Below are 57,671 nucleotides of genomic sequence, written 5' to 3'. Positions count from 1 at the left end.
AAAATCGAGCAGGTGAGGAACCAGATAGGTTCCATCGTCCAGTTTGCGAGCCATGCGGGTTTGCAGATGGAAGTTTTCGGTCTGACATTCCAGTGGGAACTCGACAACAACATTACCAGCGCGATCCACTTCCAGTAAACGTGGCTTGGACCCGGCTTCTGTGATTACAAATGTGTCCGACGCCGTCGGATGAGCACTATTGACCTCGGATTGCGTTCCTTTCCAGATCAGACGTTCAGAGCCATCGGTTGCGACTTCGACCACAGCACCTCCGGAATACTGCTTTCCTTTACTGAGAGTCAGCACGATATTTCCATTTGGGAGAACATAGCCATCTCGAGTGGAATGCGGATAAGTCCAGATGGTGTTGCCATCACCATCGACCATGTATGTCTTTTGACCGCAGGCGAGGAAACTGTGAGTGACTTCTTCAGCGACTGCCGGTCCTGCTTGAAGAAACAATGTGAGCGTTACGGCTATGACTGCGAACGATCGATAAAAAGTTTCGAGCTTCATGACTGTATCCTTTGATTAGGAATCAACCTGTAAGAATGCGGCGGAAATGACAGTTGCCGATTTGATAAGGCTGTCAGGAAGTGTTCCCTTTTGCAAGTTGAACGGCGATTTACGAAGAGATTTCATAGTTCCGATTTTCCTATCAAGTTGCACAAACTGTCTCGATGGGGATAATTGAGCATTTGTTGAGGGAACCGAAGCCTATTTTTTATCGCAACGATTTCTATCCATTCGTAAGAGCCGAGCTCAATGAGTTCGACCCTGAATTTCATGAGATTTTGAGAGTCATCTGGAGCGACAATTAAAAATAATATTCTCCAATAGTGGATCAACTCATCAACAGTAAATATCAAAAAATGGGAGACATATCATGCGGACAAAACTAATCGCATTACTTATTTGTGAATTAATATTTTGGAATTGTTTGAATCAATCTACCATACTCGCTCAGGAGAGGGCCTCGCAAATTCGTGAATCTCGATCGAAAAACTTCGTCATGCGGAGTGATCTTTCCGCTGAAGAATCGCAGGAGTTGCTTAAGCGTCTCGAGACGATGCTCGATTTGGTTTCCAAGTACTGGGGGAAGAAGAATGCCGGCATCATTGAGATGTATGTCGTCAAAGATCTTTCGGTCTGGTCTCCCGATATGATGCCCGCTAATGCGTGGCAGTCTGTTTCGACGGGCGGCGGATTGACCATTACTCAAAAACGCAGTCTCGGTCGGGTCTGGCAGGCGAAAGCGGTGGTGTACGCGATTGCTGATCGAGGCACCCCTCAACATGAAGCGGTGCATGCTTATTGCGGGCAGGCCTTCGGCAGTACTGGGCCTGTCTGGTATAGCGAAGGGATGGCTGAGATTGGGAAATACTGGGCGGGACCGGATGACAAAACCGTGCATTGCGATCCGTATGTTATCAAGTATTTGAAAACGAGCCCTTATAAGCCGCTACAAGAACTGGTCGATCGAGATCAGTTTACGGGAGACTCCTGGCAAAATTATGCCTGGCGGTGGACACTGTGTCATTTACTCGGATTCAACGAGAATTACTCTCAACGATTCAAACCGCTCGGTCTGGCTTTGATGTCCGAGCAGCCTCGCATTTCCTTCGCTGCCGTGTATGGCACAATGGCAAAGGAAATTGAGTTTGAGCACAAGATGTTCGTCGAAAATATGGATGTTGGCTATCGAGTCGATTTATGCAGCTGGGACTGGCGAACGAAGTTTCAACCACTCAGAGGAAGCCGAGCCTCTTCCGTCAAAATCAAAGCTGACCATGGCTGGCAGGCTTCCCGACTGGAAGTGACCGCTGGAGAACGTTATTCCTACTCGACGAATGGAGAATGGACACTTGAAGAGGATGGAGAGGAATTCACAGCAGATGGCAACGACACCGGCGATGGACGTTTGATTGGAGTGATTTTTAACGACTATGAACTGACCAAACCCTTTGAACTCGGCACAGATGGAACTTTTGAAGCCGAGTGCGATGGAAAACTTTATGTTCGCTGCCGTGAGGACTGGAGCAAAATCGCGGATAATGAGGGAACCATTACACTGAAATTGCAGGCCGCTCGTTAATCAATTTTTAGTCGATAAACTACAAGCACGAAGCGCTAGCGAGTGAGTGAGTCAAATAAGCCTGGACACACTCGCTTGCGCTTCGTGCTTGTACTACTGTGATTATTAATCAAAGGGATACTGCGATCCCTAATGAATCTCAGCATCATCTCGAAATTGACTGAACTCCCGTAGAGGGACGTTGGCATCGCTGGCTTCGAAGCTGCCAACTCCGGGCACATTCAGTCGGGCTTTCAGAAAACCGTGTGAAAGAAACTCGCTGTCAACATCCGGCCGTAGATTTCGCCAGGGGAGTTGGATATGAGCATCCCCGTGCTGGTCGATTAAATCTTGGGAAAGTCGAACCGTCCAATCACCCATTTTGACGAAACGTTGTTCATCGGGCCTGGGGTGATAGCGTTCTGCATACAGTGTAAACGATACGGATCCCTGCAACTGGCAACGATTCTGCTGAGGATCTAACGCGACCAGTTGAACACTCACACCATCGGCTTCGGCATCACGATCCCAACTTTTCGCGGCTGCATGAATCGCGATCGATTGAATCGATCTGACAGCAGGGAAAGCATTCGCTCTGAATCGATTTGCGGATTCCGGATTTGGTCGCTGTAATAACTCTTCAGGTTCAATCACAATGACCGGATCGATTCTTTCAATCGTCTGCACTTTCGTTTTGTGAAAACGACTCACGATGGCTAGTTGAGCCGAGGACGATTCGAGAACAATCCATTCGCTGGAATCTTCCTGAGGAACAAGTTTACCAACCGGATGACGTCCGTCATGCAGATGCAATTTGACATACGTGCTCGATTCCTGAGCGTCAGCAAATGCGGTAACGCAAAGTATCGCAAATGCGAAGAGGCACAGTGAACGAGATGTCTTCATGAAATTCGACATGTTCGAAACAGGGAGCAACAGACATGCCAGACACAATCAATTGTTCAATACGCTATATTTGTAGAGTCTACGAGTAATCGCCAGGACTAGACTGTTTCGAGAAAGCAACACTGTTGTCCTCAACGTGCGACAATAGACTCGTTGTATCCGGCAGCTTCCTGAAAAGTTTCTTTTGAGAGCGACACTTTTTGCCGTTATAGTGGTTTAAGAAATCAGGAGCTTCTCAAATTAAGGAAAACGATTCATGATCATTCAGCCACGTCGAGCGTTTCTACAATCGATGGCCGTTGCCACGACCGCACTCTGGACAACACCTGGATTATTCGCGGAGCAACTGACTCCCACTTCCCGCATGACTGAGGGGCCCTTCTATCCCGATAAACTGCCGCTCGATACCGATAACGATTTGATTGTCGTGAACAATTCGATCACGCCTGCCATTGGAGAGCTTACACATCTTTCGGGCAAAGTGCTCACCGCGAATGGTTCTCCGATTCGTAATGCGTTTGTTGAAATCTGGCAGGTCGATAATCAGGGAGCCTACTTGCATTCAGGCACAAGCAATGCTGCCAATCGGGACAGCAACTTCCAGGGTTACGGACGCTTTCTGACTGATTCCACAGGGCAGTATTATTTCCGTACGATCAAGCCAGTCGCCTACCCGGGACGAACTCCGCACATCCACTTTGCCGTCAGTCAGAATGGTCATCGTATTCTGACAACTCAATTGCTGATTAAAGGAGAGCCTCAAAACGAACGTGATGGGCTATTCCGTCGCATCTCCGCACCGGCAGAGAGAGAAACGATTCTAGCCGCATTCGATCCGATTCCCGATTCAAAATTCGGCGAATTGAACGCCAACTTCGATCTCGTGATTGGCCAGACGGTATCTGATGAACCGGTCAGCAAAATCCAGGGAGGCATTGCTCCTTCCGAACGCAGTGCCGGTGGTAGACAATTTGGCCGCCCACCAGGACCACCGCCGCGACGTCCGGGGAATGGTCAGTAGTCCTCTATTTTTGAATGGGGTTCATCAAAAACCGATTGCAATTCTGATCATTTCTTTCACAATGTGATCGTTGATGAATACATGAACGGATAGGAAATTTGTTATGACAGAATTGTTAGAACAGCTATTTGATCGAGTTTCAAAACTCCCGCCTGAGGAGCAGGATGAAATTGCGAACTGGATGATGAAGGAGCTGGATTCTGAAAGAAAATGGGATGCTCTGTTTGCGAAAAGTCAGGATCGACTTTCCGAATTGGGGGCAGCCGCCCTCACTGAGAATAGTGAGGGTTTGACGGAGGAGATGGAATTTGAGAAATGATCAATTCCAAAACGACTCGGCAATTCCGCAATCATCTAGAAAAACTACCAACAGAGATTCAGCAGCAGGCAAAAAAAGCCTACTCAAAGTTTAGAGAGAATCCTCAGCATCCCAGTCTTCGATTCAAGAAAGTTCACGCCAGCAATCCCATTTATTCAGTGCGAATAAACGATGACTATCGAGCGGTGGGCATTATGAATGACAACGAAATTATCTGGTTTTGGATTGGCACGCATACGGACTATGACAAGTTGCTTTCCAATCGATAACTTTTCCAAAAAGCAGCTTCAAACTCATAACGCGACATATTCCTGAAAAACATCGACTCTGGGAGGCTTTGTCAGCAGGGGTTCCAGGTCGGACAAGAGTTTTTCCAGGTAGGGGTGTTTGAGGTGATCATCGAGTGACTGCAGATCCTGCCAGTGTTCGATGACGATAAAGGCCGTGGGAATGTTTGCCTGTTGAATGAGTCGGTAGGTGAAGTTGCCCGCTTCTTCAACGGTTGCTTTGAGTGCTGGATGGAAGGCTGTTTTGAATTCGTCTTCTTTACCCGATTGAACATCGCAATAAACGAGCATCATGAACGTTTTTCTCGGATCCGTCAGATGCTGACTGACTTCATCAGCCAGTGGATGCAATTCCGAACTGCTCATTTTACTCTCTCCTGTTTGTGTTTTCTTCAATCACTTGTTCCCAAGTAGGACCTTGTGAACAAGTTGAAATTGTGAGATTTTTTACAAGCACGAAGCGCAAGCGAGTGTGTAATTATCGGTTTGACTCACTCGCTTGCGCTTCGTGCTTGTAATTTCATCAATTGATTAACCCATCTTCTATCTCGTCAGGCACAGCCTGACCTTCGGGTTTACTCTTCGGGCAGGTTCAATTCGAGATACAGTTCTTTCGTTTGTTTTTCGTCGACCATCGATGGAGCCCCTGAAAGCATGTCGGCTGCTTTTTGTGTTTTGGGGAAGGCGATTACGTCGCGGATGTTGTCGTAACCGCAAAGGAGCATCACCCAGCGGTCGAGACCGAGAGCCATTCCTCCGTGTGGTGGTGCACCGTATCGCAAACCTTCAAGCAGGAAGCCAAATCGTCTTTCGGCTTCGTCGGCTTTGATGTTGAGCAGATCGAAAATCTGCTGCTGAATCGCGGGATCGTGAATACGAATACTGCCGGAAGCGGCTTCATAACCATTGACCACCAGATCGTACGATTGTGCCCGAACTTTGCCGGGATCTGTTTTCAATAATTCGATGTCATCGGGATGCGGGTAGCAGAACGGATGATGCTCGGCGACCCAGCGATCAGTCTCTGCATCAAATTGCAGCAGAGGAAACTCAACAACCCACAGGCAGGAAAACGCCTTGGGATCGAATAGTTCCAGCTCTTTGCCGAGTCGATTTCGCAGTGCAGCCAGCGCAGCCGAGGTGACGGGGGCTTTATCGGCCACACAGAAAATCAAATCGCCAGGCTTAGCGCCCATCTTATCGATGATCGCCTGCTGATGTTCTTCGGTGAAGAACTTGGCAATCGGAGAATCGAGTCCACTTTCGTTGACTCTAAAGAAGGCCAGGCCTTTGGCACCGTAATCGCCAACGAAAGCCGTTAAAGCATCGATATTCTTTCGGCTGTACTTTTCAGCAGCTTGGGGCGCGACCAGTCCACGAACTCGTCCGCCATTTTCAATGGTCTTGCTGAAGACGCCGAATCCGCAATCGGCTGCGATTTCCTTCAGGTCGGTCAGTTCCATACCGAATCGCATATCGGGCTTATCAGAACCGAATCGTTCCATCACTTCTGCATGCGTGTAACGCGGCAAAGGAACCGGTGAGTCGATGCCTTTGAGTGTTTTGAGGACTTCAGCAATCATGCCATCGACAACAGAAAGCACATCGTTCTGCTCGACGAAGGCCATTTCGAGATCGATCTGCGTAAATTCCGGCTGGCGGTCGGCTCGCAGGTCTTCATCACGGAAACAGCGGGCGATCTGCATGTAACGATCGTAACCGGCACACATCAGAAGTTGTTTGAAAATCTGAGGAGATTGCGGCAACGCATAGAAACAACCCGGGTGGACCCGAGACGGAACCAGATAATCGCGAGCCCCTTCCGGTGAACTGCGACCGAGGATTGGCGTTTCGATATCGAGGAAACCGTGTCGGTCAAAATAATCGCGAACGATTTTCGTGAACTTGTGCCGAAGCACCATTGCGTTCTGCAATTCGGGACGACGCAAATCGACAACGCGGTGCTTAAGCCGCAATTCTTCATTGGGAAGATCCGGCTGATCGAGCAGGAATGGCGGAGTCGCGGACTTGCTGAGCACTTTCAACTCATTGACACGGATTTCAATTTCTCCGGTCGCCAGTTTTGGATTGACCATATCGTCCGGACGAGCCACGACCTCCCCGATGACCTGAACAACATCTTCATGCCGCAAGCCACGGGCTTCTTTCTGAGTGTTGCTGTTATCTTCCAGATTGAATTTGATCTGAGCCCGGCCGTATCGGTCTCGCAGGTCAATGAAGACGATGCCGGCGTGATCGCGGTATTTATCGACCCAACCGGCCAGCGTGACGCTTTCGCCAACATGAGATTTCCGTAATTCGCCGCAAGTATGAGTTCTTAACACGTGTTTTGGTCCAGTGGGCAACAAGTAGAGTACGCTGTGCGTACCATTGATAATCTGTTGAGTGTGGTACGCACAGCGTACCCGACAGGATTAATATCCGATTAATTTGAGCCGCATTATAGTTGTCTGTCCGGGAGATTGAAGGCGAGCGGGCAGGAAATCTTGCGGAGAGGTCGCCGAATTCCTCGAATTTGATCACTTTGGCTCCTTCATTCGTTCCACATCCGCCCCCAGACTCATCAGTTTTCCGGTCAGATTTTCATATCCTCGTTCGAGATGATAAATCCTGCGAATGATTGTTTCTCCCTGCGCAGCAAGAGCGGCGATTATTAAGGCAGCCGAGGCGCGCAGGTCGGAGGCCATCACATGGGCACCGCTCAAAGTCGGGACGCCATCAATAATTACGCTACAACCATCGCGTCGCAGTCGTGCTCCCATTCGCATCAACTCAGCAGCATGCATGAAGCGATCCGGGAAAACTCGATCTGTCACCACACTGATTCCCGTTGTCAGAGTCATGAGTGCAGTCATCTGGGCCTGGAGATCGGTCGGGAAACTGGGATAGGGCAATGCAACAATATCCGCAGGGTGCATTTGATGGATGCCAGAAATTCGGACGGAATCTGACATAATTTCCGGAACGATTCCTGCTCGCTGCAGAGCATCAAACAGAGCGGAAAGATGATCGATTCGAAGAGATTCGAGAGTGACATCCCCCTGAGTAATAGCCGCTGCCATCATCCAGGTTGCCGCTTCGATGCGATCGGGAATCACTCGGTATTTGATCGCCTGAAGTTCCTCAACGCCTTGAATTTTTATGGTCGGTGTGCCCAGTCCTTCGATGTGAGCCCCGGAAGCCTGCAGAAAATTTCCCAGATCGACCACTTCCGGTTCACAGGCAGCCGCTTCAATGATAGTCTCCCCTTTGGCAAGCACCGCAGCCGACATCACATTGCATGTTCCTGTGACTGTGCTGCCTTGAGGCCCGCCTAGAAAAATGCGTGCCCCTCGTAATTCTCGGGCTTTGGCATGAACATAACCTTGCTGAATTGAGATCTCTGCCCCTAAGGCAGCCAGTCCTTTGAGATGCAGATCGATCGGCCGGTGTCCAATATTGCAGCCTCCCGGCAAAGAAACCGTCGCTTCTCCCCGACTGGCAAGTAGTGGCCCCAAGACACAAACACTGGCCCGCATGGTGCGAACGAGATCGTAATCAGCATGACTGATTAGATTCGACTGCGGTTCCAGAGTCACCGTATTGTCACTAGCCTGTTCGACTTTGACATCGAGCTGCGTAAGCAACTGAATCATGCTGTTGGTATCGCGAAGTTTGGGAATGTTCTCGAGGATCGTGCGCCCAGGAATGGCCAGACAAGCCGCCATGATGGGAAGAGCCGCATTTTTGGCACCGGAAACGGTGATAGTTCCCTTGAGCTTCAATCCCCCCTGAATTTTGAGCTGATCCATCATTCACCCTTTTGACTTACAGCCTTAAGGTTGATATTTCGCAGACAAAAATCGTGTTCGACCGGTATCATCGACGAATCCGTGCACTTCACTCCAGGTTCCGATTTGCTTTGCATATTCTATCGCCGCCTGCGTTTGAGCGGGGTCCATTTCGAGCAGACAAAGTGCTCCCGGTTTCAAATACGTTCCTGCCTGTTCCAGAATTTTGCGGACAATATCCAATCCATCTTCCCCGGCTACCAAGGCTTCGCGGGGCTCGTGATGTCGGACATCAGCCTCCAGTTCGGCCATTTCATCCTCTCGTACATAGGGAGGATTGCTGACCAGTAAATCGAATTGAACACCGGCTGGCAAAGGCTGAAACAGATTTCCCTGCAAAACCTGCACGCGTTGACTCACTTTGTGACGATCGGCATTAGCCAGAGTCGCCTGATAAGGGATATCGTGGAGTTCAACAGCAGTAATCTGTGCTTCTAATAGCTGTTTAGCCAGGGAAACAGAGATGCAACCACTTCCGGAACAGAGTTCCAGAATATGAGCAGACTTTCGATTCGCCAGTGCTTCCTGACTTTTCATGACCAGAGCTTCGGTCTCGGGTCGCGGTATGAAAACTCCCGGCTTGACGAGAAAGTCGAGACTGAAAAACTCTTTCTTACCAACGAGATAAGCAACCGGTTCACGATTCACCCGGCGCTTGACGAGCTCCCGCATTTTCGCGCGGACTTCTTCACTGAGGACTTCAGCAAAGTTTGTATAGAGTTGAATACGCTCGCATTTGCGAGCATGTGCGAGCAAGATTTCACTTTCGAGCCGGGGAGATTCGATCCCCTTATTGCGAAGATGCTCGGTCGTCCAAGTGAGGATTTTCTGCACAGTCCACTCTGTAGACTGCGGATTCGCCACCGGATTATTGGGCTGCGGCGATTCCAAAGAAGTCCTCCTGACTTTATACGAACAAAAAAATTATCTGGGTGGCTGGGGTCGAACGAAGTGAGCCCCCAGATTAATCACTTCTGGGGGCGAGCGTTGCTCGACCCCAGCCACCCATCGTGCTTGGTTAGCCTCATTAGTTCTGGCTATTGAGACGTTCCTGGCGGTCGAACTCAAGTAATCCGGAAACCAACTCATCCAGTCCACCCTGCATGATTTGATCCAGTTTGTGCAAAGTCAAGCCGATACGGTGGTCGGTCACGCGCCCCTGAGGGAAATTGTAGGTCCGAATGCGACTGCTGCGATCTCCTGTGCCGATTAATGTCCGTCGATGCTCGGCTCGTTCGTTCGCTTCTTTTTGGATTTGTGCTTCCAGAATACGACTTCGCAGTACCTTCATCGCCCGGGCTTTGTTTTTGTGCTGGCTTTTCTCATCCTGACACGTCACGACTGTTTCAGTCGGAATGTGAGTGATACGAATCGCGGATTCCGTCTTATTCACCTTCTGACCACCCGGTCCCGAGGCGCGATAAGTATCGATCTGCAGGTCTTCGTCTCGGATTTCGATTTCGACATCATCGGCTTCCGGCAGTACAGCGACTGTGGCAGCGCTGGTGTGAATTCGGCCCTGAGTTTCGGTTTCAGGAACACGCTGAACGCGATGTCCGCCGCTCTCGAACTGCAGTTCGTGGAAGGCCCCTTCTCCGGAGACTGCGACGATCACTTCTTTGATGCCGCCCATTTCGGTCGGTTGAAAATCGAGCACTTCCCGCTTCCAGCCACGAGCATCGATGAATCGAGTGTACATCTCATACAGATCATTTGCAAAGAGCGAGGCTTCGTCGCCGCCGGTGCCGGCACGAATTTCGAGAATTAGACCGCCACGTGTGATGGAATCGCCCGAAGTTGCCAGGTCTTCAAGCGTGACCTGCATTTCTTCAAGTTTTTCTTCGTAGCCTTCGAGTTCCTTGCGGGCATACTCTTTGGCTTTCGGGTCTTTTTCCTCGTCGAGCATCATTTGAGCCGCTTCGAGGTCTTCGACAAGGGCATGATACTCTTTGACCACGGCTGCCACTTTTTTCAGGCCGCCGTATTCTTTTTGAATAGCGAGGAGCTTCGTCTGATCCGAAAGAATTTCAGGATCGACGAGTTTGCGTTCCAATTCCAGAAACCGCTGATACTTCGTTTCCAAGCTGGGAAACATGATGGAGACACCTTATAAATGATTTTCGAGCTGACCAGATTATCACAAAGGCCGCGTTATCTCACATCGTGAGAAACGCGGCTCACCGCATCGGTAGTTCGAAATTCAGCTAAAGCATATCCATACCATTAAAATTTGCGGCGTTCTGCCTAAGCAATCTAAACCAGTATCGTGCTGGTGTGTTTTTATGAAGACACAAGAGCAGGATAATGGTTACGATTTTTCGCCACGTTTGGCCCAGTTGTATTTCTTCTGGAACTTTTCGACACGACCTGCGGTATCGACGTATTTCATCTGACCAGTGAAGAATGGGTGAGAATACGAGCTGATATCGACTTTAATCAGCGGATATTCGTTGCCATCTTCCCATTGGATGGTTTCCTTGGAGGTCATCGTCGAGCGAATCAGGAATTTGTCCTGAGAACTGGAATCGAGAAACACAACAGGTTGATATTTTGGGTGAATGTCTTTTTTCATGGTCTTTACCTGACAGGCAACGGGTCACAACTGAGATCCCGAAGCCGGGATATTCGCAAAATTTGATTGGGCATTCTAATCAGCCAGGCCGGGAGTGACAAGCGAATCCGGCTGGAAACTTATCAGAGACAGCTTTTCGTACAGAAGCTGGTGTTTTCCGATCTCAATAGCACAAAGGGTGAACTGTTAGTGTGTTCCATAAGTGGCTGCAAATGCTGGGGTTACATTTAAAACAGCCAAAAGATAAACTCATTTGGTCGTGCCACGGCTCTGTGAGCCGTGCATTTGACAATCTTATTTCTTCCAGCCTCTTACTTTCTGATGACACGGATAAACACGGCTCACAGAGCCGTGGCACCTTCATACCCCGCCACCCTTCATCATTTAATATAGTGCCGCAAATCGAGATCCTTACTCTTTAGGTCGCCTCGTCGGTTTGCTGTTTGGTTCAGAGGCTTTGCCTTTTTCGATATTGCCCCACATGTGCCCCCCTTCTTTTCCATGCTGCCAGGTTCCTGCATAGCGATCCCCGTAAAAGAGGACACGGCAGGTGAAGGTTCCCAGTCCGGGAATTGTGAAGTCGGTCAGGGAGACCATTGGGGTATCCTCGGCCCATTTGACAGGAACGAGGATTGGGACGACGGTATCGACGCTACCGTATTTCACACGGGTTTGAAACATCCAGGTCGAATCGCTCACTTTATTAATGCGGCGGATTTCATAGCGTTCCGGACGATTCGGTCCCTCTTTAGAAGATTCCATAGAGAAGTAACCGACGAGTACGGCATTGTTCAACTGTTCCTGAAAAGCCTGCTCGGCTTTATTCAATTGAGGCGGTTCAATCTTTTCAGGCTCATCGGCAATAATCGGTGTGACAATACTAATTGCGATCATTAGAAACGAGAAACGCAGCGCTGATTTCCACATTGAAAAACTCCAGTTTCTGAGTGGGGCGATTGTGTTCGTGAACGATCACTGATTATAGTCGCATTCGGCTAAAAAATCATCAATTGCATGGCACAATGTGATTACGAACATTTTTCGATCAGGCGAATCCAGCATGAATTCTACTCCCAAACCAGAAACAACTGGCGTACCTCCTGACCGCGAACAGGTGGAAAGCGAGTTCTGGCGACTGTGTGAAGTGATTGCCCATCTGCGATCACCGGAAGGTTGTCCATGGGACCGGGTGCAGACGCTCGAAACGATCAAACCTTTCACGCTGGAAGAGACTTACGAGTTGCTCGAAGCGATCGACTCAGGTGAAGATACGGCTATCGTCGAAGAATTGGGAGATGTGCTTCTGCAGGTGATGCTCGATTCGCAAATCGGAGCTGATGAAGGTCGATTCTCGATCGTGGATGTGGTTCGGGTTATCACTGAAAAAATGATTCGCCGTCATCCGCATGTATTCAGCACAGAAAATGTCGAAGATGCTGAAGCGGTGAAAGTGACTTGGGAACGAATCAAGCAAACAGAAGGCAAACCGAAAAAAGAATCGAAACTGGATGGCCTTCCTAAAGACCTCCCGGCATTAATGGCGGCTGCTCGCCTCCAGGAAAAGGCGGCTAAAGTCGGATACGATTTCCCGCATCGCGATATGCTGTTCGCCAAACTCGATGAAGAACTTAATGAACTGCGCGAGGAACTTTATGGAGACACGAATCCAGAAGTCACCGAAATCGCAATCGAAGCAACGCATACGCCCGATGAGAAAATGGAGGATGAGGCCCGACGCCAACGGGCTGAGGATGAATTAGGCGATGTTCTCTTCGTGCTGGCCAATATCGCCCGCCGCTGGAAACTGAATCCGGAAGAAGCACTCCGTCGCACTAATGCAAAGTTCAAACGCCGCTTTCGAGCCATCGAACTCGGGTTGGCTCGCGTTAATAAAACAGTCGATGAGGCGACGCTGATTGAAATGGAAGAGCAGTACCAGGCCGAGAAACTGCGGGAAAAGCAGCAGAATTCTTAAGAAGGTCCTCTTAGCTGCGATGAAATTTATTCAGCAGTTTCGAGAACTCTACTAAGCAAATCGGGGCGATCGGTCGTGATGGAATCGACGCCCAGTTCTGAAAAATGGTCGGCCTCTTGGGGGTCGTTCACCGTCCAGATATGGAATTCATATCCCGCATTTTTCACCTGCGTGACAAACTCTGCAGTTACGACTTCCCGTTCGGCTCTGGAGTCGAGTCCGTCGGCTTTGATCCGTTTGAGAGTCTGCAGCACCTCATCAACAGATGGAGACCATTTTCCTGTTCTCTTATCCTGACGAAATGAAGTCAGCCAGAAGGCTTTGATCTCTGGCAGAGATTTCTTGCAAGCGGCGATGACTTCGGCATCGAAGCAGATGATGCGGATCTGGGAGAAAGGCAGAATTTTTTGATTGAGGATTCTCGTGAGCATCGGCACAATTTCAGAGCCGCATTTGATTTCAATCAGGAAGTTTTTGCCAGCGGGGACGATTTGGAGAACTTGCTCCAGGGTCGCAATTCGCTCCTCGGCAAACTCCGGGCTTTTCCAGGAACCGACATCGATAGATTTGAGTTCCTCGTAAGTTGATGTTGCAATCTCCCTCTCAACTGCGGCAGTCCGTTTTGTAGACTTATCGTGAATGCAGACAATTTTCTGATCCGCAGTCAGGTAAAAATCGCCTTCAATCGCATCGGCATCCATTTTCCAGGCAAGCTTGAATGCGGCCAGTGTGTTTTCGGGAGCATCGAAAGACGCTCCTCGATGTGCCACAATTTTTTGAGCCAATACAGGTGCAGACAGGAAGAACAGCATCAGGAATGCCGGAATAACAATTCTCATTCTGAAACTCATTTCTATGATTGTGGACTTGGAGCTTTGAAGTCTGCAAACCAATACTATCGAGGTAATCATCTCCAACAAAGTTAATTTTGGAGTTTGGAGAGACGGAATCAAATGGGGCTAGTCGGACTGCAAAATGCAAAACCGGGCAGATTCAAGCCCCTCAGGGAAGTCACCGCTGATTCGGGGATCTCTGCCACAACATGGTACGGATTGGTTACTGGCGACGTTTTTCGGAGGGTGCATGCATACTTCGGCCGCCATCGACGGGCAGACATGTTCCAGTAATGAACTGATTCCTGACAAACCCTTCAACGGCATGAGCTACCATTTCCGGGCAATTTGCTTTCTTGAGCAGCGTAGATTGAATTAACTCCTCTGCCTCTGCTTCAGTGGTCTCTGGTGGAAACATTACTGGTCCGGGATGAATGCAATTGACACGTATGTTTGGGTTCCGCTCGGCCAACTCGACTGCCAGGACGCGTGTCAAAGTTGGAATCGCACCTTTGGAAAGAAAATAAGGGGCATGATCGAGATAGGGACGCTCAATCGCCCAATCGCCAATCGTAATGATTGAACCACCTTTTGGCTGATTGATCATCAAATTGCCAGCTGCCCGGGCACATAAAAATGTTCCGAGTGTGTTGATCTCAAAGTTTCTGCGAATCTGATCTGGAGTGATTTCATCCCAGGCTGTTTTTGACCAGATCGAAGCGGTTGTCACGAGCACATCCAGAGCACCGAAGTGTGAGTGGACATGCTGTATCATTTCATTGACCTGGTCTTCATTGGAGACATCAGCCGAGAAAATTTCGCAGTCAGCTCCTTCTTTTAAAAGCCGTTGTCGAGAACCAAGAGCCTCTTCCCGGGAGGAATGATAGTGTAAAGCGATCCGATACCCGAGAGTCGCAAAGTGCTCGGCTACCACATTCCCGACACGCCGCTTTCCGCTTCCGGTAATCAGGATGACTGGTGAATCTGAGGCTTGTTTGTGTGTTGAGTTCATGGAATCCGATGTACAAAGAGGAAGATCGAGATTATTATGATTGTGGGATGAGATAACGATTCAAAATTTCGATCAGGCTTTCAATGCTGATCGGTTTGGACAGGTAGTCGCTGCAGCCGGCCCGGAGGCAACTTTCACGATCACCGGCCATCGCTTCTGCGGTTAATGCAATTATGGGTTTCTGAAAGTCCAGGGATCGCAGTTTACGTGTTGCATCATGTCCGTTCATCACTGGCATTTGCATATCCATGAGGATCATGTCAAAAGGATTTTCTTCCGCCTGAGCACGTTCGACAGCTTCAATCGCAAGTTGTCCGTTCTCGACCACTTCAACGTATTTCACTTTCTTTTCCAGCAGACGTGTCAGCAGGAATTGAATTCCGCGTGAATCCTCAGCGATTAAGACGCGAGCAGGAATTTTCGCATCTGAAATCTGGTGCAGATCATGCGGGTTTAATTCTCTATCCAGAGAATCGGGGTCAACCTGCGTCATTTCTGGAGTCTTTTCTAAAGGGAGCTTCAATGTGAAACGGCTGCCGGAATCAATTTGACTTTCAGCCAGAATTTCTCCTCCCATCATTTTAGAGAGATGCTGACAAATCGTGAGCCCCAAACCCGTTCCCGATCTCGATTTATTCAAAGTGCGATAATTCTGAGTAAAAGCTTCAAAAATCTGATTCAAATTTTCCTGCTCAATTCCCACACCGGTATCAACGACGTGAATACACAACTCTAGAAAATTCCCCTTTTCCTCACAAACCACTTCGAGACGAACTGTTCCTTGATCTGTAAATTTGATGGCGTTATTGACCAGATTCATCAAAATCTGCCTGACTCGCAAAGGATCGATCAAGGCGAAATTGGGGATTTTTGTCAAATAGTGAACGCTCATTTCTAACTGCTTTTCGATTGCAATTGGTTGCATCAGAGAAATCACCGAATCGATAATCCTCGAAATTTGACTGGGGGACTTCTGGAGTTCAAGTTTTCCCGCTTCAATTTTAGAGAGGTCGAGAATATCGTTGAGGATTCCCAGAAGCATTTGGCCCTGTTCTCGAATGACTCGAACAACTTCCTTAGAGGAGTGTTCGTCGATTTGTTGAAACAGCAGATCCGCACAACCGAGAATGGAAGTCATCGGGGTGCGAATTTCATGACTCATGTTTGCCAGAAAATTACTCTTGGCCTGATTCGCCTGATCGGCAGCCTGACGGGCCTGAATCAGTGATTGCTCATATCGCATGCGCTCACTGGCATCGGCTTGGACGCCAATATAATGAGTCGTGTTTCCACTGGTATCCACCACAGGAGAAATTTGCAGATCATTCCAGAATGGAGTTCCATCCTTGCGATAATTTAGCATCGTGACTTGACATTCGACACGGTTTTCAATGGCCTGGCGTAGCTCTTGTACCTTGGCGGGATCGGTTTCCGGCCCCTGAAGGAATCGGCAATTCTTTCCGAGCGCTTCCTCAATTGGATATCCCGTCAATGCTTCAAAAGCGGCATTGCAATAAATAATCGGATCATCCTCATGTTGCGCATCGGTAATAAGAATCCCGTTCTTAGCAAATTCGATTGCTCTGGTATGCAGCCGAAGAGTTTCTTCGACTTGCTTGCGGGAAGTAATATCGATCCCGGAAGCGACCAGAGATTTCACATTTCCCTGAATGTCATAAACAGGTACCAGACTGAAATCGAGAGAAATCGTTTCTTCATCTGAGATTCTCGCTTCGATATCAAAGCGTATTTTTTTATCTTTTCCAACATCCTTGACGGCCTGTTTGAGTTGCTTTCGAGCTTCCTGGTCCTGCGACCACCAGGGGCAATCCCACAGAAATTGTCCGAGGACGTCATCGTCCTGCACCTGCATATGCTCGGTCGCAAAACGGTTGATGTTTGTCAGATGACCTTCAATGTCGAGAACACCAACAAAACTGGTCAGACTGCCCAGAATTCGCTGGAGTTTCTGCTCATTTTTAGCGATCTGATTTTCTGCATTCTTGCGAGCTGTGATGTCGAAATTGACACCATACATATGAGTCACTTCACCAGATTCTGCGTGAACGATCCCTCCCCGCCCGGCCAGCCAGCGATAATCGGATTCTGAGTTTTTAAAGCGGAATTCGTGATTGTATTCTTTACCTTCTTCAGAAGTAACCTGCAGGGCATTGTTTAACTCATGGACATCATTCGGGTGAACATACTCCATAAATTCTTCGATCCGAATGATGCCGTTTTCTTTTCCAAGACCTAATAATCCCTGTTCAAAATCATCCAGGTTGATGTAGCCACTCTTTAAATCCCAATTCCAGGTCCCCATTCCTCCAGCTTCCAAAACCAGCTGGAGTTTTTCTTTCTCCTTTTCGAGTTCCAGAGAGATCTGGTTGTGAGTTTCGACTTGCCTTTGCAGTTCCTGAGTCAGTTTCTGCAATTCCTGAGTTCGCTCGGAAATAATATTTTCGAGTTGAGTTGGACTGCGAAACGCAAGAATCGGCGGGATTATTGGTATTAAAGCAAATACTGTAAGCCAGGAAACAACAGCTGTGATGAGTTTCATCAAACCCGCGAGTCGATAAATTGGCCATTCAAAAATCAACGCATCTATCAGATGAGTAAATCCACAGCATAAAATGAAAGCCCCAAACAGCACGATGATACGAGGCTGCGGGAGATCTTTTCGACGGCGCAGGAAATAAAAAAGCACTAGAGGAATTGCCATGTAGGCACCCCAGATCGCCGCATCAGAAATGATGTGCATCCATCCCCAGATTGGCTCCTGCACCCACATAGGACCGCAATACCAGCGTGGCGGAAAACCTGTTGTGTCAAAGAGCTTCAGCAATCCTTGCAACATAAAGCGGGTTACCAAAAGTTACAGTTTGTATAGATATAGTAAGGTGGCGGTGAACATTTTTTAATATTGTAAGCTTCCTCTGAAAGACTTCCATACATTGCCTTGAAGATTTTTGCCCAACTGACCTAAAGTGAGAAAGATTACATTCTTGCCTCTCGAACGCTCTGGGAACTTTCATGACATCTTGCGATCTTATTCTGCAGTATTTACAGACGTTTGCCCCTCTTGAACTGGCTGAGGATTGGGACAATGTCGGCCTGCTTCTGGGGAAAAGTGAGCAGGATATTTCTTCGGTCATGACCTGCCTGACACTGACTCCAGACGTAGCGACTGAAGCCATCGAAAAGAATGTTGGCCTGATCGTCACACATCATCCGATCCTGTTCCGTGCCGTTCAACGGATCACCACAGAGACGTCCGAAGGTGCAATGCTACTCGATCTGGCGAGGAATAATATTGCTGTGTATTCGCCACATACCGCTTTTGACAGTGCTGCTCGGGGAATCAATCAGCAATGGTGCGAACGGCTGAAATTGCAGAATTGCCTGCCACTGCAGTCATCCGCAGATCAGGAACTAGCTGGTACCGGATTGGGGTCAGGCCGCATGGGCACATTGACGCCCCCAATGCTCCTTCAGGACTTTATTTTGCAGATCAAATCATTACTGAGCATCGAGCCTGTCCAATTTGTCGGCCAGTTAGATGCCAAAATCTCCAAAGCCGGAATCGCCTGTGGAGCTGCTGCTGAGTACATGAAACAGGCTCAGACACAGGGTTGTCAGGTTCTCGTCACGGGAGAAGCTCGTTTCCATGCCTGTCTGGAAGCTCGTCAGCGGGGAATCGCACTCGTTCTCGTTGGACATTTTCACTCGGAACGTTTTGCCTGCGAAAAACTGGCGAAAATACTTCAAAATGAATTTCCCCAAATTCATTGCTTTGCCAGCCAGATCGAATCTGACCCGATCAATCTCCTGTAGGACAGGCATCTAATAAATTAACTGAGAATTTCCTTCACCACCGTAGGAGCCTCGACACCTGTCAAACGCTGATCCAGTCCCTGGAAACGATAGCTCAGTTTGCGATCATCAATCCCCATACAATGCAGTATCGTGGCGTTCAAATCGTTCAGGTGTACTGGATTTTCAGTGATGTTATAGCTGAAATCATCCGTCTGACCGTATGTCATCCCTTTGCGAACACCTCCACCTGCCATCCACATGCAGAAGTTTCGCGGATGATGATCGCGGCCGTAATTCTCTTTGGTGAGTGTCCCTTGAGAATAAACCGTTCTTCCGAACTCACCACCGAATACGACGAGCGTATCTTCAAGCAGTCCCCGTTGTTTCAAATCTTTGATCAAGGCTGCCGTTGGCTGGTCGACATCTTCAGATTGATTTTTAATCAGCTTCGGTAAGTTGTTGTGCTGATCCCAACCCCGATGCAGAATCTGCACGACACGCGTTCCCCGTTCAATGAGACGACGAGCCAGGATCGCACTTGAAGCATACGTTCCCATCTTCTCAACATTGGGCCCGTACATTTCGAGCGTTTCTTTCGATTCACTGCTCAGGTCGGTCAGATCGGGCACGCTCGTCTGCATGCGAAACGCCATTTCGTACTGAGCGATTCGCGTTTGCGTTTCGGGATCGCCCAGACGTTCATAAGTCTTCTGATTGAGTTGCCCGAGCGCATCAAGCATTTTTCGACGATCCTCGCCCGTTACACCTGGCGGGTTACGAATGAACAAAACAGGATCCCCCGTTCCTCTTAATGCGACACCATTGTGAGAAGTCGGCAGAAATCCGCTGCTCCACATGCGTGTAAACAACGCCTGGGCCTGACTTCCAGCCGGAAAAGTTGGCGTAAACACCACAAATGCCGGTAACTCGTTACTTTCACTTCCCAGCCCATAACTGAGCCAGGAACCCAAGCTCGGCTTGCCTGGAATCTCGCTGCCGGTCATCACGAACGTACAAGCCGGATCGTGGTTAATGGCTTCGGTGTGTACCGATTTAATCATCGTGATCTCATCGGCGATCTCCTGCATATAAGGGACGAGTTCGCTCATCAGGATGCCGCTTTGCCCACACGGCTTAAAGGCGAACTTACTTGGCGCGACCGGGAACCGGGATTGTCCGCTCGTCATCGTGGTAATGCGTTGACCGTTGCGGACTGAATCCGGCAATTCCTGATCGTAATGGTCCTGCAAGCCCGGCTTGTAATCGAACAGATCCAACTGAGACGGAGCCCCGTTCATGTGCAGATAGATCAGCCGTTTTGCCTTCGGTGCAAAATGCGGCAACCCCGGCAACGGAGGATTGACCTGTTCTCTCGAAGCCGCAATTGCCTGCGATGTTCCCGCTCCTGATAACATTGCGTAAGCCATCCCACCCAGACTCAATCCACTCGAAGCAAAAAACTGCCGTCGCTGAGCCAGTCTGTGGTAATCAATCGCTGGTTTCATAGTTCACCTCTTCACATTCAATATCAAATCAGTGCTAACTTCGGTGCCATGCTTGCATCGCGAAGCAGGGCAAGCATGCAATGCGGGTATTTTCTAAGATGACAGGTCAATTCTTATTAATCACTTCATCCAGATTCAGTATCAAATTCGCAGCCAACGTATAAGCAGCCAATTCTGCAGGAGCATATTTCTCGGACGGCTTGCTCTCCCCGACAGTAATCGCTTCCTGAGCCGCTTTCGTATCGGCTTGATAACGCCCCTCATAATCTTTCAGTACGTCTTGAATCAACTGGCTCTCCTCAGCTGTCGGCTGTCGAGACGTCGCCACTTCAAAAGCCCAGGCGATCCGTTTATCCGGAGTTTCTCCACCTTCACTCAGCATACGCTCGGCAAATCCACGGGCCGCTTCGAAGTATTGGATATCGTTCATCAACTGCAACGCCTGCAGTGGTGTGTTTGTCCGCTCCCGTCGTGAACAACTCTGCTCGCGACTCGGTCCATCAAAGGTCGACATGAATGGTGGAGGAGCAGTCCGCTTGAGGAATGTGTAGAGGCTCCTGCGATACAAATTCTCCCCTGTGCTTTGTTGGTAATTCCTAGTGTTACTTCCTCCAAACGCGACTGGTTCCCAGATATTCGGGGGCTGGTAAGGATTCACCCCTTCTCCACCCATTTTCTGCACCAGCAAGCCACTGAGGAACAATGCCTGATCTCGCATCACTTCGGCATCCAGTCGCAGGCGTGGACCTCGTGCCAGATATCGGTTCTCAGGATCCTGCTCCAGCAGTTTCGGCGTGACTGCCGAACTCTGGCAATAAGCTTCACTGGTCACAATCAACTTGATCAACTCCTTCATATCCCAGCCCTGTTCCACGAATTGAACAGCCAGCCAGTCGAGCAGTTCGGGATGACTCGGCGGTTCTCCCTGCAGACCAAAGTCCGCACTCGTTTTTACGAGCCCGATACCGAAGAACTTCTGCCAGAATCGATTCACGGTCACTCGACCTGTCAGCGGATGCGAACCACTCACCAGCCAGTTCGCCAGGTCTAAACGGTCATATTCCTGTCCCTCTTCCTTTACTGGCAGAGCCGGCAGAAAGGCAGGGACATTGCGAGTCACTTGTTCGCCTGGTTTATCGTAAGCACCGCGGATCATTACAAAACTGTCACGAGTTTTCGGCATATCAGCCATGATAAACGTGACCGGCACATCTTTCTCAATCTTTTCAATTTCAGTTGAAACCGTTGATTTGCGAGTTTTTAACGCAACGATAGATTCATCCAGACCGGAATAGAAATTCTCCAGCCAGAACTGATGAATCTGTTCAGCTTCTTTTTCAGACCAGTCTTTAGGTTGTTTGCCGCGAACCGTCTGTCGCAAACCTTCCGGCAAATCGTTATTTCTTTTTCCCTGATTCTGTTCTTTCCAAACCGTATATGACCAGTTTGGATCTTTCGCTTTATCGACTCGTGAAATCACTCCCATGCGATCCCAAGTGACTGTCCCGGCAAACTGTGTGAAGGCGTAGCCGATGACTTTATCGCCTGCTTTCAGTCCCATCTTCTCAGCCTCAACTTCCAGCCGCGCCCAGCTTCCGACTGTTGGCAATTCACCCATCAAAACTTTTTCGGTGGTGTTTGCGGCTCCAAAGGGAATCTTTTCCTCGGCTCCCCACACTGCGCGATGTTTCCAGCCATCCGTGTGAAACTGAATCATTACAGTCTCGGGTGTATTTTCGGGATCGAGAAAACAGTTAACGAAGAATTTGCCATTCTCAGGAACAATAAATTCCGCTCCCCCACTGAAAAAATCTTGTGCCAGACCGGTAGCGGTTCGTTGCAGTGCCTGGTCGCCACTGAAAACCGGACCTTCTTCCGCAGTAATCAACTTCAGTGGACCACCTGAATTTTGCGGGCTGGTGCCATTCGGGAAGCCATCTTCAAACCAGACCGTTTCCGTTTCTTCCGGTGTCGGTGCAGGATCCAATGTTGCCGGATCGAGATATGCCAGTTCTGTGATCGCTGTTTTGAGTTGGCTCTCGACCTCTGTCAGCTGTGCCTGCAGATCTGCAATCTGAGCTTTGTCTTCCGGCGAATACAGTTTCAAAACTGGTGGGGTATCAATTTTATTTCCGTCCATCGCCGGATCAGCCGCGCTATGGAAAAACGCGTACAGCGAGTAATATTCTTTGGCGGAGAGAGGATCGAATTTGTGATCATGACAGACCGCACATCCAGCCGTCATTCCCATCCAGACTTCGGCTGTGGTTGTCGTTCGGTCGACCGCATAGCGGAAGACCCACTCTTCATTGATACTGCCACCTTCACTAGTGGTCACATTGCAGCGATTGAAACCGGAGGCGATCTGTTGATCTCGCGTCGCATTCGGTAATAAATCCCCCGCCAGTTGCCAGCGGGTAAATTCATCAAACGGTAGATTCTCATTTAACGCCCGCACCACCCAGTCCCGATAAGGCCACATCGACCGCTTATTGTCCAGATGCAATCCATGCGTGTCGGCATAGCGGGCCAGATCGAGCCAGGGGCGAGCCATGTTCTCGCCATATGTCGGACGACTCAATAATTGATCGACCAGTTTTTCGTAAGCATCGTCAGACTCATCGACGACAAACTCGCGAACTTCTTCCAGCGTCGGAGGCAGCCCCGTCAAATCGAGAGTCACCCGACGAATCAACGTGCGACGGTCGGCTCGTTCATTGTGAGGCAATCCCAGTTCCTGACGCTTCACTTCCAGAAACGCATCAATCGGATTCGTGAATGATGTCTCAGGCACTTTCGGCTTTTGCGGAGCGACGAACGACCAATGCTCTTTGTACTCGGCTCCCTGCTCAATCCACTTACGAATCAGTTCCTTCTGCTCAGCTGTCAGTTTCTTGTGCGAATCGGGCGGAGGCATGATTTCATATTCATCCTCGCTCACAATCCGTTGCCATATCAAACTCTCCTTCGGCTTCCCCGGCACAATCGCCGCTCCATTTTCTCTGATCGCAATTGCTTCCGCCGAAACATCGAGCCGTAACTCCGCTTCGCGATGCTCCGCATCCCGGCCATGGCACGCATAGCAGTTCTCCGAAAGCAGCGGAGCAATCTGCTGATTAAAATCAATTTTCCCGGCAGCAAGCGTGATGTCGAAATTGATCAGAAACAACGACGTAAAAAGAAAAGCAAACAGGCAGTTTCTACGGAGTAAGATATTCATCGGCCACTCTCTTGTAGATTTACTGAGTTCTCATCTTGGGAAGTCAGCGAGATTGCAGGTGGGAAAATCGTAGACTGATATCATATCAACATCATCTGATGAAATGAACAGAAAAACTTGAATTCCACTCAATTCTTTTGGACAGGCATCCTGTGCTGTATGAGAATGTCTTCAGGAGTTTCTACTCCAAATATACCTGCCAACTGGTTTTTCGATGCCGGACGTGCATACAATAAAATTTGAGAATTCTCCCGCACCTACGTCACCTCTTGCCGCGTGAATTCAGTTGTTATGATCGAATTTTATTTTCCTGAACTGCTCCTGATCGCATTCCCGCTCGCATTCGTCTTCTGGCGATACGGTCGATACGGCAAAGCGACGTCAGTGATTCGGGGCTTCATAGCCGCACTCCTGATTCTGGCGGTTGCCGGACCGCTTTATAATCTGGGTGGTGAAGGACTTGATGTTATTGTTGTCGCCGACCGTTCCCGCTCGATGTCGCCGGAATCTCAACGAAGTGTTGTCGAACTGCTCAATAATCTGGAACGCAACCGCAGCCATGGCGATCGCGTCGCTCTGATCACATTTGGATCGACCGCTCAAATCGAACGGGTTCCCTCCGCCAATGCCTTATTCAAAGAATATTCAAAACCACTCAATATCGATGGCAGCGATTTGAACGCAGCTGTTCAGTCTGCAGTGAATATCTCCGATGATAAACGTCCGACGCGCATCCTCGTGCTTTCCGACGGCGAAGCCAACGGTCTCGATCCTTCCTCCGCTGCCCGGTTAGCACGCGAAGCCAATGTGCCGATCGATTACCGACTTTATGATCGTCTCCGTGTGGGCGATATCGCGGTTGAATCCGTGAACCTGCCGGAAAAAGTTTCGCCTCGCGAACCGTTTCAGTTTTCGGTGTTTGTGCAGGCCGATCAAATTGCCGATGGGACACTCGTCATCAAACGCAATGGACAAGTCATCGCGACTGCGGAACGCTCGTTTGATCTCGGGAGAAACCGATTTCTATTTCGCGACATTGTCGATGCCCCCGGCTTCGTCAATTATGAAGCCGAGTTGGTTCTGGATGGGGATCCAATCATCGAGAACAATCGTGGCGAAGGAGGATTGCGAGTCGATGCCGGGCCACGTCTACTGGTGCTGAATTCCGATGGTCAGGCTGGCAATCTCGTTCAGGCATTACGAGCCGGGCGAATTGATGTCGACGTCGCCAATGCTCAGGAATTCCCGCTCAGTCAGGATACTCTCGATCCCTATCGAGCGGTTATCCTGGAAAATGTTCCCGCCCGGGATTTTGGACGCAAGAAGATGGAACTGCTCGCACAGTACGTTGAAGATCTTGGTGGCGGGATGTTGATCACCGGCGGTCAACGCAGTTTCGGAGTCGGTGGTTACTTCAACAGTCCACTCGATGAAATTCTTCCCGTTTCGATGGAAATGCGAGAAGAGCATCGAAAAAATCGACTCGCTCTGGCCATCGCTCTCGACCGTTCCGGTTCGATGATGGCTCCCGTCTCCGGCGGAAAAACAAAAATGGATCTCGCCAATCTCGGCACAGCCGAATGTATCCGTCTGCTTTCACCCGGGGACAGTGTGGCCGTCATTGCAGTCGACAGTACGCCGCATCGCATTGTGCCACTCAAGAATGTCGATAATCCGGAAGCGATCGCCAATCAGGTCCTCGGCATCGAAAGTATGGGCGGAGGGATTTTCGTCTACGAAGCTCTCGTCGCCGCTGGCGATGAACTTGTCAAGGCCGAACAATCAACGAAACATATCATTCTCTTTTCGGATGCCGCCGACAGTGAAGAGCCGGGAAGTTATAAATCGCTTTTGAAAAGTTTTGAGGGGGCAGGAATTACCGTCAGCGTGATCGGTCTCGGACAAACCTCCGACCCGGACGCCAAGCTTCTGGAAGATATCGCCAAACTCGGCAGCGGGAACATCATGTTCACGAACGACGCCGCCGAGCTTCCGCGACTTTTCACAGAAGAAACGATGTCGGTCGCCCGCAGCAGTTTCATCGAGAAAGATCCTGAAACGCAACCAGCCGGGATCGGTGGACAACAACTGACCGACTCCCGGCTCATTGGCGACTGGGGCAGTTCCCCCTTCCCGAACGTCGATGGCTATAACCTGAGTTATCTCAAGCCCGATGCCACAATGGGTGTCGTGTCCCAGGATGAATATGCGGCTCCTTTCTCAGCCTTTTGGTATCGAGGGGTGGGCCGGGTGGCTGCGCTAACTGTGGAAGTCGATGGCCAGTTTTCGGGCGGCTTGAGTTCTTGGGAGGAGTATCCCGATTTCCTCATCACGCATGCCCGCTGGTTACTGGGTGGAGAATCTCCTGAAGATGTTTTCGTCACAGTGGATCGGGATGGACAGGATGCTGTCGCGACAATTGAACTTGATCCCAATCGCCCTAATCGTGGCGGCAATGAAATCCCGGAAATGATCGTTGTGCCTCCCGGGGATGAACGAACCGAAACCTTCACGCCTGAATTTACCTGGGTCGGTCCAGACACATTGCAGGCTCGTTTCCGCATGGAAACGATGGGAACCTATCGCACACTCGTCAAAACCAGCAGTCGCGAATTTCAGAGGGGTCCTGCATTGTCGCTGCCCTATTCACCCGAGTTCGCACCACGCCCTGGCTTGCCGAGCGGCAAAAAAGTTCTTGCAGAACTGGCAACTTTGACAGGTGGCGAACAGAGAACCGAAGTCCTGAGTATTTTCGATAATCCACCTCGCAGTCCAAAGAAAGTTTCACTGGTTCCGCACCTGCTCATCATCACTCTGGTGTTAATCATTATGGAAATTGCGGGACGCCGGCTGGCTCTCTGGGGCGATTTGTTTCAACGCTCCGCAGCTGCGGAACAAGAGCCGGTTGCGACTCCCAAATATCGTGGCCCTCAATCTCGGCCCCAGCCAACAGCGAAAAAGAAATCTGTTTCCGAGAAGCCAGAATTCGCTAAAAAGTCAACCAAGACGGTCGAGCCTGCCCCTCAGGAAACAAAACCGAAAGTCGACATCTTTGCTCAAGCCAAAGAACGCGCCCGCCGCCGCCGCGATTAGTTCCTATAACAACAATTTGAAGAATACGAAATTATTCAGACATCTTAGAGGATCACCATGTGGAAGGAATTGATCGAGGCGATCACCGAGCAACTCAATGATCATTGGGTCAAACTGGCTACCGCAGCAGGGTTCATGATTGTCGGATGGTATATCGGTCGTCGCCGCGAACGCAGGAACTGGACGAAGCGGGAATTTCTCGATCGCCTCAATATTTCGCTGACCTATATCGAAGCAGGCACATTACGGATTCGCACGCTCATCGAGAAAGATGGCGAGGAAATTTTTCTCAACAAACATGCAGCTGCCACGATTCGCAAGTACGCGGATAAAACCGTCCCCACAAAACCAATTATCCCTATCCCTGAAAACGACAGCTGGTTTTTTCTCAACGGGGTGCTCAATGAAATCTCAGAAAAATACTCGGCTGGCCTGATCGCAGCAGAAGCAGGGCTGCCCGTCGAGAAGCAGGAGTTCTTAATCTGTCTGACCAACGAAGCCGATGGAGCGGTCAGGACGAGAAAAATTCGGGCGATGGTCGTTCGGAAAAGTTTGCTACTGAAGCTTCCTGAAGATATGCCGAAGCTGGAAAATCCCTGGCATCGAACCCGCTGGGAAACTCTTAAATGCATGGCAGAAGCCTACGAGAATTCCCCGTTTCAATTCGCCGAAGTCGAAATCATGATTCCAAAATAGCAACTCATCAGTTCGACTTCGCCAGATGAGCTTGCCAGTCGACGTGGGTGGCATCGGCCCAGAGGCGTTCGAGATCATACAGTTCGCGGTTTTCCGGATCGAAAGCGTGCAGCACGATATCGCCGTAGTCCTGCAGGATCCAGTTATTGCCGGAGTAACCTTCAAGGCTGATCCGATTGGAACCTGATTTTTCCAGCAACGTATCAGCTTCTTCCACGATGGCGTGCAGCTGTCGTCGACTGTTTCCGGTCGCAATCACAAAGTAATCGAATTCCGGAGTCAGTTTTGTGAGATCAAGAACAACAATGTCGCTGCCTTTGAGTTCATCGGCAATCTTCGCGCACTGGCATGCCAGATCAAGCGACTTGGCCAGCTGTTCCGGGCTGCGCTCGAAAATGGTTGTCGCTTCAGATTGATCAATCACAGTCTCAGTTTGTTCGTGCAAATCAGAAATCGCTCGTTACTCCGCAAGATACCAAAATAGTAGAATCAACATTTCGTCGATTGCGTTCGTTTCAGGGTATCCTACCCGGAAAAGTGGTCGAAATATACAGTTGACCCTCAAAATAAGTGAATCCAGCTTGAGATGTATGTTTCCTGGTTACGACAGGTGATCATTCGACAGGTTCGGACTTATTCAAGTGGCTGAGGCATTTTCGCTTTCATCGTCTTTTGCCATTGGGCCAGTTTTTGCTGCAATTCCAAGGTTTTGACAGGATTTTCACTCACTAGATTCTCCTGTTCACCCGGATCCTCTTTAAGATTGTACAGTTCCCGTGTCCCTTCTTGATAGAACTCGATCAGCTTCCAGTCACCCTCCCGAATCGATGCTCCCGGACACCAGGTGGAGCCGTGATAGTGTGGATAATGCCAGTAAAATGTTCGCTCCTCTGACTGTCCTTGCCCATTCAATAATGGAACAAGAGATTGTCCATCGGCATGCAAATGAGGTTGCGAAGGGAGTCCAGCCAGTTCCAGTATCGTCGGAAAGAAATCCATGCTGACAATGGGAGTCACACAAACGCTACCCGCCTTTGTGATTCCAGGAGAGCGAATAATCATCGGTTCTCGAACTCCACCCTCATACAGCCAGCCCTTACCTGATCGTAATGGCAAATTCGATGTAGGGCCGGGAGTTGGTTTCGTACAAAGCCCGCCATTATCAGAAAAGAAAATGACCGTTGTGTTTTCTTCAAGTTGGAGTTCCGCCAGTGTCTTCATCAGGCTGCCCACACTCAGATCAACCGCAGCAATCATTGAGGCATACTCGGGATTATCCTGTCTGGCTCGCGACTTAGCGTCCCGTTCTGTAATGGGTGGAGAGTCTTCTTCAAACTGCTGGTTGGCCTTTTGCTGGAAATGCTCAATCTTTTTCTTGTAAGGTTGAATTGGAGTATGCACATTATAATACGAGAGATACAAAAGGAACGGCTGGTCGGTCTTCCGTTTTTTCAGAAAACTGATGGACTCTTCGGTCAATCGCTCCGTCAGATATTCTCCAGGCTTTTTCGACTTCAGAACGGGATTATTCCATGGAGCATAATACCCTCCTGGTGGAGACCCGCGATGATGTCCGCCGAGATTAAAATCAAAGCCCTGATCGTTCGGCCAATGCCCCTGCTCTCCAAGATGCCATTTGCCAGCAAAGAACGTCTGGTAATTGGCTTCTTTTAACGCTTCCGCAATCGTTGTTTCTTCGAGTGCCAGATTCTCCCGATCTTCCACCTGCTGAAACTTTTGATGCGGATTACGACTGGCGTCCATCCCGGGAATCCAGTCGGTGATATCGACGCGAACTGGATGACGCCCCGTCATAATGCTGGCACGTGTTGGAGAACAAACCGGACAGGCAGCATAGGCCTGAGTGAATTTCATTCCCGATTCGCACAATTGATCAATGTGAGGCGTTTCGTAATATTCGCTGCCGAAACATCCCAGATCTGCCCAGCCGAGATCATCGACAAGCAGGAATACAAAATTCATCCGCTCTGTTGCAGACAGTATCGTGACATTCGTCAGCCAGACCAGACCAGCAATCATCACTACAAAAAAGGTCCTGCTCTGCATGAATTTCTCCTACGGACATCAGTTCATAATCCGCACTAATCGACGATGCATTGATCTGGCTTAACGTTGCAGTCGGCTGCGGCGGTCGACCCATTCGTCATCCAGCTCGAGGAGATTCTTTTCGAGAAAGATTTCGATATGAGGTTCGATTTTGAGTCCCTTCCCAAACAACGCCATACCTCTGAGGTTGTAGGGATACGTTTCTAAAAAAACGTGTTCATTATCTTTTGGGTTGCGACCAGCGATTTGTTTATACAACTGCTCGGTAACTTTTTTGTCGAGGGTATCCTCGGAACCGACACAAAACAGGAATGAAATGGGAAGCGCGCTGTTTCGCATCAAGCGAATGGGAGCAACGGTCGTCAAGCCTCGTACCGAATTCATTGGAGAAATTAAAACCAACGCCCTCACATCCTGGCCCCGTGGGGTACGCATTTGAGGTGTCGGAGCATCGTCGTACGGTTTTTGCTGCCAGTCGATCATTGCAAAATTCATCGCAATAATTGCTGAAAATTCTGGAGCAATAATACCCATCTTCCGCATATTGAGATTCTGCTCCTGATGCTCGGTGAATATGAAATCCTTAACCGCATCCATATCGTAGGCGACCATTTTTTTATAATCGTCCGGCTTGACATCGCCGACATCCGACGGGTTTCCAGTCTCGTCTTCGAGCTTACTTTCTCCATGTTTGCGTAGGTCGACGGCGATGACTGCATAACCTTTGGTCCACAACTGGTTGGCGAATCCAGCCGTCCAGACGCGACGATCTCCTCGCTGGTCATGGAGCAGCACGACAACGGGAGTGTCCCGGTTTCCCGCATGTTTGTAATAAGTGATGTGGATCGGCCAGCGATCCTTGGTCGCTAACGTATGCGTTTCGATATGTTCATCCTGAGCCTGGAGTGCTGCAGACGAAACAAGCAGAAGCATCAATACGAGGCCAAGTCGGGAAATTAATTGAGCAGGGCGCAGATTCATGGCAGACCTCATTACAAAATACCCTCGATCGGGATGGAGAATTGTGTTAGCGAGCGGAGGATCAGAGGAAAGCCCCTGAAAGCCTGTATTCCAGTCTACGTGTCGGAACAAGTCAGGTCAAATAGAGATAGGCTGATCTGCTCACCAGACGTAAATTCGTATTTGACGACCAGAGTGATTGGTACTATCTCCCTGTATTCACTGACCGTGAGAAATTGCCCAGCTATTCACCGATAAACCGGGAACTCATCGATCGTTCGTCGATCAGAAGTGTCGATGCGAAGGTTGGGCAAAATCGCAGATTTCTGGGCTTCCTCAGAGATATCTGAAGACTGCTCTTCAAATGAAACGGGTTCAATCGGATCCGGAACGTTTCGCAAGTGGAGCGAAAGGCCTTCGAGTTTGACGGTGTCTTCAAATTGCCGTCCATCCAGTGTGTTGCAGGTCACAGAAATACTAATCTGTGGTGACAGCAATTTGCTGGTTTCAATCGGTAGCTGCAGAACGTAACCCGAGGTAATCCAACCCGACGACCAGTTATCTGCCAGGTCTTTTGACGTGATGTTCATTGTCTCTACGATTTTTTCGCTGGTAGAAATCTCCAGAGTGACATCGACCGGAATTTTCAGTGGTTGCCTGTACTGGTCGAGTGGCGTGAGGACCAGATTCAGAATTTTCTGATCGCTGCTGCTGGCCGGTAAAATTGCGGATTGAAGCTCATCGACCTGGACGCCAGCCAGTCGATAGAGCACAGCGGACTGTTCGGGTTGCAGAACCGGTTTTCCAGATGCGATCAGTTGTGAGCGAAGGTCCTGCGATTCCTGAAGGACGATACTCAGCTCGTTTTTCGAGCGTTCGAGTTGTTCGGAAAGTCGTGTCATCATCTCCTGCTGATCGCGCAGTCGTGCTTCCAGCAATTCGGTCTGCTTGCGGGTCGAACACCCACTAAGCAGACCGAAAATCAAGATTATACAGAACGCTTTCATGACATCATCCATGATGAAATATGATCAGGCTCACAATCAGGGTTTGACCTGATGTCTCCTGTTCAATTCCTTAGCCCATTTGAGGGATCTGCTCGAGAACTTTATCGACCAGGCCATAATCTCTGGCTTCTTCTGCCGTCATGAAATTATCGCGATCGGTATCTTTTTCGATCTCATCGATCGTTTTACCAGTGTGTTTCTGCATAATTTCATTCATGCGTCTTTTGACTTTGATCACTTCCCGAGCATGAATATCCAATTCGGTAGCGGTTCCTTCCATGCCAGCCAGTGGCTGATGGATCATGATCCGACTGTTCGGCAAAGCGGCTCGTTTTCCAGGAGTACCAGCAGTTAACAGAACCGCTCCCATACTCGCAGCTTGTCCGAGACAGTAAGTCGCAACATCGCAGCTGATGAATTGCATTGTGTCGTAAATCGCCATCCCTGCGGTGATTGAACCACCAGGCGAATTAATATAAAGATGCACATCAGCTTTAGGGTCATCAAACTGCAAAAACAGCAACTGAGCGACAATGCTGTTAGCGAGAGTATCGTTCACTTGAGTGCCCAGAAAAACAATGCGGTCTTTCAAAAGGCGACTGTAAATATCCATGGCCCGTTCATCACGGCCATTTTTTTCTACAACATAGGGGACGAGAGTTGTCATCTTATTTTAATATCCTGATAAAAGCTGATCGATTCGCAATTATGAATTCGAGAGGGAGCCGGATTACTCTTTGCCGGCGTCGGTTTTCTTGATTTTCTCGACGACTTCGTCGACCAACCCGTATTCCTTGGCTTCTTTTGCGGTCAAATAACGGTCGCGCTCCGTATCAACTGCAATTCGATCGATATCCTGACCTGTATGTGTCGCCAGAATCTCGTTCAGCAATTGACGTGTATTTATGATTTCCTTAGCCTGAATTTCAATATCAGAAACCTGTCCGCCGACCTGACCGAACGGCTGGTGAATCATCATTTTCGAGTGAGGCAGGCAATATCGTTTCCCTTTGGCACCCCCAGCCATCAAAACGGCTCCCCCACTGGCTGCCAGTCCCACACAATAAGTGGCGACATCACAGTCGAGGAATTGCATTGTATCGTAAATTGCGAGAGTCGCAGTCACCGATCCACCCGGCGAATTAATATACAAGTGGACATCCTGGTGGCGATTTTCCGACTGTAGGTACAACAGCTTCATGACAATCAGATTCGCTGATGCATCGTGAATCGGGCCATCCAGAAAGATGATGCGGTTTTCCAGCAGCAAATCCCCAATCGTCATATTTCGCTGACGCTGGTATCCGCCACCCGAATTTTGAATGGTTTCTGATTGATAATCCCTGTAATCAGGGGAATAAGACAACTTCGACATGCAATCTGCTCCTTCGCAGCATAACTCAATTCCGAGTGCCCCGTCAGGGCTTTGAATTGAGCCTCAAATAACTTCCAAGCACTCCGTTGTCGTGCTTTACAATTTAAACAACCCGATTTACTTGTCGGAATGACTCAGTCGGTCAATTTCGTTCGGGGAACTTTATCAAAATCAGCTTAACGAGTCAGCCCGAGTTCTAAATGCCTCATACAACTGACAACTGATTATCCGATCGCCTCCTGCATCCACTTCATGGGAATAATAGATTATAGGCATCCCGGTCAAGCCTGTTGAGGGGACAGAGAAGAACTCCTGAAAGAAACCTGAGATTTTTAGCCATCGAGGATTGTCCAAAACTCTAACCACTCCCCTCTCATCTCTAACCTCTCCCGACTCAGTAGCACTCAAATTGGCTGATGATTACATTAAGACATCAAAACTGTTTCATTTGAAACCTCCCGGGTGGCGGGGGCGCTCTCGAAGAGAAGCTCCCGAATTTTTCATCTAGCAGCCGGGGGCTACCGCATCGGATATTTTGTCTACCTTTAATAAAAAATCTCTGGAGCAACCGTGAGCGTATATCTGGGCATCGACATTGGAACGAGTGGCACAAAGACTCTGGCGATGCGTGAGGATGGCGAGATCCTGGCCACTTCCACATTTGAATATCCTCTCGACAGCCCACGCCCCGGCTGGTCAGAGCAAAACCCGGCTGACTGGTGGGACGCTTCGATCAAAGGAGTCAAAGCGGTCCTCAAAGCTGGAAAAATCAAACCGGCCGATGTGAAGGGAATTGGCCTGAGTGGTCAGATGCACGGCTCGGTTTTTCTGGATAAAAATCACGAAGTCATCCGCCCGGCTCTCCTCTGGAACGATCAACGGACAGTGGCCGAGTGTGCGGAGATTGAAAAGCGAGCCGGGGGACGCAAAAAGCTAATCGGCATGGTCGCTAACCCAGCACTGACAGGGTTCACCGCTCCGAAAATCCTCTGGCTGCGAAATAACGAGCCCAAAAATTACGACAAAGTCGTTCAGGTTCTGCTGCCCAAAGATTACGTGCGTTATCAATTGACCGGAGATTTCGCGACCGAAGTGAGCGATGCCTCAGGAACGCTACTGCTCGATGTTTCCAAACGACAGTGGTCTCGAAAACTGTTGACTAAGCTCGATCTTGATAACGCCATTCTGCCGAAAGTTTACGAATCGGAAGATGTGACTGGTACATTGACCAATGCAGCCGCCCAGAAGTTGGGATTGCTCGAAGGAACTCCTATCGTTGGCGGAGGAGGCGATCAGGCAGCGGGGGCGATTGGAAACGGGATTGTGAAATCGGGCGTCGTTTCGGCCACGATGGGAACATCTGGAGTCGTCTTTGCTCACAGCGATGCGATGCAGGTCGATCCCGAAGGTCGCGTGCATACGTTCTGTCATGCCGTGCGGAATCAATGGCATGTGATGGGCTGCGTGCTCTCAGCTGGTGGTTCGCTGCAATGGTATCGCAATCATCTCGGTGATGCCGAAGTCCGTCAGGCGAAGAAAGACAAGGTCGATCCTTATCAGCTCATCACTGCTCAGGCGAGTGAAGCCACAGCTGGCTGTGAGGGGCTATTCTTCCTGCCCTATTTGACAGGCGAACGAACCCCCCATGCCGATCCTCATGCTCGTGGCTGCTGGATCGGTTTAAGTCTCCGACATGGACGCAAACATCTGGTCCGTTCCGTGATGGAGGGCGCCACTTATGCAATGCGGGATACACTCGAAATCATTCAGGAGATGAACATCCCGGTCAAGCAGGTCCGCCTCTCAGGCGGCGGAGCCCGCAGCGAATTCTGGCGACAAATGCAGGCTGACATTTACGGCAAAAAAGTCGTGACCATCAACGCCGAAGAAGGCCCGGCTTACGGCGTCGCATTACTCGCGGCAGCCGGAACGGGTGCTTACAAGAATGTCGTTGAAGCCTGTGCGAAAACGATTTCGGTGGTGACGGAAACCAAGCCGGATAATGCGACGAAGAAAGTCTACAACAAATACTACCCGCACTACGGACACCTCTACCAATCTCTCAAGGGAGACTTCGCCGCAATTGCCAAGACAGTTGAAGAGGTGGGTTAAACCATCATTTACATTTCCGCATGGTGTTTTAGGCATTTATGCCTCTATCCAGCAATGAACAAAACATGAATCTTACGATTTCATTCTGCACATTCACTTACTTTGACAGGTCCAACACGCTGGTTGAATTCACTTAGGCATTGCGTGCTCAAAAAAATAGACTAAGCATGGCACTCGGCTAATAAACAAATCGTATAGATTTAGATATCATGGTAACAGTTAATGTTAAATATTCAATTTCAAACAATTATCTGATAATTCGTGAATTCAAGGACTTTCTTATATTTTCTTTACTCAGCTGGATTATTGTGTTTGTGAGCACATTTGCTTGCTCCACAGTATTGGTTGAACTCATAGACCAGGCACTCAAGGCTAGTTATATATATTTTGGAATTTCGCTCATCGTGACATTTTCGTATGCAATTCTAATGATCAATGTGGCAACTCAGCTGGCATTAAGAACAGTTGACAAAGAGTATCTTATCTCCAAGCGATGTGTAGAAATGTCTGTGATACTGCCCATTGCAGGGAAAATCCGCATCAGCAAAAAGCAATACACTGGCATTGCCTATAGAATATTTCATGCGAAAGAGACACTAGTTATTGCACGATTCATTCCAAATAAATACAACCGTATTTTACTCCTTAATTATTTATTATTCCCTAAGTTGTTTTTCAATTGTAATATTATCATTGCAAGAAATTTCGGAGTAGACAGAGGCGTGAAAGGATCGTCCAAATACGATGAAGAATCAATAGTTATATCATTGTACCCAGTTTTCATGCTTATTAACAAATATTCCAACATGCATGGTCGCGTACAAACGCGTAATAATGAATATCTATTGGATACTTAGATAGCTTGAAATACATGAGCCAGGTGCCAAGTTCACGCTTGCCGTGGACATGCTGGTTTAGACATTGATGCCCCAATTCAGCAACGAATGACACATGAATCTGACGCTTTCATTTTTGCGCAATCACTCACGCATTGCATGTCAAACGAGTTTGAGCATGGCACCCGGTTTGCTTGCGTTTCGTACTTGGTAATTGAATTTCTCTCAAAAATAATAATCCCTGATGACCACTTATTCTCAGTCTCTCGATCTCAACGATGTTCAACGGGAGTTTCCTGAGTGGCAGATCGATCCTCATGAGCAGTTGAATTCGACGAACCGACATGCTGCCGAGCGTGCCGGTCAATATCGAACACCGACGCTCATCATCACCGAAAAGCAAACCGCTGGTCGCGGGCGAGGCAAGAATTCCTGGATCTCGGGCCAAGGTGCTTTGACATTTTCCTTATTGATCGAACCGGCTAACTACGAGATTCCCGCACATGAAATTCAGTTGCTCTCACTGATTGCAGCTGCTGCCGTCAGGCAGGCAATTTTAAACGTCACAGAAATACGAGCATCGGACATGCAACTCAAGTGGCCGAATGATTTGTACCTGCAAGGGCGCAAAGTCTGCGGCATCCTGCTCGAGCAACCCGCTCATAAAAGAACTCTGCTCGTGGTCGGCATCGGCTTAAATGTCAATAATTCGAAGGCTGACATGATCGCCGATTTACAACACTCCGCGATTTCTTTGAGCGATTCTCTCGGCGCACAACTGGACTCCATCCAACTCCTGATAGAAATCATGCGAAGTTTCGAGGCGGCATTACAGTCAGCCGAGAGTCGATCCCAACTTTTTCCAAAAATGTGGCAGAGTTGTCATTTGCTCGATCACGCTCTCGTCACTCTGGATCGTGGGGAATCGGGAAAAGCAGAAGATCTCGTCATCGGTCGTTGTGAAGGAATTGATGAAGACGGAGCCTTATTACTTCGCGATCAATATACCACTCATCGAATCTATTCCGGTGTCATTCGAGAGTGGTCATGATTTCCAATTCGCAGCTTGGGTGAGCGCAGCGTAACCCAACAGATAAGACTCACGTTTGTTGAGCAGCAAGCGAGGCTTCATTGAGCTCAATTTGCCGATGTCCCCCCTGAACGAGACGGCGGGTCATCAGCAGTTCAACAACTAATAGAGCCGTCACAATAAACAGCAGGATCGGCCAGATTTCAATGCCTCCCGATGCAGTCGCCAGATCATCGAGCACTTCTTTGGAATTGGTCCGCCAGTTCAGATTGAAGGCTCCGTTGAAGTCTTGTTTCTGTTCGGCGCTCAGCCGTGTGATGTCCGATTCTTCGCGGGAAGCAAACGCATAAAATGGCATTTCATTATTTGACTGCAGTTCACCGGCTGGTTTTTCACAATCGATTTCAACCTCATAAATCCCCGAAAGCTTCAGGTTGGAAAGTCGCCAGGTCAATTGATCTCCGCTGCCGGTCCGTTGAGCCGTCAGCTGGCTTTGATCGGGAGCAGTGACATTCAGTTTCAAGGGCTGACAGGGGAGTTGCTGAACGATAATCGCCTGTGTCAAATCCAGGTTTCTTTCGGAAGTCGTGCGGGTCATTCCAAAAACAAGTTCGTGCATCAAAGGAACGAACGTTCGCTGACGGATCAAATCGGAACCGGCTCCATCAAAGGCAATTGAGCTGACCAAAATTTGTCCGCGGCCAATTTTCCGCTGAACAAAAACAGGCGAACCGTTTTGCAAGTTTGCGGTGACTGCAGGCGGACCCATTTCGATAGTTAGTTTTAGAGCATTCTTACCTGTCGGTTTGGTGAGATCCTGCTCCTTAAGAGACAAATCCCAATAACGATTAACGAGCACATCGGCCAGTTCAGATTTTGTGGGATCGCTGAATGGTGCCAGCCAGGCCGCGGAGAATGATTTCAAGTCGAGCTTTACAGGCTCATTGACGACATCTTTACGTTGATGAAATTGAACCGGCAGGACCGAACGACCTTCGATCATCCATTGTTCGAGAGACTTCTGATAATCCTCCGGCGTCGAATTTCGATCTGGCAACAGCACAAGTCCTCCACCTTTGACCAGATAATTCGTCAGCAGTTCCCAATCCATCGTTTCTGGCCCCGGTCCCAACAGAAACAGGACGCGAGTCTTATCCAGCAGAGCCGCATCGATTTGATCCTGTTTCACGGTTTTAGCCGAAACCCAAACCTTCTCGATATCGGGATTCCCGAACACGCGTGAAAGATAAAATTCTGTTTCCGGCTCGTCCTGATTGACGGGATCGGTGAGTGAGTCGGCATTGGTTGCAATCACAACGGGCACTTCATCGACAACATCCAGTACAATTTCAGCGACATTATCTCCAGGAAGGGCGTCGCCATCCAGCGATGCCGTGATGATGTGATTGCCAGGATCAGCGAAACGGGTCGTTATTTCTGCAACCGCTTCTTCGCCATTCTGTAATCTCAATGCGTCCGACTCTCGACTCAATTGCTGACCATCCACCGACCAATGCAGTTCACACTCTGTTTCAGCAAATGCCCCCTTGTATCCAACACGTGTCGAGATGGTGATCGGCGAGTTTACGACCGTAATATCACGCGAAGCCTTCAAGCGGTCGACTCGATAATTTTCTATCGAATCCATATTTCCGGAGCCAACATCGATTGCGGAAAGTTGAATTGGAACAGCAGCTGACTGTCGCAATTTCAAAAACTCAGACCAGCTCGCGGTTTCCGGCGGAGCCCAGGAAAGCGCCTGCTGATCGGTCAGGACTACAATATCCCGCCTTGTCGAATACGATTGTGTCAGTAATTGACAGGCCTGCGTAATGGCAGCAGCCATGTCGGTGATTCCATCCGGGCCTTTTAGCTTTTCGAGTTCCAATCGGGCTGTGGAGGCATCCGTCAAAGGAGCAGGTGTGAGGAGTTCCGACCGATTTCGAGCATCGATAATGGCCACTCGATCGACCGACGAGAGATTGTCCAAAATGTTGTGACACGATTGAATGGCCCGTGCATGCGGCGTAATTTCTTCACCCGTCCAGCCCATGCTGTAAGAACTGTCAATCACTATCACGAGATCGATTGGCTCGGGATACAGATTGCGAATGTAGAGATTTCCCTGCAGAAATGGTCGAGTGAAAACGAGCACTAATATTGCGACCATCAGCATTCGCATCAGCAGGAGCAGCAGATCGCTCAGTTTGATTTTCTGTCGAGTCCGTTCACCCAACTGCAGAAACTGCATCGCCCCCCACTCAACCACATCGAAACGACGTCGATTGAGCAAATGCACCAGCACGGGCACAGCAACCGCCAGCAATCCAGCCAGCATTCCAAAATTCAGCAGCGAAAATGACATTAATTTCCAAATAACGCAAGGACGAAGAGATCAGCCTCAACGACAGTTTTATTTTGTAATAGGAATTCCACTCACGAAATCACGTCATCTAATAAAGATAACCCGACCACTTCGTGTCGATTGATCAGCACCTGTTCGCGGTTCGCTCGGATGCCGTGCACTTTAGAATCAATAATATACCGTTCGCGAGTCGTCGATGTATCTCTCAAATCGTGAAGATCCGCATTCTCGAGCACCAGATAGCGATGATCCTGGTCGATCAGTGTTCCCACGCAGACATACATACTCTGCAAATCGAGAATGATATCCTTCTGCATATAGTTGAGCAGGAGATCTTTATCCGCTTCTGCCATGACGTATGTTTCTCTGAGGATGTAGCATTTTGAACAGTAGTTAAACGGCTCAGCTGTTGTGCTCTCGGTCAATATACGACACGATACAGGAATAATTCCTATCCAATCAAGGATGCCGCTCGGAAAACTCTCTCTCGTGAAACGGAAAATCGCTATGCGATTCGCACAGATCCCTCTGACGATCGCCACAATTCTCAATTTCTGCCTCTCTGCACATGCTGCAGACAAACTAGCCAACCATTATCCGCAAGCCATGAATTCCGGCTGCATGAAATGTCATGCCGATATTGAATTGATTCGCGAACCGGGATCGGAAATGCTCGAACGCATTATGACCGAAGGGGAAGCAATGGGCGACCCGGCTGGGTGTATCGTTTGCCATGGCGGAGACCCGAAGGCCACCGAAAAGGAAGCCGCCCATACGTTCGAAAAGTTCTATCCCGATCCCGGCAGCCCGTGGGTGAATCAAAACACCTGTGGGAAATGTCATCCGAAGCATGTCGATGTGCAGTGGCGGAGTCTCATGATGACCGAAGCCGGAAAGATCCAGGGCGTGTGCTGGGCATTCGGAGGTTTAACCGGTTACGAACATCTGTGGGCCAATTACGCGGTCGAGAATCCCGAGAATCCACTCGATCGACTGGGAACCGATGTCTATCGTAAGTATATGGAACGACTCAAAAAAATGGAGCCAAACGTCTGGGTCGACCGTCACCTGCCTCTGCCCGATGCCCCGACTGATATTTCCAAAGTCAAAGAAGATCCGACCCTGGCCGCTTTCACGTATATTCGTACGGAATGCCAGCGTTGTCATCATGCCGTGAAAGGTCGTCAGGAACGAGGAGATTTTCGGGGGATGGGCTGCTCGTCGTGCCACGTCCCTTACGGCAACGAAGGTTTCTACGAAGGAGCCGATGCTTCAGTTTCTCATATCGATGCCGGACACTGCCTCGTGCATTCGATTCAGGGAACGCGGGAAGCCAAGGTAACAGTTCATGAAAAAACGTATTCCGGAATCCCCGTCGAAACCTGTACCACTTGCCACGATCGTGGCAAACGAATCGGCGTTTCCTTTCAGGGTTTGATGGAAACCCCTTACGAGGCTCCCTTCGCAGCCGACGGCGGACCACAGCCGAAGTTGCATACCAAGCACTACATCGCGATGGAGCAGGATATTCACTATTTGAAGGGAATGACCTGTCAGGATTGCCACACTTCCACTGATGTCCACAGTGATGGATTTCTGGCCGCCGCGAATCTGGCAGCTGTGCAGATTGAATGTGCCGACTGCCACGGCACGCCCGACCAATTTCCCTGGGACTTACCTCTCGGGTTCATGGATGAATACGAAGAAAAACCAGCAGAAGGTCCCGCTCGTGGACTAACAACGAAGTTGAACGAACACACCTTGCAAGGCACTGTCTACGAGCCGAAAGATGGCTATCTGCTGACCGCTCGCGGAAATCCTTACGGAAACGTCGTGAAAGATGGCAATGAAATTATCGTACATACCGCCAACGGAAAAGACCTGCGGACGAAGTCGCTTAAGCAGTTGAAAAAGGAAAATCTGATCAGCGAACGTGGTCTGGTTTCAATGTCGACAGTTAAGAGCCATATGAATCGGATGGAATGCTACACCTGTCATGCTTCATGGGCACCACAATGTTATGGATGCCACGTGAAGATCGATTACACGGGTAACAAAGAATGCCCAGAACCAAACCCGGAAGTCGGAAACGATCCTGAACTGCAGGCGATCAAACTCGTATTGAATGAAGCCGTTGAGAAGAAACAGAATTTTGATTGGGTGGCAGCAGGACGGAAACATCAGGAACCCGAACACGCAGCTGACCGGGGAGAATCGACTTACGACCTGATGATTCCTGGAAAAATTTCCGAACAACGATCTTATCTCCGCTGGGAAAACCCGATGCTCGGCGTCAATGGAGAAGGACGCATCACGCCACTAGCTCCCGGCTGTCAGCCTTCCGTCACAATCATTGGAGCTGATGGCGAACCAATTCTTGTGAATCATATCTTTAAAACAAAAGGAGGAGCCGAAGGGAGTGGTGAAGATGGCACACTCGCTCTGGATATGTCCCCAACGCAGCCTCATACAATGACAAAAAATGCCCGGAGTTGTGAATCTTGTCATGCCTCTGACAAAGCCCTCGGCTATGGAATCGGAGGCACGCGGCCATTGGATAAAGATATTTATGTCGACCTGGAAACCATTGATAAGGAAATTATTCCGAACCGTACTTGGCCCCAACTGAATGCGATTCCGAATATGGATACCGACTGGTCACGTATCGTGACCGAAGATGGCCAACCGTTGATGACGGTCGGTCATCACTTCAAGTTATCAAGGGCATTGAATAACGAAGAACGAGCGAAAATGAATCGTGCGGGAACCTGCACAGCTTGTCACAAGGAAATCCCAACAGAAAGTTTAGCCACCAGCCTGCTTCATCATGTCGCCAAATATACGGGCCAGATTCCCGTGACTGCCGATCAGCATGCGGGACTGGTGCATAAAATCGTTCTGTTCTCAGCCTGGGGACAACTGGCCATCGCGTTCTGCACACCCATCGTTGGAATTATTGGCTTCACCTGGTGGCGAAGACGCAAAAAAAATGACAAAGGTGAGGTCGAATAATATAAGAACGACTAAATATACCTGATACAGATAACATCAATTGGGAGTGGCGAGGGTGCTCCGCTTTTACGCAAGCCCCGAAGGTTCAACGATTCGGCGGCTTATCTACGAGAGCGTCCCCGCCACCCTTATTATGATGACTTTCTGGAAGCTAAATGACCGTATGCGAATATTAGACAGGTGAAAACGCTTGCTCAATAAGGTGTAGGTCACGCACGCGCGATACAATCACCGGAATTTGCAATACTTCAGTGATTAGGTGTACTTAAGATTAAGCAGCCGCTCGTCTTGTTACAGCCAATTGCTGATAAACCTCTTCAATTTGATTGAGCATCGATTTCAGGCTGAATTGTTCACAAGCGGTCTCACGAGCATTTCTACCGAGGCTTTTACACTGTCGATCATCGTCGAGGAGTTCATTTATAATATTTGCCACACTTTCCGTATCTTCACGAAATACCAGCCGACTTGTTTTCCCATCGATCGTAATCGGTTCGCTATGATCATCGAGTGTCGTGAAGACGGGAATCCCGCAACTCATTGTCTGTCGTAGCAACTGTTGCTCAGCCTCTTTTCTGCAGGCCGGCAGGACTGCAAAGTTCACAGAATTCAAGCACGGGACAAGATCCTCGGGAGATTCCATCACGTAGGTTCGATTCTTAAGTTCGTAATTGGACACACATTTTTCAATTTGCGTCTGATCCAGGCCTGTTCCCAAAATCAACAGATCAAAATCATCGCGATCGAGACGGGCAATCGCTTCGCAAAGAAATTCAGGCTCTGTCTGTCCCTGAGAGCCGGAAACGAATCCAATCAGTTTTCGCTGTGCAGGAAAACCCACGACCTCTCGCGCAGTCGATTGATTCATAGGTTGAAAGTGAGACAAATCAACGCCGGTTGGGATCGCCGAAGAACAGGTTTCACTCAGACCATAATTGATGATCAAAGAATTGCGAATTGTGAGGCTGGTCGTTATCACATAATCTGCCCCCTTGGAATAGATCCATTTCGATGCCGACTTGCATTTCGCAGGAGCGCCGACATGTCGAGTCCGCACAATTTTCGGACGTTTGATCGACGCCCTGCACGCCAGAGTCATGAGCCAGCTATCTGTCGAACTGTGTGTATGCACGATGTCGACATTACGTTTCGACAACAACAAACGAGCTGAAATCAGACCCTGAAAGTTTCGTTTGCGAATAGGCAGGGTCGTCACTGGGATCCCACAATCTTTCGCTCTGGAAGCAATGACAGATTCCGCACAGCAAACCAGCTCAACAGAATACCCACGGGATTGCATGCCCAGTGACTCGATGAGAATGCGAGCTTCCTGATTTCCCCAACCACAGGAACTTTCTGTCTGGAGAATTCGTAAGGACGTGTTATTCATCCATTGCATCCATTCAAAAGTTGGTCATAGAGAGTTGTCAAATTCTGCTGCATGGCATCAATAGTAAATGGCTCAACTGTCTTTCGAGCCTGCTTTCCCATTGTTAGACAATGCTCGCGAGTTGAACATTTTTTCAGAGCCGTTCCCAAACTAGACTCATCCTGGGAATCAAGCAGGTAGCCGCTTTCGCCATCAGTAATTATTTCCGCTGCTCCACACTTCATTGTTGTCAAAACCGGCAAACCACTGGCCATTGCTTCGAGAATCGAGTTCGGAAAGGGATCGTATAAAGTCGGAAGGATGAAGAAATCGGCCGCGCCGTAATAGGAGGCGACTTCACTTTGAACGCCCGCAAAGTGGACCTGTTTTTGGACGCCCAGTTTAGAAGCCAGATTTTCAAATGCGTATTGAGCCTTATCTCTCCCCAGAATAATGAGTGAAAGTGCAGGAGAAGCCTGCAGTCCACGGATCGCTTGTGCCAGCCCTTTTCGTTCCCAACCCGAACCGACGAATAAACCAATCGATTGATCGGGGGAAATCTGCAATTCATTACAAACCCGAGGTCGATATTTCTTCAGGCTCGGATGAAAACAATCCGTGTCGACACCATTGTAGATGACATGTAGCTTTGTTGGATCAATCGCAAAACGATTTTCAATTTCATCGGCCACCATTTGGGCATTGCAGATAACACACTTCAGTCGGCTGTCTTCATACATCGACTTCTCGGCCGCCAGCATGTACCGATGATAACGATTTCGAAACAACAACCAGCGACGCCAGCCAGGCATCGTGCGGGATCGTTCTTCCAGCCAGCTGCGATGGACGCCATCACCAGCTCGATAAACCTGACATCCCGGAATCCGTTCATGACTTTGAACCAGATCGAAATTTTCCTGCTCAGAAATTGAGATCGCCTGTTTTGCAAACAGGGCTTCCCTTTGCACTCGTGTCCACTTGGGGGGATTACATTTCAGGACAGAAGAACTTGTTCCTTCCCACTGACGGGCAATCAAGGAAACATCGTGACCATGGCTGGAGAGAATATCGGAGATGTGGGAAACAATGCGCTCACCGCCACCATCAAATCGAAATTTCTGGCGGATCAGAGCAATGCGCAGCGGGTGATTGGAAGAAGCGTTCGTTTTCGTTTTTGTGGCAGGATTTATATTTTTTGTCGAAGTCGACATTGAGCAGTGTCTCCTCAACGCGGATAGATGAGCAGAAAATGTGCATTTCAGGCGAGCCGAGTCAGTCATGACTCGGGAATTCTCACGATCCTAGTGCGTGAATTACTGGAAATCACTTTCAAAGAATGGAACGAACTCGAACAATCACAAGCTCGATTTACCGTTCGATTTAACTTGAATCAACATGCATACGATCGTAATTGAAGCGAGGATTCGTTCAAGCCGCCTTTTTGCTGCGAGACTTCCATTTGTTAATTTTACGGTCGACCACCAGCGGGAAATGCATCATTACACTGTACGCACTGTCCATCATTGAGACTTCACCCTGTGCACACGGTCCTGTTTTTCGAATCGCCAGCAGGCTGTCAGCCTGACCGATGACTTCGTAATTCGGATGCTGCTTCAAGAAGCGATCAATCGAAAGTTTCACCCCAGGGAATTTGTCGGCATAATCATGAAAACAGGCGATTCCACCCACATTCAACAACCGTGTCCAACGCAGGTCAGACATGACTGCCAGAATTTTGTGAGAGGCATCGACAAGCATAAAATCGAAGCGATCCTCTTTCTGTTCGGCAATTTTGAAGGCCTCCGAACTGGTCGCGGTCCGAAAATCGACGGCTTCCGGAGACAGTCCATGCTGCCGTAAATTCTCAGCGACAATTTCATCCTGTTTTGGGAAATAGGTCATTCGGTCGACCACGACGAACTTTGGTCGTGAATCATCGTTGAAACAACTCATCATGCGACAGAGCGTTCCACCGGCAGCGGTGCCGATCTCCAGATGTGATCCCGAGAAGTTTTCCTCACGAATCAAACCCTGCAGAAAATTTTGTTCTGCAAGGGTCATTTCCGCTTCGAGTGTTTCTGAACATGCACGCATGAGTCTGAGTCCTTTCAGACAATGTTATCTAATTGAGCTGTAGGTCAGGCACAGCCTGACCTATAATCTTTTTTATAACCCTGGAGTTTCAATTACGCCGCTTTAACGCCGATGCGTCCTGTGTAATCGGTGCGATGCAATAACATAGGAATGTGGTGCTCGGCGAAGTATTCATCGACTGCCTGACGGGCCCCTTCCCAGTGGCCGTAATCGTCTATGATCAGCACACCACCTGGTGAAAGTCGCGGGTAGAGATATTCGAGTTCATGACGGGTCGATTCGTACCAATCGGTATCGAGTCGCAAAATTGCAATTTGATCAGGAAGTGTGTGAGGAATGGTCTCTTCCACTTTCCCTTTGATGAAATGAATTCGTGCAGGATCGTATCCTGTGCCGTAAACATTCTCCTGAACTTCATTGAATTCACCACGGCACCAGCTTGACCCATCTTCTCCGATCTGACGTTCCTGAAAGTCGGTAAGCAGCTTATCGCCATCGTACTTTTTATCACTTTCTGAAGGCATTGGCATCCCTTCGAATGTGTCGTACAAAAAGTATTCACGATCGGTCCGATTCATATCCCGCATGGTCAGCAGAGACGACATTACCGCCCCGCCCTTCCAAACACCACATTCTACAACCGCACCGGAAATATTTGCATGACAGATGTGCCGCGTTGCCTGCATGAAGGCATACAGTCGATCCGGGCTAAGCATCGTAAACGGCATGACCCGTTCGATATTTGAAAGATCGATAGGATCGATATCCTTCATTTGCTTATGCAATTTTGATCGTTTGCGTCCACTTTTAATCTTATCTCTCCAGGTCGAGACAAACTGCCCAGCCTGTTTGTGAAATGTTGTCATGAATACGTTCCTGTTATGAATATTGATTTCGAAAGAGCACGATGGAATCTGATGTTACGCGGCTTTGCTTTCTCGATTTCGTTCAGCCAGCAGGCGATATTTCAAATATGATCCACCCGCGATATGTCGAGCAAGAAAGAAGCCCGCAGCTCCGTCCAGAAAACCGCGTCGCACAAAATAAGCCTTCACGAAGTTACCGACGCAATGCACATACGGCTCAGTCGCATTGGTTTTTCGTCCACTCGCTTCCAGATGATCGACCATCATGTGGATATATTTTGTATTTCGCTCGACAAACTCATCTAGAGTATCATAGCTGTAATGCAGCATCCGGGATTCGAGATAACCGACTTCACCTTCGATCTGAATCGATTCATGAGGATTCGTTCCTCCCCAGGCGGAACATGACTTGCGAAAAATCCTTAACTGAAAGTCAGGACTCCAAGTCCCGTAGCGTATTTCCTGATTGCCTATAAATGAGCGTCGACCGATCCGATATCCGGAGCAATCCAGTGGTAATGATTGAATTTCTGTGATATTTTCTTCTGTCAAAACTTCATCGGCATCGAGTGAAATCACCCATTCCTTACTGCATTTTTCGAGAGCATGATTTTTCTGATTGATGAACGTGTCGAATGGACGGACATGGATTTCGACATTCGAGAATTGTCGTGCCAACTCAACAGTTCGATCTTTGGAACCGGAATCGACAACGACCACCTGCTCACACCATTCGAGGGACTTCAGGCATCGCTCAATATGCGACTCTTCGTTGTAGCAGATCACCGCACCGGAAAACGGTGGGAATTCGCGAGCCGGTTGATTCACGGATGAACTCCTCCTGAGTGGTCCGTCTGAGTTTCTCACTTGCCTAATTTCTTCCTGAAAACCGGTCGAAGTGAATTGATGCTGGATTTGATCGTGAAATTTTGAGATTTGACAGAACTATAATCAGATCAAAGCAAATCCAACAAGACCAAGTTCAATTCTCAAAATGCCTGGTTTGCTGTGCATTGTTTTGCTTCCGGAATCTCAACCATCGGCGCTAAACACGATATCCGCCAGACTGCAGAGATTAATTCCGCTGAAGATTGGGCGACATCGGATACTTAATCATCATAATTCCGAACCAAATAAGGAGGCATGCTGTCCACTACGTTACAATTCCCCATAATGGAAACGGAATTTGATAAGCGATGGGATGACTGGAATCCTTGAGTTTGACGTTTTTGAAAGCTACGATGGATCTATCTTCGGGACTATAGCTCAATCGGTTAGAGCAGCGGACTCATAATCCGTTGGTTCTCGGTTCAAGTCCGAGTAGTCCCATTCCTAAGTTCTTTTCGGGCAATGGTTTCCATCGTGAGATTGTTGCCCGTTTTGGCTAATGGCTGGGTTGTGTCAGTCAATTAATTAGCCACGGCTTACGTCCTGAAATTGCCAACTGCAGGTGTTCTAATCAATTTTCTTCATGATTATTTCCCCTTTCCTGTCTGAGAATTCATCTGATTATCAACGCGATGCCTTTGGGGTGTCTATTTTGAGGAAAATGACTCACACAAAACAAAAATTGCAGAAATTCGAGACAACGATAGTGTTCACAAGGTCATATCTCCGCTCTTTCCTACTAATAACTTAGTGTGGCACTGACTTGGCCAGTGAATCGTAACTTCGGCATTAGTCCTGACTTGCACTAGTGAAGCCAGTGGCACATAACGCGAAGTTTTAAGCGGAACAATCCCCTGGTGATTTCTCAGTTCAGGATTCAACTCTGTGTGACGTCAGAGGAATTATCATCAGGTTTCGCAGTCGATTTCTCCAGCCATCCTGTGTTATAATGATGTGTGAACATCTGGAGGAATCGAACCATGAAGACAAAAACTTTACAATCACAACAAACTGAAACCTTCGAAAGCAGGCTCAAGCGACGTCAGTTTCTACAGTCGCTCGCGGCTATGAATGTCGCGGGCTGGATGGCTGGTCAGCCTCAATTGCTCTCTGCCAATGAAGATGTCGATCACCCTGCGCCAACTGCCGATGCCTGCATACTGTTGTGGATGGCTGGCGGGATGGCGGCTCCAGAAACGTTCGATCCGAAGGGGTATGCTCCTTATGAAGTCGGGATGCCGGTTGGCAACATGCTCAGCACATTCCCGGCTACCGACACTTCGGTCGATGGCCTGAAAATCTCTGCAGGCTTGCCCGAGATTGCTCAGGTGATGGATCGAGCGACGCTCATTCGCTCTGCAGTTCAACCCGATCTCGGTAGCATTTTGCACTCCCGGCATCAATATCACTGGCATACCGGCTATGTGCCACCGCAAACAGTCGCCTGTCCGCATCTCGGTGCCTGGATGGCAAAAGTTCTCGGCCCGCAAAATCCGGTTATGCCCGCGTTTGTCAATATCGGTCAGCGACTTGAAGGAGTCGGCGAGAAGGAAGAACTCAAGGCCTTCACCACTGGTGGATTCTTCGGCAGCGAATTCGGGCCGATGAATCTGCCTTATCCTGAACAGGCTGCTCAAGCGGTTCAACCTCCAAGCGGAATGAGCTCACAGCGTTTCGCAAATCGCAATCGACTCTACAAACAACTGGTTGATCAAAATCCAAACCGCGAGAACATGAGCGACTATCAACGGGAATCGCTGCTGCGTTCTATGGAAAATGCGTATCGATTACTCAGCTCAAAAGATCGTCAGGCGTTTGATATTAACGACGAACCCCAGGAAAGTCGCGAAGTTTACGACACCGGCCGCTTTGGTCGCGGATGTCTACTGGCCCGACGGATGGTCGAAGCCGGGGCTCGATTTGTGGAAGTCACAACCGAGTATGTCCCATTCCTGCACTGGGATACTCACAAGAGCGGACACGAAACTGTCGCTCGTTTGCACAGTGAAATTGATCGTCCTATTGCAAAACTGATTCGAGATCTCGAAGACCGTAAACTGCTCGATCGGACTCTGGTTATTATTGCTTCAGAATTTAGCCGAGATGCATTAATCGAAGGGAAGCCCGGCTCAAATGCCAACGACCAGGCGACATTCAAAGTCGATACCCTCAGCGAGCCCAAGCACTACGGATTACATCGCCACTTTACCGGCGGGACCAGCGTGGTGATGTTTGGCGGAGGAATGAAGCAGGGATTCGTCTACGGCAAAACAGCCGACGAACGCCCGCTGCTCGCGATTGAAAATCCAGTTTCGGTGATCGATCTGCACGCCACTATCATGACCGCGATGGGGATCTCTCCCAAAACCGCTTTTGTAACAGAAGGTCGTCCATTCTATGTGACTCAGGATGGACAGGGACAACCAGTGCGGGAACTGTTTGCGTGAACCCCAAGGATATCGATGACATACTTTCCGGCCGACGAGGCGATCTGTTCGCACATTCGCTACGAGCAGGCACGACTCTTGCCGAACCGTTTTATCGTTTAGGATTGAACCTGCATCAGTCGCTCTACCGCAGCGGCTTGAAATCCAGCCATGCCGTCGATGCTCCCGTAGTCAGCATCGGCAACCTGACGACAGGGGGGACTGGAAAAACTCCATTCACTGCCCGACTCGTTAAACTTCTCATTGAACAGAGCATGATCCCCGGAATCGCCAGCCGTGGTTACAGAGCTTTGAAATCGGAGGACTCAAAAAACATCCCGGCTAACGATGAAAAGCTGGTTCTCGATTTGATGTGTCCACGCACTCCACACCGGCAAAACCGCGATCGTGTCGCAGCCGCTCAAGCTTTGATTGACGATCAGGTAGACATCATTCTGCTCGACGATGGCTTTCAGCATCTACGACTCAAACGAGACGTCGACCTGGTCCTTATCGATGCCGTCAATCCCTTCGGCTACAACCATCTTCTGCCCCGAGGCTTATTACGCGAACCTCTCAATGCACTCAAACGTGCTCATCTCATTGTGATCACCCGCACCGATCAAATCACTCAAGAAGAACTAGCAGAAATTGAAAAGAAAATTCGTCGGTCTACTGAAGTGCCGATAATACACGTTCACTTCGCCCCCACCGGCTGGCAGGACCATCGCGGCAATACCGTTCCGATTTCAGAATCGCATCAAACAGCAGTCGCCTTTTGTGGCATCGGCAATCCCGAAGGATTCAGAAAAGGCCTCATGAAACTGGGCCTGGAACTCAACAACCAGAACTGGTTCGTCTTCCCAGATCATCACCACTACACACAGGACGACCTCAATCAATTAGCAGAAGTAGCGCGAGAACATGCAAACGGTCGACTGGTCACCACTCTGAAAGATCTGGTCAAAATCCGCGAATTGATTCCTCAAGGCATCACTTGCCAGTCCTTACTGATTGAAGCTGTCATCGACTTGGGAGAGGATGTCTTAATTGAAACGATTCTGACTAAAATAAAGCAAGAACCAGGGATGGACACGGATAACCACGGATAAGCATATCTGTGCACATCCGTGTCCATCCCTGGTTCAAATAATTTATTCAGACTGAGGCATACCAGGAAAGAACGCATTCGTTCGTTGGATATATTCTTCGTACTTTGGCTTGCTCTCTTTCAAATCTTTTTCCAGCAGTGTCACTCCTGAGACATACATCAGGAAGATCGACATGACGATCGGACTCAGAATTGTCCAGTAAGGACCACCAGCTGAGATCGATAAAATCCAGAAGCCCCACCACACACAGAAGTCGCCAAAGTAATTGGGATGCCGGGTGTATCGCCACAAACCCGTGTTGAGCACTTTGCCTTTGTTGTCCGGATTTGATTTGAAGCGAGCCAACTGCCAGTCACCAACAGCTTCGAAGACGATTCCCACCAGCCACACAAATGAGCCAACATAAGTGAAAGCATTCAGAACACCGGGGTTCTGAGGAATCCCAATTTGCAACGGCAGCGAAACGGTCCACATCACCACTCCCTGCAGCACAAAGACCGTGAATAAGCTGACCAGAGGAAAAGTCGCGCCTGCATTTTCACGCATCTTCGCATAGCGCTTGTCTTCTCCGTGACCGACATTCCGCAATGCGAGATAGCCAGAGAGTCGAACGCCCCAAATCGTGACCAGCAAGGGGAGAAGATAACAAACCTTTCCACTTTGAATGGCAACGCCATAAGTCGTCCAGGCGACCAGCACAAAGCCGAGCCCCCAAACCAGATCGATGATACTCACATCTTTCAGCGGCAGGCTGATCAACCACATCAGAATCATCAGCCCGAGAATCACTCCCGCATTAATCAGTAGCAGACTCATTTCGCCTCCCGCTTCACAAAACGATAATGCGAAACCCACCATTCATTGCCATCTCGATAGCCGAACAGTTCTGCACAGGCCATGAAGAACATTCGCCAACGATAAAACCATTGACGGGCATTTTCTGCCCCATAGGTTGTCTCAAAGATTTTCAGGATCTCTTCGCGGGCGGCATCGGTTCGCTTCAACCAGTCTTCACAAGTCAGTTGATAATGTTTTCCGTTCCATCGCCAGCGACGTTCCAAAACCAAGTCTTTCTGATAATGCAGCAGCAGTTCATCACTCGGCATCATTCCGCCACTGAAAAAATGCTCCGACATCCAGTCCTGAGGACCTGAGGAAAGATAAAGATATGGATGATCTTTGTGGCAGAAAATATGCACATACAACTTGCCACCAGGATTCAGCCAGCTGGCAATTCGCTCCATCAGCAATTCATGATTTCGCATGTGTTCGAACATTTCGAGCGAAACCACGCGATCGAATATTCCTTCAGGGGCGAACGTATTCATGTCTGCAGTGACAATTTTCAAATTGTTCAATTCGAGCGTCTGAATCTGCTGATCGATATACGCCTTTTGCGAAGCCGAGTTCGAGACGGCTACAATTTGACTTTCCGGATAGCGTCTGGCCATCCACAACGACAACGAACCCCAGCCACAACCGAGTTCGAGAATTGCCTGCCCGTTTTTGATTTCGGCCTGCTGGCAAGTCAATTCGAGTGCCTTCGACTCTGCCTGGGCAAGACGAGTCTCGGGACTTTCATAAAAACAGCAGCTGTATTTTCGCTGTGGCCCTAAAGCCAACTTAAAAAACTCAGCAGGCACCTCATAATGCTGTTCATTGGCTTTTTCGGGCACAACCGCAACAGGACTGCTCCGGGCATCATCCAGAAAAGCCTGCAGTCGCTCCTGATGATCCGTGCAAGTCCCCTGTTCCCGCTCGCGGCGCCGCTGCGTCAACAACTGCCGAATCCCCTGACGCACCACCGCATCGGGCAACCGCCCCTGCTCCGCCTGATATAATGCCGTTGAAAATAGCTGCTCGTACAAACGTCTGCTCCGTATTCTTACTTTTGAGATTACTCAAACAAGTTCAATTGAATATTATACTGCGGATATCAGTTATTGAATGATAAGTTTTTTACTTGGACAATCGAGCACCTCGAATCGGAATTGAATTACGATGAATCAATCCTCTGAACATTCGAGTGATGATAAGGTCTTTCATTCACGAAAGCGGTTCATGATACCGGTCTGTCTTCTCAGTAGTCTAATTATTATTTCATTGACGATAATTTATTCGATCCGTCCCGATTCATTCATGGCGATTACTGTTTACCCAATCTGGGTCTGGACGATTCCCTGCCTGATCACCCTCTTGCTCTACGGCACGATCTTCACTCGCCAGTATTTTTGGATCATGGTCCCTTTTCTGGCACTGACCTATTTGATTTCGGATACACCAATTGCACTCATACGAGGTCTCTATCAGAATCGTCCACCAGTCACGCGTGCTGCATCAAGTCAAAGTTTACGCGTGATTACACTCAACTGTCACGATTCTGCGGGAGCGATTCTGGCACTTGCAAAATATGAACCCGATATCATCCTCATTCAGGAAACAGTCAGTCGCGACAGTCTGGATAAACTTCGAATAAAAATATTTAGCGAAGCAGGCTTTTCTGCCTGGGATCCCGATGTGGCCATTCTTTCAAAATATCCACTGGAAGAAATACCAGCCCCCTTTGATTTTACAGGCTATTGTCTTCCCGCAAAGTCCCGAATTCCGACAGAATCTGGAACCGTTGAATTATTACTGGTTCCCGTACACCTTTATGCCCCGCCATTTCGACTCGATCTTTGGAATCCCGAGTGCTGGCAGGCCTATTCACAGCATCGCAAATTGCAGAGAAGCCAATTGAATTCCGTTCTCAAAGAACTTCCTTCTCATTCACTAGGCAGCGAAGTTCTTATCGCTGGGGATTTCAACGCTCCACCGGGAGACGCAATTTTCTCTCCACTCTCATCAGGCATGCAGGACGCCTTTGAAGAAGTAGGCGTTGGCTGGGGCTGTACGATCGCGAATCAACTACCACTAATTCGCATCGACCAGTGCTGGTCGACACCAGCACTCAAGCCGATCCATTGTCAGGCAATCCCCAGCGAAGGCAGCGATCATCGAGCCGTTTTAGTGGACTACAAGATTGATGAGTCGGACTGAATAATTTATGAATCCAAGAACACATTCAGTAATAGCGTATCGCGTTGAAGCCTAACGTTATTAGTATTTTTGCATCGCCAGACGCTACAGATAAAGCAGACTTGATCGAATTCAACCATACGAGTTCTGTCGTCATTACTCCAACGGCCATTTGGAAACCCATAAGTCACCCGGTTTGGGGAATTTTACTAGATACAGTTCGCCTATTGTTTCATTGATCCGTGGATAAGCAAAACTTTCACCCAGTTGGGAAATTTCCGACTGCTCCATTTTATTGAAGTTCAAGTCACGATTAACGCGAGTTGTGCGGACATGGAGATCTCCTGTGTCTGTGCTATAAGTCGCAGTGAGAATCAAACCATCTTCAGACAACATGGGAGCACGCCAGCGACCGGGTTGGTTATTCCATTCTGGAACAATCATTTCCTGAGGGATGCTCCAGGCGTCTGCTCTGCTTCTTCGTGTCGCGAGATATGGTTTCCCATTCTTAGAGCGGCTCTCCATCACAATCGTCAATCCATCCTGACTCACACACGGATTATCGAAGGCAAAGTCCTGAAAAGCAGGAATTGGAACCGGATCAGAAAACGACTCCTGAATCGATTCACGTGTCGAAATATGCAAGGCTTCACTTTTACTGCGACTTGGCAGATAAATCATCTCGAGTTGATCGCCGGTGATTGTGGGAGATTCCCCCTGCATCAGGCGACGCTTATTCGCGAATGCCGAATTGTGATTTGGTCGAGAGGCACTCCAAATTTCCGACTCCGCCTCCATGGTCGGACGGACCCACCAGTACAAGGTCAAACCATCTGCAGATAACCAGGGACCACGCTCGTCGCCCTCGACTGTATTCAATTCGGTCAAGGGTCGCATCTGACCGTAATATGGATGCAGCCGGATCTCGGCAAATTCATAACGTCCATACGTCATCAGAAACAGGCTGCGGGGATCTTCTCCCTGAGGCATCGCCCAGAATTTTTTGCGGGAGAGCTGACTGAAATCCCCCTCCCATTTGAGTTTTGGGATTCCGTTTTCTTCCACCACAACTGATTTTTCAGTCACTCGAAAAGTCAAAATCGAAAACACCTCCGAGTTAAAAAACTGAACCGGCTTGCGATCCTGATGCATGCCATTAGCCTGTTCCGTTTCGTAATCCATCAGCCAACTCTGTGTACGGTTGGCTTTCATGTGAGCCGCAAAGCCGACATCTTGATTCGCCAGCCCGGCAACCAGGGCACTGTCATCGCGGGAGTCTGTATTCCTGACTTTGAGTTGGAGTACATAATTTGAAGGAAGCTCATAAGGAATCTTTACCAGTGAATAGTTTTGACTCGAATTCGCAGTCGAGTCCCCGATTAAGAATTGATCTTTAAATTCCCACTCTGCCTGGATAACATTCTCCGGAAGCTTGATCAGTGGAAGCAGGTCGATTCCTCCTTCCATCATTTCCCGTGTCGGAGAATCGCCAGACTCATCAATCGGATTCCCAGAGGACTGGCTGGAAGTATTGTCTTGTTCGTCACCTCTGGAGGCAATTTCCGGTTGCGTTTTATTCCAGACGATTCCCGAATTCAGCCAGGCCAACAGCGAAAACACGACAACAAGCAGAACACAAATCCCTGCAAACATTTTCCAGAGGCCAGTCTCTTCGCCGACAACTTGGGGCGCAGCCGGTTCGATTTTCGATTGGATATAGAGAGGATCATCGGATGAACTCTGCTTCTTCAGCCGCAACAGATCTGCCCGATCATCATATTCCTTACGGGAAATAGGATCGGATAAAATCAGTTCAGCTTCCTGGAGTTGATACAGGATACCATTGGCCTCGGGGAGTTGCCCGAGTTGAGAATGCGACTTGATCAATGCACGACGTTGACGAGACGCAACTCGAATTACATCCAGATCATCTTCATCGATAGAAATCCCCAGTAGCTGATAATAATTTGGAGGTTGTTGATCAGCCGGGATTCCTAATAATTTATAGAATGGTTCAAAGTCGCTTGGGCCCAAAGTCACAGAATTTCTCTTTCATTGCATCTGATTTCAAATAGAAACAATATTAAGCTGAAAGGGATTCCATGAATTTCTGATGATGAAATTGTTAACTGGCGATTGAATTGACTTCCTATTCGGGATTCCGATGCTCACTGTTTTTTCGGTCGCAATGGCAACACATTTGCCCGTACTGCCCAAGAATCCCAACGTTGTTCGAGTTCCATTGCCAGTTCGGGATTCTGCTTTTTCAAGTCGTGGCTTTCGATTCGATCCGTCTTAATGTTGTAAAGTTCCCAGGGCTCTTTGAATTTAGAAACTAACTTCCAGTCACCAACACGAATCGCTCGATTCCCCTCGTGCTCCCAGAAGATCGCTTCACGCTTAAGTGGTTGTTCTTCAATGACTGGCAACAGACTCAAACCTTCCAGCGGATGAATTTTATTACCACCCACTTCCTGCGGATAATTCGCTCTGGCTACATCAACACAGGTTGCCATAATGTCAATCAGGTGACTTGGCTCCCGCACCAGTTTTCCGCCTGAGGAGATCTGCTCCGGCCAGGAAATAATCAGCGGAGTTGAGATGCCTCCTTCATGGACCCAATGTTTGTATTCGCGAAAGGGAGTGTTCGAGACATTCGCCCAGCCTTGGCCATAGGCGATATAAGTATCAGCCGGCCCCGGCATCACGCCCGGACCCATGATAACCGGGAAGCCATCGCGCGATTGAGCGGGAATCATTCCGGTCTGCAATTCATCGGCTGGCATCGGATCCAGAGTTGCCGTTACAGCCCGAGCTGTCAGATTCTTTCTAGGTGATCTCCCCAATCCTTCTGCACAGCCGCCGTTATCCTGTAGAAAGAATATGAGAGTGTTGTCGAACTGATGGTTCTGCTTGAGCGAGTTCACAATTTTGCCGATTCCCTGATCCATCCGATCAATCATCGCGGCATACACTTCCATGCATCTCAATTCCCACTCGCGATTTTGTACCTGATCCCACTCACGGGCACCGGGTGAAAGTTGCGTATCTTCGGCGACAAGTCCTAAGTCGATCACTCGGGCAAGGCGTTCTTTTCGCAATTCTTCGTAACCCGCATCAAATCGTCCTTTGTATTTGGCGATATCTTCGGGCAACGCATGCATCGGCCAGTGCGCAGCCGTGTACGCGACGTACATGAAGAACGGATTATCATCTGACTTCGACTGCTGATGCTCATCGATAAACCGCACCGCATGATCGCTGATCGCATCCGTGTAATAATAAGTCTCTGGCTGATATTCCTCATCGGCATAGGGAGAGATTTGCGTGTTGTCCCGAGTGAGCGAATTCGGATCGAAGAAACTTCCTGCTCCATGAATCGTTCCATAAAAACGATCAAACCCCCGCTGCAATGGCCAGTTATTTCGTGGCGACCCCGGAGCAATATGCGGTGTCACATGCCACTTACCAGCCATAAATGTCGAATAACCGGCTGGCTTCAACACTTCGGCAATCGTACGACATCGTTGATTCAACTCCCCGCGATAACCTTCAAGCCCCTTGTCATTCATCATGTGACCGACCCCCGCCTGATGCGGATAAAGCCCCGTTAATAAGGAAGCCCGCGTCGGGCAACAACGCCCCGTATTATAGAACTGAGTGAACTTCAAACCCTTGGCGGCCAGTGCATCAAGCGTCGGCGTTTCCACCTCCCCGCCATAACAGCCAATGTCCGAAAAGCCCATATCATCCGACATAATCAAAATAATATTCGGCCGTTCCACCGCCTGCAGAGGCGAAGCAACGGAAAGATAGACGGCAAGAAAAGCAAACAGAGCGCTTTGAGTTCGATTCACTGATGTTCTCCTCAAAAGGTGAAGCATGACCTGACATGACGACACGCGGAATTATTTTGCAAACGATGGGTCCCAAGTTTGATTCAAGGCTCTCGCC

General features: G+C 49.1%; 46 protein-coding genes and 1 tRNA gene (1 of these 47 cut by a window edge). 16 read left to right on the top strand and 31 right to left on the bottom strand.

The window, feature by feature from the left end; all coding sequences use genetic code 11:
• A protein-coding gene (locus Pan54_RS01150; RefSeq protein ID WP_207310013.1) for a beta-propeller domain-containing protein crosses the window boundary here: on the bottom strand, nucleotides 1-516 show its 5' portion. It extends 441 nt beyond the left edge of the window; the window shows 516 of its 957 coding nt (coding positions 1-516); it begins with the start codon at nucleotides 514-516; its stop codon lies off the left edge, out of view.
• Between the two features lie 496 nt (nucleotides 517-1,012).
• On the opposite strand from Pan54_RS01150, the gene Pan54_RS01145 reads away from it, so the two are divergent.
• Nucleotides 1,013-2,095, top strand: a complete 1,083-nt coding sequence (locus Pan54_RS01145) for a hypothetical protein (RefSeq protein ID WP_146501673.1) — start codon at nucleotides 1,013-1,015, stop codon at nucleotides 2,093-2,095.
• Nucleotides 2,096-2,224: 129 nt separating this feature from the next.
• Here the strand turns inward: Pan54_RS01145 and Pan54_RS01140 are convergent, their stop codons facing one another.
• A complete protein-coding gene (locus Pan54_RS01140) occupies nucleotides 2,225-2,980 on the bottom strand; it encodes a hypothetical protein (protein ID WP_146501671.1) in 756 nt (251 codons plus the stop codon).
• Between the two features lie 256 nt (nucleotides 2,981-3,236).
• Between Pan54_RS01140 and Pan54_RS01135 the strand changes: the two genes are divergently transcribed.
• The 3 genes from Pan54_RS01135 (at nucleotide 3,237) to Pan54_RS01125 (ending at nucleotide 4,589) form a co-directional block, all read left to right on the top strand.
• Nucleotides 3,237-4,001, top strand: coding sequence for a dioxygenase family protein (locus Pan54_RS01135; RefSeq protein ID WP_146501669.1), 765 nt, complete (start codon nucleotides 3,237-3,239; stop codon nucleotides 3,999-4,001).
• Between the two features lie 103 nt (nucleotides 4,002-4,104).
• Complete coding sequence (locus tag Pan54_RS01130; protein ID WP_146501667.1) at nucleotides 4,105-4,320, top strand: hypothetical protein; 216 nt, start codon at nucleotides 4,105-4,107, stop codon at nucleotides 4,318-4,320.
• Nucleotides 4,320-4,589 (top strand): type II toxin-antitoxin system RelE family toxin, encoded by a 270-nt coding sequence (locus Pan54_RS01125; RefSeq protein ID WP_390621937.1) that lies wholly within the window; start codon nucleotides 4,320-4,322, stop codon nucleotides 4,587-4,589. Before Pan54_RS01130 ends, Pan54_RS01125 begins: the two co-directional genes overlap by 1 nt.
• Nucleotides 4,590-4,613: 24 nt before the next feature.
• On the opposite strand, the gene Pan54_RS01120 is transcribed toward Pan54_RS01125, so the two are convergent.
• The 7 genes from Pan54_RS01120 to Pan54_RS01090 all read right to left on the bottom strand — a co-directional run bounded on the left by Pan54_RS01120 (nucleotide 4,614) and on the right by Pan54_RS01090 (nucleotide 11,957).
• Nucleotides 4,614-4,973, bottom strand: a complete 360-nt coding sequence (locus Pan54_RS01120; protein ID WP_146501664.1) for a putative quinol monooxygenase — start codon at nucleotides 4,971-4,973, stop codon at nucleotides 4,614-4,616.
• Between the two features lie 209 nt (nucleotides 4,974-5,182).
• A complete protein-coding gene (gene aspS / locus Pan54_RS01115; protein WP_146501662.1) occupies nucleotides 5,183-6,952 on the bottom strand; it encodes an aspartate--tRNA ligase in 1,770 nt (589 codons plus the stop codon).
• Nucleotides 6,953-7,147: 195 nt separating this feature from the next.
• On the bottom strand, nucleotides 7,148-8,422 hold the full coding sequence (murA, locus tag Pan54_RS01110; RefSeq protein ID WP_242631183.1) for a UDP-N-acetylglucosamine 1-carboxyvinyltransferase: 1,275 nt from the start codon (nucleotides 8,420-8,422) through the stop codon (nucleotides 7,148-7,150).
• 21 nt (nucleotides 8,423-8,443) lie between these two features.
• Complete coding sequence (gene prmC, locus Pan54_RS01105) at nucleotides 8,444-9,349, bottom strand: peptide chain release factor N(5)-glutamine methyltransferase (protein ID WP_146501660.1); 906 nt, start codon at nucleotides 9,347-9,349, stop codon at nucleotides 8,444-8,446.
• A 136-nt stretch (nucleotides 9,350-9,485) separates the two neighbouring features.
• Nucleotides 9,486-10,553 (bottom strand): peptide chain release factor 1, encoded by a 1,068-nt coding sequence (gene prfA / locus Pan54_RS01100; RefSeq protein ID WP_146501659.1) that lies wholly within the window; start codon nucleotides 10,551-10,553, stop codon nucleotides 9,486-9,488.
• Nucleotides 10,554-10,766: 213 nt separating this feature from the next.
• The gene (locus Pan54_RS01095; RefSeq protein ID WP_146501657.1) at nucleotides 10,767-11,030 is read right to left on the bottom strand and encodes a type B 50S ribosomal protein L31; all 264 of its coding nucleotides are present in this window, start codon (nucleotides 11,028-11,030) and stop codon (nucleotides 10,767-10,769) included.
• Between the two features lie 411 nt (nucleotides 11,031-11,441).
• Nucleotides 11,442-11,957 carry a hypothetical protein gene (locus tag Pan54_RS01090; protein ID WP_146501655.1) on the bottom strand — a complete coding sequence of 172 codons (516 nt, stop codon included), beginning with the start codon at nucleotides 11,955-11,957 and terminating at the stop codon, nucleotides 11,442-11,444.
• Between the two features lie 133 nt (nucleotides 11,958-12,090).
• On the opposite strand from Pan54_RS01090, the gene mazG reads away from it, so the two are divergent.
• Nucleotides 12,091-13,005 (top strand): nucleoside triphosphate pyrophosphohydrolase, encoded by a 915-nt coding sequence (gene mazG / locus Pan54_RS01085; protein WP_146501653.1) that lies wholly within the window; start codon nucleotides 12,091-12,093, stop codon nucleotides 13,003-13,005.
• A gap of 26 nt (nucleotides 13,006-13,031) precedes the next feature.
• Here mazG and Pan54_RS01080 read toward each other — a convergent pair whose 3' ends face one another.
• The 3 genes from Pan54_RS01080 to Pan54_RS01070 all read right to left on the bottom strand — a co-directional run bounded on the left by Pan54_RS01080 (nucleotide 13,032) and on the right by Pan54_RS01070 (nucleotide 17,707).
• Nucleotides 13,032-13,844, bottom strand: a complete 813-nt coding sequence (locus Pan54_RS01080; RefSeq protein WP_146501651.1) for a glycerophosphodiester phosphodiesterase — start codon at nucleotides 13,842-13,844, stop codon at nucleotides 13,032-13,034.
• Between the two features lie 217 nt (nucleotides 13,845-14,061).
• The gene (locus Pan54_RS01075; protein WP_146501649.1) at nucleotides 14,062-14,850 is read right to left on the bottom strand and encodes an SDR family NAD(P)-dependent oxidoreductase; all 789 of its coding nucleotides are present in this window, start codon (nucleotides 14,848-14,850) and stop codon (nucleotides 14,062-14,064) included.
• Between the two features lie 34 nt (nucleotides 14,851-14,884).
• Nucleotides 14,885-17,707: a hybrid sensor histidine kinase/response regulator gene (locus Pan54_RS01070; protein WP_146501648.1), complete on the bottom strand. Its 2,823-nt coding sequence runs from the start codon at nucleotides 17,705-17,707 to the stop codon at nucleotides 14,885-14,887.
• A gap of 176 nt (nucleotides 17,708-17,883) precedes the next feature.
• Here Pan54_RS01070 and Pan54_RS01065 point away from each other — a divergent pair, with 176 nt between their 5' ends.
• Complete coding sequence (locus Pan54_RS01065; protein ID WP_146501647.1) at nucleotides 17,884-18,684, top strand: Nif3-like dinuclear metal center hexameric protein; 801 nt, start codon at nucleotides 17,884-17,886, stop codon at nucleotides 18,682-18,684.
• A 17-nt stretch (nucleotides 18,685-18,701) separates the two neighbouring features.
• Here the strand turns inward: Pan54_RS01065 and Pan54_RS01060 are convergent, their stop codons facing one another.
• Nucleotides 18,702-20,171 carry a DUF1501 domain-containing protein gene (locus tag Pan54_RS01060; RefSeq protein WP_146501646.1) on the bottom strand — a complete coding sequence of 490 codons (1,470 nt, stop codon included), beginning with the start codon at nucleotides 20,169-20,171 and terminating at the stop codon, nucleotides 18,702-18,704.
• Nucleotides 20,172-20,277: 106 nt separating this feature from the next.
• Nucleotides 20,278-23,391: a DUF1553 domain-containing protein gene (locus Pan54_RS01055; protein ID WP_146501645.1), complete on the bottom strand. Its 3,114-nt coding sequence runs from the start codon at nucleotides 23,389-23,391 to the stop codon at nucleotides 20,278-20,280.
• A 291-nt stretch (nucleotides 23,392-23,682) separates the two neighbouring features.
• On the opposite strand from Pan54_RS01055, the gene Pan54_RS01050 reads away from it, so the two are divergent.
• Both Pan54_RS01050 and Pan54_RS01045 read left to right on the top strand, forming a co-directional pair.
• A complete protein-coding gene (locus tag Pan54_RS01050; RefSeq protein WP_146501644.1) occupies nucleotides 23,683-26,484 on the top strand; it encodes a VWA domain-containing protein in 2,802 nt (933 codons plus the stop codon).
• Between the two features lie 57 nt (nucleotides 26,485-26,541).
• Nucleotides 26,542-27,180 (top strand): hypothetical protein, encoded by a 639-nt coding sequence (locus tag Pan54_RS01045; protein WP_146501643.1) that lies wholly within the window; start codon nucleotides 26,542-26,544, stop codon nucleotides 27,178-27,180.
• Between the two features lie 7 nt (nucleotides 27,181-27,187).
• On the opposite strand, the gene rsfS is transcribed toward Pan54_RS01045, so the two are convergent.
• From rsfS to Pan54_RS01015, 6 genes are all read right to left on the bottom strand, one after another.
• Nucleotides 27,188-27,604, bottom strand: a complete 417-nt coding sequence (rsfS, locus tag Pan54_RS01040; RefSeq protein ID WP_242631182.1) for a ribosome silencing factor — start codon at nucleotides 27,602-27,604, stop codon at nucleotides 27,188-27,190.
• A gap of 209 nt (nucleotides 27,605-27,813) precedes the next feature.
• Nucleotides 27,814-29,247: a sulfatase gene (locus Pan54_RS01035; protein ID WP_146501642.1), complete on the bottom strand. Its 1,434-nt coding sequence runs from the start codon at nucleotides 29,245-29,247 to the stop codon at nucleotides 27,814-27,816.
• 60 nt (nucleotides 29,248-29,307) lie between these two features.
• Nucleotides 29,308-30,228: an alpha/beta hydrolase gene (locus Pan54_RS01030; RefSeq protein ID WP_146501641.1), complete on the bottom strand. Its 921-nt coding sequence runs from the start codon at nucleotides 30,226-30,228 to the stop codon at nucleotides 29,308-29,310.
• 227 nt (nucleotides 30,229-30,455) lie between these two features.
• Nucleotides 30,456-31,214: a hypothetical protein gene (locus Pan54_RS01025; protein WP_146501640.1), complete on the bottom strand. Its 759-nt coding sequence runs from the start codon at nucleotides 31,212-31,214 to the stop codon at nucleotides 30,456-30,458.
• 70 nt (nucleotides 31,215-31,284) lie between these two features.
• Nucleotides 31,285-31,881, bottom strand: a complete 597-nt coding sequence (gene clpP, locus Pan54_RS01020) for an ATP-dependent Clp endopeptidase proteolytic subunit ClpP (protein WP_146501639.1) — start codon at nucleotides 31,879-31,881, stop codon at nucleotides 31,285-31,287.
• A gap of 63 nt (nucleotides 31,882-31,944) precedes the next feature.
• Entirely contained in the window at nucleotides 31,945-32,589 is a 645-nt protein-coding gene (locus tag Pan54_RS01015; RefSeq protein ID WP_146501638.1) for a ClpP family protease, read from the bottom strand.
• A 570-nt stretch (nucleotides 32,590-33,159) separates the two neighbouring features.
• Between Pan54_RS01015 and xylB the strand changes: the two genes are divergently transcribed.
• The 3 genes from xylB (at nucleotide 33,160) to Pan54_RS01000 (ending at nucleotide 36,588) form a co-directional block, all read left to right on the top strand.
• On the top strand, nucleotides 33,160-34,701 hold the full coding sequence (gene xylB / locus Pan54_RS01010; protein ID WP_146501637.1) for a xylulokinase: 1,542 nt from the start codon (nucleotides 33,160-33,162) through the stop codon (nucleotides 34,699-34,701).
• A gap of 314 nt (nucleotides 34,702-35,015) precedes the next feature.
• Nucleotides 35,016-35,558, top strand: coding sequence for a hypothetical protein (locus Pan54_RS01005; protein ID WP_146501636.1), 543 nt, complete (start codon nucleotides 35,016-35,018; stop codon nucleotides 35,556-35,558).
• Between the two features lie 223 nt (nucleotides 35,559-35,781).
• Nucleotides 35,782-36,588, top strand: coding sequence for a biotin--[acetyl-CoA-carboxylase] ligase (locus Pan54_RS01000; protein ID WP_146501635.1), 807 nt, complete (start codon nucleotides 35,782-35,784; stop codon nucleotides 36,586-36,588).
• Between the two features lie 49 nt (nucleotides 36,589-36,637).
• Here the strand turns inward: Pan54_RS01000 and Pan54_RS00995 are convergent, their stop codons facing one another.
• Nucleotides 36,638-38,932 carry a vWA domain-containing protein gene (locus tag Pan54_RS00995; RefSeq protein WP_146501634.1) on the bottom strand — a complete coding sequence of 765 codons (2,295 nt, stop codon included), beginning with the start codon at nucleotides 38,930-38,932 and terminating at the stop codon, nucleotides 36,638-36,640.
• A 71-nt stretch (nucleotides 38,933-39,003) separates the two neighbouring features.
• The gene (locus Pan54_RS00990) at nucleotides 39,004-39,285 is read right to left on the bottom strand and encodes a hypothetical protein (RefSeq protein ID WP_146501633.1); all 282 of its coding nucleotides are present in this window, start codon (nucleotides 39,283-39,285) and stop codon (nucleotides 39,004-39,006) included.
• 154 nt (nucleotides 39,286-39,439) lie between these two features.
• On the opposite strand from Pan54_RS00990, the gene Pan54_RS00985 reads away from it, so the two are divergent.
• Nucleotides 39,440-41,944: a multiheme c-type cytochrome gene (locus tag Pan54_RS00985; protein WP_207310012.1), complete on the top strand. Its 2,505-nt coding sequence runs from the start codon at nucleotides 39,440-39,442 to the stop codon at nucleotides 41,942-41,944.
• Nucleotides 41,945-42,215: 271 nt separating this feature from the next.
• Here the strand turns inward: Pan54_RS00985 and Pan54_RS00980 are convergent, their stop codons facing one another.
• The 5 genes from Pan54_RS00980 to Pan54_RS00960 all read right to left on the bottom strand — a co-directional run bounded on the left by Pan54_RS00980 (nucleotide 42,216) and on the right by Pan54_RS00960 (nucleotide 47,101).
• Nucleotides 42,216-43,334 (bottom strand): glycosyltransferase family 4 protein, encoded by a 1,119-nt coding sequence (locus tag Pan54_RS00980; protein WP_165441508.1) that lies wholly within the window; start codon nucleotides 43,332-43,334, stop codon nucleotides 42,216-42,218.
• Nucleotides 43,331-44,524, bottom strand: a complete 1,194-nt coding sequence (locus Pan54_RS00975) for a glycosyltransferase family 4 protein (RefSeq protein ID WP_207310011.1) — start codon at nucleotides 44,522-44,524, stop codon at nucleotides 43,331-43,333. The genes Pan54_RS00980 and Pan54_RS00975 overlap by 4 nt, the downstream gene beginning before the upstream one ends.
• A gap of 217 nt (nucleotides 44,525-44,741) precedes the next feature.
• A complete protein-coding gene (locus Pan54_RS00970) occupies nucleotides 44,742-45,407 on the bottom strand; it encodes a class I SAM-dependent methyltransferase (RefSeq protein WP_146501631.1) in 666 nt (221 codons plus the stop codon).
• Between the two features lie 92 nt (nucleotides 45,408-45,499).
• Nucleotides 45,500-46,273, bottom strand: a complete 774-nt coding sequence (locus Pan54_RS00965; protein WP_146501630.1) for a TylF/MycF/NovP-related O-methyltransferase — start codon at nucleotides 46,271-46,273, stop codon at nucleotides 45,500-45,502.
• Between the two features lie 54 nt (nucleotides 46,274-46,327).
• Nucleotides 46,328-47,101 carry a glycosyltransferase family 2 protein gene (locus Pan54_RS00960; RefSeq protein WP_165441507.1) on the bottom strand — a complete coding sequence of 258 codons (774 nt, stop codon included), beginning with the start codon at nucleotides 47,099-47,101 and terminating at the stop codon, nucleotides 46,328-46,330.
• Nucleotides 47,102-47,528: 427 nt separating this feature from the next.
• On the opposite strand from Pan54_RS00960, the gene Pan54_RS00955 reads away from it, so the two are divergent.
• From Pan54_RS00955 to lpxK, 3 genes are all read left to right on the top strand, one after another.
• A tRNA-Ile gene (locus Pan54_RS00955) sits at nucleotides 47,529-47,602 on the top strand.
• 539 nt (nucleotides 47,603-48,141) lie between these two features.
• Nucleotides 48,142-49,608 carry a DUF1501 domain-containing protein gene (locus Pan54_RS00950; RefSeq protein WP_146501628.1) on the top strand — a complete coding sequence of 489 codons (1,467 nt, stop codon included), beginning with the start codon at nucleotides 48,142-48,144 and terminating at the stop codon, nucleotides 49,606-49,608.
• Nucleotides 49,605-50,699, top strand: coding sequence for a tetraacyldisaccharide 4'-kinase (gene lpxK, locus Pan54_RS00945; protein ID WP_165441506.1), 1,095 nt, complete (start codon nucleotides 49,605-49,607; stop codon nucleotides 50,697-50,699). The genes Pan54_RS00950 and lpxK overlap by 4 nt, the downstream gene beginning before the upstream one ends.
• A gap of 42 nt (nucleotides 50,700-50,741) precedes the next feature.
• Here the strand turns inward: lpxK and Pan54_RS00940 are convergent, their stop codons facing one another.
• On the bottom strand, nucleotides 50,742-51,515 hold the full coding sequence (locus Pan54_RS00940; protein ID WP_146501626.1) for a DUF1295 domain-containing protein: 774 nt from the start codon (nucleotides 51,513-51,515) through the stop codon (nucleotides 50,742-50,744).
• Entirely contained in the window at nucleotides 51,512-52,567 is a 1,056-nt protein-coding gene (locus Pan54_RS00935; protein WP_146501625.1) for an SAM-dependent methyltransferase, read from the bottom strand. Before Pan54_RS00935 ends, Pan54_RS00940 begins: the two co-directional genes overlap by 4 nt.
• Before the next feature lie 271 nt (nucleotides 52,568-52,838).
• Here Pan54_RS00935 and Pan54_RS00930 point away from each other — a divergent pair, with 271 nt between their 5' ends.
• Nucleotides 52,839-53,738 (top strand): endonuclease/exonuclease/phosphatase family protein, encoded by a 900-nt coding sequence (locus Pan54_RS00930; protein ID WP_165441505.1) that lies wholly within the window; start codon nucleotides 52,839-52,841, stop codon nucleotides 53,736-53,738.
• Between the two features lie 135 nt (nucleotides 53,739-53,873).
• Here the strand turns inward: Pan54_RS00930 and Pan54_RS00925 are convergent, their stop codons facing one another.
• Both Pan54_RS00925 and Pan54_RS00920 read right to left on the bottom strand, forming a co-directional pair.
• A complete protein-coding gene (locus Pan54_RS00925) occupies nucleotides 53,874-55,757 on the bottom strand; it encodes a J domain-containing protein (protein ID WP_146501623.1) in 1,884 nt (627 codons plus the stop codon).
• A gap of 128 nt (nucleotides 55,758-55,885) precedes the next feature.
• Complete coding sequence (locus tag Pan54_RS00920) at nucleotides 55,886-57,601, bottom strand: arylsulfatase (RefSeq protein WP_146501622.1); 1,716 nt, start codon at nucleotides 57,599-57,601, stop codon at nucleotides 55,886-55,888.
• Nucleotides 57,602-57,671 lie beyond the last annotated feature (70 nt).

This window comes from Rubinisphaera italica, assembly GCF_007859715.1.
GTDB classification, from domain to species: domain Bacteria; phylum Planctomycetota; class Planctomycetia; order Planctomycetales; family Planctomycetaceae; genus Rubinisphaera; species Rubinisphaera italica.
This window is presented reverse-complemented; position numbering and strand designations above follow the sequence as displayed.

Bases quoted from the DNA above. Each gene is read 5' to 3' on its own strand.
- Pan54_RS01095 (WP_146501657.1), bottom strand. From the start codon at position 11,030: ATGAAAAAAGACATTCACCCAAAATATCAACCTGTTGTGTTTCTCGAT.
- Pan54_RS01015 (WP_146501638.1), bottom strand. From the start codon at position 32,589: ATGTCGAAGTTGTCTTATTCCCCTGATTACAGGGATTATCAATCAGAA.
- Pan54_RS01030 (WP_146501641.1), bottom strand. From the start codon at position 30,228: ATGAATCTGCGCCCTGCTCAATTAATTTCCCGACTTGGCCTCGTATTG.
- Pan54_RS01050 (WP_146501644.1), top strand. From the start codon at position 23,683: ATGATCGAATTTTATTTTCCTGAACTGCTCCTGATCGCATTCCCGCTC.
- Pan54_RS01080 (WP_146501651.1), bottom strand. From the start codon at position 13,844: ATGAGAATTGTTATTCCGGCATTCCTGATGCTGTTCTTCCTGTCTGCA.
- Pan54_RS01070 (WP_146501648.1), bottom strand. From the start codon at position 17,707: ATGTTGCAAGGATTGCTGAAGCTCTTTGACACAACAGGTTTTCCGCCA.
- Pan54_RS01045 (WP_146501643.1), top strand. From the start codon at position 26,542: ATGTGGAAGGAATTGATCGAGGCGATCACCGAGCAACTCAATGATCAT.
- Pan54_RS00920 (WP_146501622.1), bottom strand. From the start codon at position 57,601: ATGCTTCACCTTTTGAGGAGAACATCAGTGAATCGAACTCAAAGCGCT.
- Pan54_RS00940 (WP_146501626.1), bottom strand. From the start codon at position 51,515: ATGAGTCTGCTACTGATTAATGCGGGAGTGATTCTCGGGCTGATGATT.
- Pan54_RS00980 (WP_165441508.1), bottom strand. From the start codon at position 43,334: ATGAATAACACGTCCTTACGAATTCTCCAGACAGAAAGTTCCTGTGGT.
- Pan54_RS00930 (WP_165441505.1), top strand. From the start codon at position 52,839: ATGGCGATTACTGTTTACCCAATCTGGGTCTGGACGATTCCCTGCCTG.
- Pan54_RS01035 (WP_146501642.1), bottom strand. From the start codon at position 29,247: ATGCAGAGCAGGACCTTTTTTGTAGTGATGATTGCTGGTCTGGTCTGG.
- Pan54_RS01055 (WP_146501645.1), bottom strand. From the start codon at position 23,391: ATGAATATCTTACTCCGTAGAAACTGCCTGTTTGCTTTTCTTTTTACG.
- mazG (WP_146501653.1), top strand. From the start codon at position 12,091: ATGAATTCTACTCCCAAACCAGAAACAACTGGCGTACCTCCTGACCGC.
- Pan54_RS01090 (WP_146501655.1), bottom strand. From the start codon at position 11,957: ATGTGGAAATCAGCGCTGCGTTTCTCGTTTCTAATGATCGCAATTAGT.
- Pan54_RS01065 (WP_146501647.1), top strand. From the start codon at position 17,884: ATGACATCTTGCGATCTTATTCTGCAGTATTTACAGACGTTTGCCCCT.
- Pan54_RS01060 (WP_146501646.1), bottom strand. From the start codon at position 20,171: ATGAAACCAGCGATTGATTACCACAGACTGGCTCAGCGACGGCAGTTT.
- Pan54_RS01075 (WP_146501649.1), bottom strand. From the start codon at position 14,850: ATGAACTCAACACACAAACAAGCCTCAGATTCACCAGTCATCCTGATT.
- Pan54_RS01000 (WP_146501635.1), top strand. From the start codon at position 35,782: ATGACCACTTATTCTCAGTCTCTCGATCTCAACGATGTTCAACGGGAG.
- Pan54_RS00970 (WP_146501631.1), bottom strand. From the start codon at position 45,407: ATGCGTGCATGTTCAGAAACACTCGAAGCGGAAATGACCCTTGCAGAA.
- prfA (WP_146501659.1), bottom strand. From the start codon at position 10,553: ATGTTTCCCAGCTTGGAAACGAAGTATCAGCGGTTTCTGGAATTGGAA.
- Pan54_RS01025 (WP_146501640.1), bottom strand. From the start codon at position 31,214: ATGAAAGCGTTCTGTATAATCTTGATTTTCGGTCTGCTTAGTGGGTGT.
- Pan54_RS00975 (WP_207310011.1), bottom strand. From the start codon at position 44,524: ATGTCGACTTCGACAAAAAATATAAATCCTGCCACAAAAACGAAAACG.
- Pan54_RS01145 (WP_146501673.1), top strand. From the start codon at position 1,013: ATGCGGAGTGATCTTTCCGCTGAAGAATCGCAGGAGTTGCTTAAGCGT.
- Pan54_RS01130 (WP_146501667.1), top strand. From the start codon at position 4,105: ATGACAGAATTGTTAGAACAGCTATTTGATCGAGTTTCAAAACTCCCG.
- Pan54_RS00990 (WP_146501633.1), bottom strand. From the start codon at position 39,285: ATGGCAGAAGCGGATAAAGATCTCCTGCTCAACTATATGCAGAAGGAT.
- Pan54_RS01135 (WP_146501669.1), top strand. From the start codon at position 3,237: ATGATCATTCAGCCACGTCGAGCGTTTCTACAATCGATGGCCGTTGCC.
- Pan54_RS00950 (WP_146501628.1), top strand. From the start codon at position 48,142: ATGAAGACAAAAACTTTACAATCACAACAAACTGAAACCTTCGAAAGC.
- clpP (WP_146501639.1), bottom strand. From the start codon at position 31,881: ATGACAACTCTCGTCCCCTATGTTGTAGAAAAAAATGGCCGTGATGAA.
- murA (WP_242631183.1), bottom strand. From the start codon at position 8,422: ATGATGGATCAGCTCAAAATTCAGGGGGGATTGAAGCTCAAGGGAACT.
- Pan54_RS01120 (WP_146501664.1), bottom strand. From the start codon at position 4,973: ATGAGCAGTTCGGAATTGCATCCACTGGCTGATGAAGTCAGTCAGCAT.
- Pan54_RS00965 (WP_146501630.1), bottom strand. From the start codon at position 46,273: ATGACAACATTTCACAAACAGGCTGGGCAGTTTGTCTCGACCTGGAGA.
- Pan54_RS00985 (WP_207310012.1), top strand. From the start codon at position 39,440: ATGCGATTCGCACAGATCCCTCTGACGATCGCCACAATTCTCAATTTC.
- Pan54_RS01140 (WP_146501671.1), bottom strand. From the start codon at position 2,980: ATGAAGACATCTCGTTCACTGTGCCTCTTCGCATTTGCGATACTTTGC.
- Pan54_RS00995 (WP_146501634.1), bottom strand. From the start codon at position 38,932: ATGTCATTTTCGCTGCTGAATTTTGGAATGCTGGCTGGATTGCTGGCG.